Annotated in this window: 45 protein-coding genes and 1 pseudogene (2 of these 46 cut by a window edge); 22 read left to right on the forward strand and 24 right to left on the reverse strand. The window is 60.6% G+C overall.

Features of this window, described 5'->3' with window-relative positions:
* On the reverse strand, positions 1-1952 hold the 5' portion of the coding sequence (locus FGZ14_RS15310) for a pitrilysin family protein (RefSeq protein WP_139925085.1). Its footprint begins 1081 nt before the window's first position; 1952 of the gene's 3033 nt are visible here — the first part of the coding sequence; the start codon lies at positions 1950-1952; its stop codon lies off the left edge, out of view.
* 242 nt (positions 1953-2194) lie between these two features.
* On the opposite strand from FGZ14_RS15310, the gene FGZ14_RS15315 reads away from it, so the two are divergent.
* Positions 2195-2599, forward strand: coding sequence for a hypothetical protein (locus FGZ14_RS15315; protein ID WP_139925086.1), 405 nt, complete (start codon positions 2195-2197; stop codon positions 2597-2599).
* Between the two features lie 4 nt (positions 2600-2603).
* Here the strand turns inward: FGZ14_RS15315 and FGZ14_RS15320 are convergent, their stop codons facing one another.
* The 6 genes and pseudogenes from FGZ14_RS15320 to FGZ14_RS15345 form a co-directional block, all read right to left on the reverse strand.
* Positions 2604-3701, reverse strand: a complete 1098-nt coding sequence (locus FGZ14_RS15320) for a glycosyltransferase (RefSeq protein WP_139925087.1) — start codon at positions 3699-3701, stop codon at positions 2604-2606.
* Between the two features lie 269 nt (positions 3702-3970).
* Positions 3971-5584 (reverse strand): MFS transporter, encoded by a 1614-nt coding sequence (locus tag FGZ14_RS22090; protein WP_139925088.1) that lies wholly within the window; start codon positions 5582-5584, stop codon positions 3971-3973.
* 171 nt (positions 5585-5755) lie between these two features.
* Complete coding sequence (locus FGZ14_RS15330; RefSeq protein ID WP_139925089.1) at positions 5756-7603, reverse strand: alpha-amylase family glycosyl hydrolase; 1848 nt, start codon at positions 7601-7603, stop codon at positions 5756-5758.
* Positions 7604-7736: 133 nt separating this feature from the next.
* Entirely contained in the window at positions 7737-8444 is a 708-nt protein-coding gene (locus FGZ14_RS15335) for an SDR family oxidoreductase (RefSeq protein WP_139925090.1), read from the reverse strand.
* Between the two features lie 62 nt (positions 8445-8506).
* Positions 8507-8883 (reverse strand): annotated as a pseudogene (locus tag FGZ14_RS15340) (GxxExxY protein).
* 60 nt (positions 8884-8943) lie between these two features.
* Positions 8944-10848 (reverse strand): glycoside hydrolase family 13 protein, encoded by a 1905-nt coding sequence (locus tag FGZ14_RS15345; protein ID WP_139925091.1) that lies wholly within the window; start codon positions 10846-10848, stop codon positions 8944-8946.
* A 592-nt stretch (positions 10849-11440) separates the two neighbouring features.
* On the opposite strand from FGZ14_RS15345, the gene glgP reads away from it, so the two are divergent.
* Positions 11441-13093, forward strand: coding sequence for an alpha-glucan family phosphorylase (glgP, locus tag FGZ14_RS15350; protein ID WP_139925092.1), 1653 nt, complete (start codon positions 11441-11443; stop codon positions 13091-13093).
* Positions 13094-13421: 328 nt separating this feature from the next.
* Here glgP and FGZ14_RS15355 read toward each other — a convergent pair whose 3' ends face one another.
* Complete coding sequence (locus FGZ14_RS15355) at positions 13422-14009, reverse strand: arylesterase (RefSeq protein ID WP_139925093.1); 588 nt, start codon at positions 14007-14009, stop codon at positions 13422-13424.
* Positions 14010-14208: 199 nt separating this feature from the next.
* Between FGZ14_RS15355 and FGZ14_RS15360 the strand changes: the two genes are divergently transcribed.
* The 7 genes from FGZ14_RS15360 (at position 14209) to FGZ14_RS15390 (ending at position 19567) form a co-directional block, all read left to right on the forward strand.
* Complete coding sequence (locus FGZ14_RS15360) at positions 14209-15276, forward strand: hypothetical protein (protein ID WP_139925094.1); 1068 nt, start codon at positions 14209-14211, stop codon at positions 15274-15276.
* 44 nt (positions 15277-15320) lie between these two features.
* The gene (locus FGZ14_RS15365) at positions 15321-15977 is read left to right on the forward strand and encodes a phage tail protein (protein ID WP_257883245.1); all 657 of its coding nucleotides are present in this window, start codon (positions 15321-15323) and stop codon (positions 15975-15977) included.
* Positions 15978-15989: 12 nt separating this feature from the next.
* A complete protein-coding gene (locus tag FGZ14_RS15370; RefSeq protein WP_308217152.1) occupies positions 15990-16676 on the forward strand; it encodes a tail fiber protein in 687 nt (228 codons plus the stop codon).
* A gap of 2 nt (positions 16677-16678) precedes the next feature.
* Positions 16679-17350: a phage tail protein gene (locus FGZ14_RS15375; RefSeq protein ID WP_139925095.1), complete on the forward strand. Its 672-nt coding sequence runs from the start codon at positions 16679-16681 to the stop codon at positions 17348-17350.
* Positions 17351-17368: 18 nt separating this feature from the next.
* Positions 17369-18886 (forward strand): T9SS type A sorting domain-containing protein, encoded by a 1518-nt coding sequence (locus FGZ14_RS15380; RefSeq protein WP_139925096.1) that lies wholly within the window; start codon positions 17369-17371, stop codon positions 18884-18886.
* A gap of 114 nt (positions 18887-19000) precedes the next feature.
* Positions 19001-19312 carry a thioredoxin family protein gene (locus FGZ14_RS15385; RefSeq protein ID WP_139925097.1) on the forward strand — a complete coding sequence of 104 codons (312 nt, stop codon included), beginning with the start codon at positions 19001-19003 and terminating at the stop codon, positions 19310-19312.
* Between the two features lie 12 nt (positions 19313-19324).
* Complete coding sequence (locus FGZ14_RS15390) at positions 19325-19567, forward strand: hypothetical protein (protein ID WP_139925098.1); 243 nt, start codon at positions 19325-19327, stop codon at positions 19565-19567.
* 113 nt (positions 19568-19680) lie between these two features.
* Here FGZ14_RS15390 and FGZ14_RS15395 read toward each other — a convergent pair whose 3' ends face one another.
* A complete protein-coding gene (locus tag FGZ14_RS15395) occupies positions 19681-20364 on the reverse strand; it encodes a carotenoid biosynthesis protein (protein ID WP_139925099.1) in 684 nt (227 codons plus the stop codon).
* Positions 20365-20423: 59 nt separating this feature from the next.
* On the reverse strand, positions 20424-21917 hold the full coding sequence (gene crtD, locus FGZ14_RS15400; RefSeq protein WP_139925100.1) for a 1-hydroxycarotenoid 3,4-desaturase CrtD: 1494 nt from the start codon (positions 21915-21917) through the stop codon (positions 20424-20426).
* A 719-nt stretch (positions 21918-22636) separates the two neighbouring features.
* Between crtD and FGZ14_RS15405 the strand changes: the two genes are divergently transcribed.
* From FGZ14_RS15405 to FGZ14_RS15430, 6 genes are all read left to right on the forward strand, one after another.
* Positions 22637-24514, forward strand: coding sequence for a cellulase family glycosylhydrolase (locus FGZ14_RS15405; protein WP_139925101.1), 1878 nt, complete (start codon positions 22637-22639; stop codon positions 24512-24514).
* A 35-nt stretch (positions 24515-24549) separates the two neighbouring features.
* Positions 24550-26556: a 7TM diverse intracellular signaling domain-containing protein gene (locus tag FGZ14_RS15410; RefSeq protein WP_139925102.1), complete on the forward strand. Its 2007-nt coding sequence runs from the start codon at positions 24550-24552 to the stop codon at positions 26554-26556.
* A 777-nt stretch (positions 26557-27333) separates the two neighbouring features.
* Complete coding sequence (locus tag FGZ14_RS15415; RefSeq protein ID WP_139925103.1) at positions 27334-30498, forward strand: TonB-dependent receptor; 3165 nt, start codon at positions 27334-27336, stop codon at positions 30496-30498.
* A 24-nt stretch (positions 30499-30522) separates the two neighbouring features.
* Positions 30523-32016 carry a RagB/SusD family nutrient uptake outer membrane protein gene (locus FGZ14_RS15420; protein WP_139925104.1) on the forward strand — a complete coding sequence of 498 codons (1494 nt, stop codon included), beginning with the start codon at positions 30523-30525 and terminating at the stop codon, positions 32014-32016.
* 102 nt (positions 32017-32118) lie between these two features.
* Positions 32119-33381 (forward strand): PKD domain-containing protein, encoded by a 1263-nt coding sequence (locus FGZ14_RS15425; protein WP_219601028.1) that lies wholly within the window; start codon positions 32119-32121, stop codon positions 33379-33381.
* A gap of 234 nt (positions 33382-33615) precedes the next feature.
* Positions 33616-34500 (forward strand): family 16 glycosylhydrolase, encoded by an 885-nt coding sequence (locus FGZ14_RS15430; RefSeq protein WP_139925105.1) that lies wholly within the window; start codon positions 33616-33618, stop codon positions 34498-34500.
* Positions 34501-34856: 356 nt separating this feature from the next.
* On the opposite strand, the gene FGZ14_RS15435 is transcribed toward FGZ14_RS15430, so the two are convergent.
* The 3 genes from FGZ14_RS15435 to FGZ14_RS15445 form a co-directional block, all read right to left on the reverse strand.
* On the reverse strand, positions 34857-36047 hold the full coding sequence (locus FGZ14_RS15435) for a class I SAM-dependent rRNA methyltransferase (protein WP_139925106.1): 1191 nt from the start codon (positions 36045-36047) through the stop codon (positions 34857-34859).
* Between the two features lie 109 nt (positions 36048-36156).
* Positions 36157-36693, reverse strand: a complete 537-nt coding sequence (locus tag FGZ14_RS15440; protein WP_139925107.1) for a hypothetical protein — start codon at positions 36691-36693, stop codon at positions 36157-36159.
* Positions 36694-36739: 46 nt separating this feature from the next.
* The gene (locus FGZ14_RS15445; protein ID WP_180754372.1) at positions 36740-37246 is read right to left on the reverse strand and encodes a hypothetical protein; all 507 of its coding nucleotides are present in this window, start codon (positions 37244-37246) and stop codon (positions 36740-36742) included.
* A 208-nt stretch (positions 37247-37454) separates the two neighbouring features.
* Here FGZ14_RS15445 and FGZ14_RS15450 point away from each other — a divergent pair, with 208 nt between their 5' ends.
* Positions 37455-37898 carry a hypothetical protein gene (locus FGZ14_RS15450; RefSeq protein WP_139925108.1) on the forward strand — a complete coding sequence of 148 codons (444 nt, stop codon included), beginning with the start codon at positions 37455-37457 and terminating at the stop codon, positions 37896-37898.
* Between the two features lie 90 nt (positions 37899-37988).
* Here FGZ14_RS15450 and FGZ14_RS15455 read toward each other — a convergent pair whose 3' ends face one another.
* The 5 genes from FGZ14_RS15455 to FGZ14_RS15475 all read right to left on the reverse strand — a co-directional run bounded on the left by FGZ14_RS15455 (position 37989) and on the right by FGZ14_RS15475 (position 45827).
* A complete protein-coding gene (locus tag FGZ14_RS15455) occupies positions 37989-39683 on the reverse strand; it encodes a T9SS type A sorting domain-containing protein (RefSeq protein ID WP_139925109.1) in 1695 nt (564 codons plus the stop codon).
* 169 nt (positions 39684-39852) lie between these two features.
* Positions 39853-42825, reverse strand: coding sequence for a DEAD/DEAH box helicase (locus tag FGZ14_RS15460; RefSeq protein WP_139925110.1), 2973 nt, complete (start codon positions 42823-42825; stop codon positions 39853-39855).
* A gap of 323 nt (positions 42826-43148) precedes the next feature.
* On the reverse strand, positions 43149-44378 hold the full coding sequence (locus FGZ14_RS15465; protein ID WP_139925111.1) for an FtsX-like permease family protein: 1230 nt from the start codon (positions 44376-44378) through the stop codon (positions 43149-43151).
* A 96-nt stretch (positions 44379-44474) separates the two neighbouring features.
* A complete protein-coding gene (locus FGZ14_RS15470) occupies positions 44475-45284 on the reverse strand; it encodes a bifunctional 2-polyprenyl-6-hydroxyphenol methylase/3-demethylubiquinol 3-O-methyltransferase UbiG (protein ID WP_139925112.1) in 810 nt (269 codons plus the stop codon).
* Positions 45285-45380: 96 nt separating this feature from the next.
* Positions 45381-45827, reverse strand: coding sequence for a ribosome-binding factor A (locus tag FGZ14_RS15475; RefSeq protein WP_139925113.1), 447 nt, complete (start codon positions 45825-45827; stop codon positions 45381-45383).
* A 339-nt stretch (positions 45828-46166) separates the two neighbouring features.
* On the opposite strand from FGZ14_RS15475, the gene FGZ14_RS15480 reads away from it, so the two are divergent.
* Positions 46167-47597 carry a hypothetical protein gene (locus FGZ14_RS15480; RefSeq protein ID WP_139925114.1) on the forward strand — a complete coding sequence of 477 codons (1431 nt, stop codon included), beginning with the start codon at positions 46167-46169 and terminating at the stop codon, positions 47595-47597.
* Between the two features lie 115 nt (positions 47598-47712).
* On the opposite strand, the gene rpiB is transcribed toward FGZ14_RS15480, so the two are convergent.
* The 3 genes from rpiB to glyA all read right to left on the reverse strand — a co-directional run bounded on the left by rpiB (position 47713) and on the right by glyA (position 50638).
* Positions 47713-48141, reverse strand: a complete 429-nt coding sequence (rpiB, locus tag FGZ14_RS15485) for a ribose 5-phosphate isomerase B (RefSeq protein WP_139925115.1) — start codon at positions 48139-48141, stop codon at positions 47713-47715.
* A 188-nt stretch (positions 48142-48329) separates the two neighbouring features.
* On the reverse strand, positions 48330-49187 hold the full coding sequence (gene tatC / locus FGZ14_RS15490) for a twin-arginine translocase subunit TatC (RefSeq protein WP_308217153.1): 858 nt from the start codon (positions 49185-49187) through the stop codon (positions 48330-48332).
* 158 nt (positions 49188-49345) lie between these two features.
* Complete coding sequence (glyA, locus tag FGZ14_RS15495; protein ID WP_139925116.1) at positions 49346-50638, reverse strand: serine hydroxymethyltransferase; 1293 nt, start codon at positions 50636-50638, stop codon at positions 49346-49348.
* A gap of 482 nt (positions 50639-51120) precedes the next feature.
* Here glyA and FGZ14_RS15500 point away from each other — a divergent pair, with 482 nt between their 5' ends.
* From FGZ14_RS15500 to FGZ14_RS15515, 4 genes are all read left to right on the forward strand, one after another.
* Positions 51121-53346, forward strand: a complete 2226-nt coding sequence (locus FGZ14_RS15500) for a beta-1,3-glucanase family protein (RefSeq protein ID WP_139925117.1) — start codon at positions 51121-51123, stop codon at positions 53344-53346.
* Between the two features lie 291 nt (positions 53347-53637).
* Entirely contained in the window at positions 53638-53868 is a 231-nt protein-coding gene (locus FGZ14_RS15505; RefSeq protein ID WP_139925118.1) for a KGG domain-containing protein, read from the forward strand.
* A 273-nt stretch (positions 53869-54141) separates the two neighbouring features.
* On the forward strand, positions 54142-54657 hold the full coding sequence (locus FGZ14_RS15510) for a hypothetical protein (protein WP_139925119.1): 516 nt from the start codon (positions 54142-54144) through the stop codon (positions 54655-54657).
* Between the two features lie 113 nt (positions 54658-54770).
* Entirely contained in the window at positions 54771-55574 is an 804-nt protein-coding gene (locus tag FGZ14_RS15515; protein ID WP_139925120.1) for a tol-pal system YbgF family protein, read from the forward strand.
* Between the two features lie 133 nt (positions 55575-55707).
* Here the strand turns inward: FGZ14_RS15515 and FGZ14_RS15520 are convergent, their stop codons facing one another.
* From FGZ14_RS15520 to FGZ14_RS15530, 3 genes are all read right to left on the reverse strand, one after another.
* The gene (locus FGZ14_RS15520; protein ID WP_139925121.1) at positions 55708-56409 is read right to left on the reverse strand and encodes a metallophosphoesterase family protein; all 702 of its coding nucleotides are present in this window, start codon (positions 56407-56409) and stop codon (positions 55708-55710) included.
* A 91-nt stretch (positions 56410-56500) separates the two neighbouring features.
* Entirely contained in the window at positions 56501-56716 is a 216-nt protein-coding gene (locus tag FGZ14_RS15525; protein WP_139925122.1) for a hypothetical protein, read from the reverse strand.
* Positions 56717-56794: 78 nt separating this feature from the next.
* A complete protein-coding gene (locus FGZ14_RS15530; protein ID WP_139925123.1) occupies positions 56795-57295 on the reverse strand; it encodes a hypothetical protein in 501 nt (166 codons plus the stop codon).
* A gap of 370 nt (positions 57296-57665) precedes the next feature.
* On the opposite strand from FGZ14_RS15530, the gene FGZ14_RS15535 reads away from it, so the two are divergent.
* A protein-coding gene (locus tag FGZ14_RS15535) for a zinc-dependent alcohol dehydrogenase (RefSeq protein WP_139925124.1) crosses the window boundary here: on the forward strand, positions 57666-57671 show its 5' portion. It continues 1152 nt past the right edge of the window; the window shows 6 of its 1158 coding nt (coding positions 1-6); it begins with the start codon at positions 57666-57668; its stop codon lies off the right edge, out of view.

The following is a 57671-nucleotide window of genomic DNA, read 5'->3' on the forward strand; positions in this document are numbered from 1 at the left end:
TGCTTCTTGAGGCGGGCGAAGTCGGCCTCATCGAAGCGGGGGCGCAGCAGGCGCTCCTCCAGCAGCTTCATGGTAGCGGGCAGGTTCTTGGTCAGGCTCTGCACGTAGATGGTTGTGTTATCATCGCCGGCCGAAACCCGGATGGTGCTGCCCAGCTTGTCGAGCTCCGAGCTGAACTGCTCCCCGGTGTACTTCTGGGTGCCCTCGTTCAGCAGGCTGGCCGTGAGGGAGGCAATACCGGCCTTGCCGGGCATGGCCTGCTCCAGGCGGTGGCCGCCGCGGATGGTCAGCAGCATGGTCACCGTCGGGATTTCCGTGTTGCGCGAGCCCATCAGGCGCAGGCCATTATCCAGGGAAGCCTGCCACACCTGGGGCACCTGCACCACGGGGTTGGTGCCCGATTTGGGCTGCTGGCTCCGGTCGAAGCTGTCCTTGGCTTTCACGTAGGTCAGGCCGTCGTAGCCGTAGTTGGGAGCTTTGTAGCCCTCCTTCGATACGGTGTAGTTATCGGCCTTGGCGGGCTTCACGCTGCCGCTCTTGGGCACCACGCTCAGAATAACGGCGTGCTTGCCTTTGAGGTACTGGTTGTACACGCGGTTCACCTCGGCGGGCGTTACGGCGCGCAGGCGCTTGAGCTCCTCGGGCAGGCGGTTGGGGTTGCCGAAGAAGGTTTGGTTGGCGGCCAGCTGGCTAACCTTGCCGTTTACGCTGGCCAGGCTGTTTACCACCTGGGCTTCGGTGCTGGCCTTGAAGCGGGCCACCTGCTCGGGGGTAGCGCCGGTGCGCTCAAACTCCAGCAGGCTGCGGCGCAGCTGGGTTTCCAGGCTGTCGAGGCCTTTGCCAGGGAAGGGCAGGGCAATAAGGGCAAACTCGCCGGCCAGCTCCGAGGAGCTGTTGTACGACTGAGCCTGAGCGGCCTGCTGGGTTTTAATCAGGTTTTTGTAGAGCAGCGAGTTTTTGCCCTGCCCGATGATTTCGGCCAGCGCATCGAGGGCGTACTCATCGGGGTGGCCGTTGGGCACCGTCGGGAACACCATCTGCAGCATGGGCAGGCGCACATTGTCCTGGTAGCTCACGTAGCGGTCCTGGCTGAGCTGGGGAGCGGCCAGCTTCTGGGCGGCTACGGCCGGACCCTTGCTGATGGGGCCAAAGTACTTCTCGGCCAGGCGTACTACTTCCTGGGGCTTCACGTCGCCGCCCACGGTGAGGGTAGCGTTGTTGGGGCCGTACCAGCGCAGGAAGAAGTTCTTGAGGTCGTTTACGTCGGAGCGGTCCAGGTCTTCGAGGTAGCCGATGGTCAGCCAGCTATAGGGGTGGCCGTAGGGGTAAAGGGTGCGGGCCACGTTTTCCGAGGCCAGACCGTAGGGGCGGTTGTCGTAGTTCTGACCCCGCTCGTTTTTCACGGTGGAGCGCTGCACCTCAAACTTCTGCTGGGTTACGGCATCCAGCAGGAAGCCCATGCGGTCGGCCTCCAGCCACAGGGCCGTTTCCAGCTGGTTGCTGGGCACCGTCTCAAAGTAGTTGGTCCGGTCGCGGTTGGTGGTGCCGTTGAGGGTACCGCCGGCGGCCGTTACGGTCTTGAAGTGCTGCTCGTCGGCTACGTTATCGGAGCCCTGGAACATCATGTGCTCAAAGAAGTGGGCAAAGCCCGACTTGCCGATCTGCTCCCGGGCCGAGCCTACGTGGTAGGTTACGTCCACGTGCACCAGCGGATCAGAGTGGTCTTCGGTGATAATCAGGGTAAGGCCGTTGGGCAGCACGTACTTTTCGTACGGAATTACCAGCTCCGAGCCCTTGCGGGTTACTTTTTCTACCAGGCGGGCGCCGCCGGCGGTAGCAGTGGCCGCTTTGGTAACGGTAGCGGGCTTGGTAGCTGGTTTTTGCTGAGCCTGAGCGGGCTGGTATGCCAGCGAGGCTCCCAGGCCCAGCAGCAACAAGTGGTTGCGAGTCATTCGGAATAAACTAGAGTGAGTGGAATGCAGCGGGAAGTTACGCGCCGAAAGACAAATACAATGCTCGGCGGCTGCATCAACCTGCCCCGCCCCGGGGCCGTACTGTGCACACACTGGTTTACCGCGCTCCGGCCCGCTCACACGGGCTGCCGCCTGCGGCGAATATCACCGGAAATCAGCTGTTTTGTAAAATAAAAACACTACGGTGGAGCTTACCGGTTTGCTGCTACTCTATTCTAAGAATGTCTGCTTTTGACTCTGACTACCTGCGTATTTCCTACCGCCCCGATTTGCACGTGCTGTTCATGCGCTGGACGCGGCCGGCCACCTCGGCCGAGCACCGCGCCGGCTACCTGGCTGCCCTGCAGTTGGCCGAACAGCAGCAGGCCCGGCAGTGGCTGATAGATTTGCGCAGCCGCGGCCTGGCCGATGTAGCCGATCTGCACTGGATTCTGCAGGAGTTTGCCACCGCGTTTCAGCAGGCGCTGCCCGGCCCCGACCGGCGGCTGGCGTACTTTACTACCCCCTACTATGCCGAGGTACTGGAGCCGCGCCTGGCTGAGTTCAACAACAGCGGCAGTGGCCTGGCTATCCGGGTCTTTACCGAGGAAATGCCGGCCTACGCCTGGCTGCAAACCGGCCGGTAGTTTCCTACCCCTCGGCCCAGCGGTAACGCCGCTCCTTCCACTGAATGCCGGAGGGCCACCACGTATAAGCCAGCACCGCCAACGACATAAACAGCAGGTACACATCGTACACCAGCAGCACGGCCAGGTTTTCGCGGTGGCCGGCCTGGCGCAGGGTAATCAGCAGAAACAGCGTTTGGCAGGCTACTTTGGCTCCGTACAGCAGCCCAATGGTTTCGGGCGGCAGCAGACCGGGCCAGCCCAGAATGGTGTAGAAAATACTGTAGGAGCTGAACAGTAGGCTCAGCTGCCAGGGTAGCCGCACGGCACCTTTCATCCAGCGCTTACGCTGCTGCAGCAGGCACTGCACCGTAGGCTGGGCCACCGAAATACCCAGGGCGCTGGGTGTGATGATGTTGCGGTACCCCCAGCCCTGGGCCACTACCTTCTCAAACAGCTGCAGGTCCTCGGTAATGCTGAAGGCCAGCGCCTCGTAGCCCCCAATCGACTCGTAGGCCTTGCGGGTCACCAGCATGTTGTTGCCGACGGCCGTAATGGGCAGGCCCAGATCGGTCAGCATTCGGATCAGGCTGAGGCCAAACAGCCAGTCGAGGCCCTGGAGGCGGCCAAACAGGTTACCCTCGGCTGTGGTAATGCCCGTCACGATGCCTACCCCCTCGGGGGCAGCGGCCAGCATGGTCTGGACCCAATCGGGGTGGAGAGCCATGTCGGCGTCGGTGAACAGGAGGTACTCGGTGGTGGCGGCGCGGCAGAGGTGGGCCAGGGCGTTGCTCTTGCCCCGGGCCGTGCCCAGGCGCTGCCGGATGCTCAGGAGCCGGAACTGGGGCTTGTCCTGGATGAACTCCTCAACCAGCGCGGCCGTGTTGTCGGTGGAGGCATCGTCGCCGATGAGGATTTCCAGCTGCCCGGCAGGGTAGTTGAGCCTGGTCAGGGCCGTGAGGCAGCGGATGATAGTGGCTTCTTCGTTGCGCGCGGCAATCAGAATGCTCACGCGGGGCCGGATGTTAGTGGGCTGCAGGCGCCGCCGCGACACCACCAGCAACACGAGCACCACCAGAAAAATACCGAAGAACAGCCCGAAGAAAATCGTAGTAAACGCCATAGAAAGCAGCTAAGCCAACGCAGGCCACGGTGTTTAGGATAAGGGAAAGCAGGAGCGTGGCGCGACTAAGAAATACGAGGAAGCAGGGGGTTGCCGTTGCCGGTTAAATGCTGATTTTCCAGCCAACTAACTGCGTAGAAATACGGAGCCTGATTTCGGTGCTGCCCGTGCCAGGGGGCGGTGCGGCATAGCCGGTAGCTACCCCATAAAAACGTGAAAACCCCGGCTGCAAAGGGGGCCGGGGTTTTCGTACTCAAATGGGGGTAGGGTTATGCCCGCGGATTGGTGAGTACCGGGGTATCGTAGCCGGGGTTTTCCATGACAGCTGCAGCGTGGGTATCGTCGTCGTCGCGGACGCGCAGGGTGAGCAGGCCGGCCAGGACCATGCTGGCCCCGCCCAACACCAGCGTATTCAGGGTGTTGCCCTGGAACAAGTTCACCGTAAACCAGCCCAGAATGGTGGCCGCTACAATCTGCGGAATCACAATAAAGAAGTTGAACACGCCCATGTAGTAGCCCATGCGGTTAGCCGGCAAAGAGCCCGCCAGGATGGCGTACGGCATGGAGAGGATGCTGGCCCAGGCAATGCCCACCAGGCTCATCGACACGATGATGTAGTCGGGGTTGGTGATAAACTTCAAGGACACCAGACCCAGGCCGCCGAGCAGCAGGCAGAGCATGTGGGTGCGGCGGCGGCTGGTGCGGGCCGCAATCAGCGGAATGATAAAGGCGAAAACAGCCGCTACCCCGTTACGCACCGAAGAACACAGACTTAGCCAGTCGGCGCCGTCGTTGTACTGCTGCCGCACGCGCTTGGCCGTGGCTTTGTCCTGCTCCGTTAGCTGAGCTTTGTCCACGGCGTAGCTAGCCATATTCAGGCTAATCACTTTATCGGTTTTATCGGCTTGGAATTTATCGATTTCGGCTACGTCGCGCTTCAGTCCGTCCAGCTCCTTAGCATTGGCGTTAGCCGCCGGAGCGCCGGTTATCTGCGTCTTCAGTTTCTCATACAGCGGCGCGTCCACGCGCATGTTGTAGATGTTGCTGGTTACGGCGTTGGTGGCGTAAATCCACATCGAGAACAGCGCAAACCAAGTGAAGAACTGCACCACGGCCAGCTGACGCATGGCGGCCGGCATGTGGAAGATGCCGGCAAACGACTCGCGCAGGCCGTCCCACATACCTACCTTGGCGTTTTCGGCCCGGAACGCTTCCATGTCCTCAGGCGGCGTCTCGGTGCTGGTTACCACGGTGTAGATAACCGAGCTGAGAAAGGCTGCCGCCCCCACGTAGAAGGCCCATTTCACGGAGGGTGGAATCTCGCCGGCCGGGGCGGTATTGCTCATGCCCAGCCAGTTAGTAAATATCCAGGGCAGCAGGGCTGCTACCACCGAGCCTACCCCGATGAAAAAGCTCTGCATGGCAAAACCCGAAGTCCGTTGCTCCGAGGGCAGCTTGTCGCCCACGAAAGCGCGGAAGGGCTCCATGGAAATGTTTATGCTAGCATCCATAACCCAGAGCATACCGCCCGCCATCCATAAGGCCGAGGAGTTGGGCATCACCAGCAGGGCCAGCGAGGCCAGAATGGCTCCAATCAGGAAGAATGGCCGGCGCCGACCAAAGCGCGGGCTCCAGGTGCGGTCGGAGAGGTAGCCGATGATGGGCTGCACCAGCAGGCCAGTTACCGGGGCAGCAATCCACAGAATCGGAATGTCGTCCTTGTTGGCTCCCAGGGTTTCGAAGATGCGGCTGACGTTGGAGTTCTGCAGCTCGAAGCCAAATTGGATGCCCAGAAAGCCGAAGCTCATGTTCCAGATCTGCCAGAAGCTCAGGCGGGGTTTTTCGCGGGTGCTGGTGGGCGCAGCCGCTGCACTAATTGCCATGGGTTGGTGGGAAGTTAGGGGGTAGGAAGGTCGGGTGATGAGGTAAAAGGTGATGAAGTGAAGAGGTGATGGGGTGATGAGGTGAACTGTTTGTCATCCTGAGCCTAAGCGAAGGATGACAGTTACCTTATTCTCTCCTGTCACTTCTTACCTCATCTCCTCATCTCCTCCTCACTCTTTCGGCTTGATTTCGAAGATGTAGGCGCTTTGGGGAGCCAGCGTGAGGTTGAGGGTTTCTACGGCCGGGGCCTGGCTGAGCAGTTCGGTGTAGGTGTGGAACTGAGTGGGGTCCAAGCCCATCAGCTGCATCACTTCCTTCGGGATGCGGATGGTGGGGCGGTAGGTTTTATCGGGGCTGAAGTTGGCTACGATGAGCAGGCGCTGCTTGTCGGTGAAGCGCAGGTAGGTGTACAGCTGGCGCTGGTTGTACTGGCTGCCCAGGTTGTTGGCATCCTGTAGCTCATAGAAACGACCCCGGCGGATGGCCTCGTTCTGGCTGCTGAGGTTGAGTAGCCGGGAGTAAAATGCTTGCAACTGCTTCTGCTCCTCGCTGAGCTTGCCACCGTCGAACTTACCCCCATTCATCCACTTCTGGTGCTCCGGCACGCCCCAGTAATCGAAGATGGTCGTGCGGCCGTCCTCACCCGAGAAGCCCTCGGAGCCGTGGGCCGGCTCGCCTACGTCCTGCCCGAAGTACAACATTACGGGGCCGGTACCGAGGGTGGCAGAAACCGTCATGGCCGGAATGGCGGCGCGGGGGTTGCCGGCAAAGTCTTTGGAGGTAATGCGCTGCTCGTCATGGTTTTCCAGGAAGCGCAGCATGTGGCCCGAGAAGCCGCGGCTTTCCTCACTCCACACCTTGGTAATATCCTCGGTGGTACCCTCCCCGCGCATCAGGCGGCGCAGCCCGTCGTAGAGGCCTACCTTGTCGTAGAGGTAGTCGAAGTGGCCCTGCTCGATGTACATCTTGTAGGTTTTGGCGTCGTAGGCTTCGCCGATGAAGATGAGGTCGGGCTTTACCTTCTTGAGCTCCGGAATCACCCAGGCCCAGAACTCCACGGGCACCATTTCGGCCATGTCGCAGCGGAAGCCGTCCACGTCCTTCTTGGTCCAAAACACCAGAATGTCGCGCATTTTCAGCCAGGTATCCGGAATGGGCTCGAAGTGCTTGGCGCGCCCACTCTGGTAATCGACGCCGTAGTTGAGCTTGATGGTTTCAAACCAGTCGTCCACCTTGGGCGCTTCCGAAAACACGTCGTTGCCGGTGGCCTTGGCGGGCACTTCCTGAAACTTCTTGTCCTCGCGCGGGCCGGTTAGCGGCCCCAGCGGGTTGTAGCCCGCCGGCACCACAAACGACTTGCCGGGCAGGTAGTAGAAGTTGTTGTTGGGCGCGAAGGCCTTGGTTTTGTTGTCCTTCTCGCCCAGGTCCACTACCCCCGCCGGCCGCGCATCCGACTTGTAGGTGCGGGCTACGTGGTTGGGAATGAAGTCGATGATGACTTTGAGGTTGTTGTCGTGGGTGCGCTTTACCAGAGCCTCAAACTCCTGCATGCGGCTCTTCACGTTCACGGCCAGGTCGGGGTCCACGTCGTAGTAGTCCTTTACGGCGTAGGGCGAGCCAGCGCGGCCTTTTACTACATCGGCATCATCGAGGGCAATGCCGTGCTTGGTGTAGTCCGTCATGGTGGCGTGCTCCAGCACGCCGGTGTACCATACGTGCGAGGCCCCCATGCGGCGGATGGCCTGCAGGGCGGTGTTGCTGATGTCGTTGAACTTGCCTACCCCATTCTCCTGGAGCGTACCGTAGGGCTTGTTCAGGGCCGTTTTGTTACCGAATAGGCGGGTCATCATCTGGTAGATCACCAGCTTATGGTCCTGGGGCTGCTCGTCGGTGGTGTTGGGGTCCGAGGAAAAAGCGGTTTCGGCCACGGGCACGGAAGGTTGCGAAGTCAGAAGAGAAGAGGAAAACGAAGCCAGCCCCAGAGAGAGGGCCGCTGCGGGAAGTAGCAGGTACTTCATAGGTGTCAGTGGTCAGTTGCCGGTTATGAGTTGCCAGAGCCAGCCAGCCGGAATCGGTGAAAAATAAACAAAGCGTACTCGCCTACCCCCTCCAACCCGGCAAACCAACAATGCATAACGGGCAATGGAGCCCTTACCACTCCTGGGTAAGCGGGTGCAGCATCAGCTCATCTACTACCACGTGGGCGGGGGCTTCCAGCACGTAGCGCACGGCCTGGGCCACGTCGGAGGGTTTGAGGTGGGTTTTCTCGGCCTCCGTGCCACCCGGCTTCGATTCGTTGAAGTAGGTATCCACCATGCCGGGGTAAATGGTGCTGACTTTCACGCCGTAGGGCCGCACTTCCTTGCGCAGGGAGCCCAGCAGGGCATCCTGGGCGTACTTGCTGGCTCCGTACACGGTGCCGTGCTCAAAAGTGCGCTTGCTCACGTCGGAGGCAATGCCCACAATGTGGCCGTGGCCCTGGGCCTTCAGGTGGGGTACCATGGCCTTGCACAGCAGGAAGGTGCCCTTCACATTCACGTCGAAAATCCGGTCCCACTCGGCGGCCTCAAAGTTTTCGAGCAGGTTGAAGGAGCCTACCCCCGCATTGCACACCAGAATGTCGAGGCGGCCAAAGCGGCTGAGCGTTTCGGCCACGATGAACTCCGCGTCGGCTTCATCGGCTACGTCGGCGGGAATGGCGAGGCCCTGGGTTTTCAGGGTGAGCTCCTCTAGTTCTTCGGCGGTGCGGGCTACGGCTACCACTTTGGCGCCCTGCATAGCCAGTAATAAGGCAATGGCTTTCCCGATGCCGCGGCTGGCACCGGTTACAATGGCTACTTTATCGGTTAGGTCGGTCATGGTCGTTCTATCGGGTTTAGCCCGCAGAGGGCGCTGAGTTTTTCGCAGAAGGCGCAGTGTTCTTATAGCCCGTTCACTTTCCTGAAAATTCCGGACTTGATAGCAGGAACGTTGAAGTTAATCAATAAGCCAAGTTTGTGGCCTGAGAGTTTTAGGTAGGTAATGAGCTGCATATGATGTACTTCAAGCAAAACTTCTACGGATTTTAGCTCTACTACTACCTTGTTTTCCACCAACAGATCCATACGGAAGCCGTTTTCCAGTCGCAACCCATCGTACACAACCGGCAGGGCAACCTGAGATTTAACTTCCAGGCCACTCTTGCGCAGCTCGTGGCACATAGCGTCTCATACACCGATTCCAGCAGCCCCGGCCCCAATGCCGTGTGAATTGTAAACGCCGCCTTCCGAATCAAAAAGGAAATATCGTTCTCCTGCATTCTGCGTCCTCTGCGAAAAACTCAGCGCCCTCTGCGGGCTAAAACCGATAGAACGAAACCCTACTTTTTCAGCTCCACCACCCAGGCCGTACGCCCCGGAATCTTGAAGGATTTCAAATCCGATAGCGCGGCACCCGTGGTAACCTCGGTGCCGGAGCTAAACCCGGTAAACCGCTCCGCAAACCGGGCACCATCCACGGTCTTCTCTTCCTTGTTGCCGTTGAGCATCACCATCACCGTGCCTGCATCTGAGTACCGGAAGTAGGTGTACACTCCGTCCTGCGGAATGAACTGCATGAGCTTGCCAGTAGCCAGCACCGGGTTAGCCTTGCGGTACAGGGCCAGCTTGCTGAGGTAGTTGAACGCCTCGCCGGCCTGACCCGTACGGCCGGCCGCCGTGAAGTAGTTCTGCTTATCACCGGCAAAGCCGCCGGGGAAATCCTCGCGCACCTTACCGTCGGGGTTCGATAAGTTCTTCATCAATACCTCGGTGCCGTAGTAAAGCTGCGGAATGCCGCGCGAGGTGAGCAGCCAGGTAACGCCCAGCTTGTACTTGCCGAAGTCCTCCCCTATCACGGAGTAGAAGCGGCTCATGTCGTGGTTGTCGAGGAAGGTGACGTTGCGGGAAGCATCCTCGTACATCCAGTCGCCCTGCAGGGCTTCGTAGAGGCGGTTCATGTTGGGCTGGTCGCCGCGCAGGGCATCATGAAGGGCGCCCTGCGACTGGAAGTCGAACACCGATTCCAGGTTGGACTTAAACCCATCGACGGGCTGGAAGATGTTGCGGGCAAAGAAAGCCTGCTGAGCCGTGCTACCCACCCAAGCCTCGCCAAACAGAAACAGCCGCGGAAACTCTTCCTGCATGGCCTGGCCCCACTGCATCAGAAACTTGGGGTCGGAGTAAGGGTAGGTATCAATGCGGTAGGCATCGAGGCCGGTGTACTCAACCCACCACAGGAAGTTCTGAATCAGGTAGTTGGCTACCAGCGGGTTGCTCTGGTTCACGTCGGGCATGGTGGTGTCAAACCAGCCTTTGTTGTACAGCTTGCGGTCCAGCTCCGAGCCGTAGGGGTCGTTGAGGGCCGAGGAGTTGTAGTTGCTGCGCGTGAACTGCGGCCACTGGTTAAACCAGTCCTTGGCCGGCTGATCCAGGAACAGATAATTTTTGCTGCCCATGTGGTTGAGCACCACGTCGTGCACCACTTTCAGGCCGTTTTTATGCGCCTTTTCTACAAACTGCCGATATTCCTCTAGGGTGCCGTAGCGGCGGTCGGTGTTGTAGTAATCGGTGAGGGCGTAGCCGTGGTAGCTGGCCTTGGGCATGTCGTTTTCCGTGACGGGCGTCATCCACAGGGCTGTGGCTCCCAGGCTCTTGAAGTAGTCGAAGTGGTTTTCGATGCCCTTCAGGTCGCCGCCGTGGCGGGAGTACATCGAGTCGCGGGCCACCTGGGGGGCGCGCATGCCTTTGATATAGTCGTTTTTCGGGTCGCCGTTCGAGAAGCGGTCCGGCATCAGGAAGTAAATGAAATCCTGCTGGGTCAGGCCCTGCACCTTCTGCTGGTCGCCGGGGGTAGTGCGCTGGCGCAGCTCGTAGCTGTAGGTCGTTTTCTTGTCGCCCTTAAACTCCAGCTGCAGCTTGCCCGGCTTGGCTGTGGGTCTGATGGTGAGGTTGAGCAGCAGGTAGTTGGGGCTTTCCAGCTTCTGCACCCCGTCCAGGGTCACGCCCTCATAGGCCCGCAGGGTTGCGGTGCTGTTGGCAATGCCCGGGCCGTGCACCAGCAGCTGCAGCTTGGGGTTCTTCATGCCCACCCACCAGAAAGTAGGGTCGATGCGCTGAATACCGGCGGGCTTGGCGGCCGGAGCCGGGGTAGCAGCGGTAACAGCAGAAGCAGAAACGGCAGCGGCGGGCGAGGCGGTAGCTAACACGGCACCGGCCAACAGAGGCAGAAAACGGGCAGAAATCATACGCGAGTGGGATGAGAAAACAGAAGTGGCAAGGTACGCACCCCCACGCCTGAAACGCTACTGTTGAATGCGGCCTCAATGATGATGTATTGACCGATTTATAATTCGGTATTGACAGATTTACTTATCCGCCTGGTTTCAGCAGGCTAATAAGGTTGCAGTAACTACATTCCGGACGCTCCGCCTAAGCCTGGCCGCCAGGCGGGCCTCTCTTCTGGAAGCAAAGCAGGGAATGCCGGAAAAAACCTATTTGCCGGCGGCCCCGGCCCGCTCTGCCGCCGTCTGGCTGCCGCCCGCTTCTTACTAGTGGGCTCTGAGGTAGTTAGCTGCCCAGTCGCTTATTACGCTGAGTTAACCATTGGTTAAAGCCGCGCTAGCAATGGTAGCACTAGTCGGGCCGAGGTTCAGGCTTCGGTGAAGCGTATGATGATGCTGATTTGTCTTTTGCTGGTGTCAGGTTTGCATTTTAGGCTCCTGGCAGCCAGCGGCCTGGTAGAGTCTGCACTTTTCCGCTTTTTTTGAGTCTGAATTCGTAGGTGAATTCAATTAGCGAGCATACCGTCCGCACATTCATTTTGTCCTACCCCCTCTTATGGCTTTTGACCTTCAGATGTACACGCCCGCTCCGGAATTCAGCACCCCGGCGGCTTATTTTTCCATGGAATTTGCGCTCGACCAAGCGCTGAAAACATACTCCGGCGGCCTGGGCTTCCTAGCTGGCTCGCACATGCGCTCAGTTTATGAGCTGAAGCAGAACTTGGTGGGTATCAGTATTCTGTGGTCGTTTGGCTATTATGACCAGGGCCGCAACGAAGACCAGAGCATGCGCGCCGACTTCCGCCTGAAGCACTACAGCTTCCTGCAAGACACGGGCCTGGTGTTCCCCATCGAAATTCACAACGCCCAGGTGCTGGTGAAGGCCCTGTACCTGGCTCCCGACACGTTCGGGACGGCCCCCATGTTTTTCCTGACCACCGACATTCCGGAAAACGACTACCTCTCGCGCACCATCTCTCATCACCTGTATGATGCTGATACGGCGGCCCGCGTGGCCCAGAGCATTCTGCTAGGGGTAGGCGGCGGCAAGCTGCTGGATGTATTGGGCCGCCAGACCGACATCTACCACCTCAACGAAGGCCACGGCCTACCCCTGGCGTTCTACCTCTACGACAAGCACGGCCGCAACCTGGAGGAGGTAAAGAAGCGCCTAGTGTTCACGACCCATACGCCTGAGCTGGCCGGCAACGAAGAGCACCCCGTAAAGCTGCTGCACAAGATGTCGTTCTTCGGTAATGTGCCGCTGGAAGAGGTGCACCGCTTAGGCCTAGTGGAAAACGAGAGCCTGAACTACACACTCACGGCCCTGCGTTTTTCGCGCATCAGCAACGGCGTGTCCAAGGTGCACGGCGAGGTAGCCAACGACATGTGGGGGCACTACGCCGGCATCAGCCCCATTATTGCCATTACCAACTCCCAGAACGGCACCTACTGGCGCGACAAGCAACTGCATGCCGCCCTGGAAGCCGGCGACGACAAGGCCCTGAAGGCCCGGAAGCGGGAGCTGAAAAAGCAGCTCTTCGACATCGTGGCCGACCAGACCGGTACCCTCCTCGACCCCGAGGTCCTGACCGTGGTGTGGGCCCGCCGCTTTGCCGGCTACAAGCGCGCCGACCTGATTCTGCGCCACTTCGAGCGGTTCCTGGAAATCGTAAATAACTCGGAGCGCCCCGTGCAGGTGATTTGGGCGGGTAAGCCCTACCCCAAGGATTTCGGTGCTATTGGGCTGTTCAACAGCATCATCGAGAAAACCAAAAATCTGAAAAATTGCGCCGTACTAACGGGCTACGAGTTGGCGTTGTCGGCGGCCCTGAAGAAAGGCTCCGACATTTGGCTGAACACCCCGCGCTACCCCCGCGAGGCGTCCGGAACCTCGGGCATGACGGCCGCCATGAACGCCTCGGCCTCCCTGAGCATTGCCGATGGCTGGATTCCGGAGTTTGTGCGCCACGGCGAAAACGGCTTCATCATCGGGCACACCGACATTACCAAGCCCGACGAAGAAAAGGACGACATCGAGGCCACGAACGTGCTGGATGTGCTCGAAAACGAAATTGTTCCGCTCTATTACGGCCAGCCTGAGAAGTTCCTGGAGCTGGTAAAAACCGGCATGCGCGAAGTGGAGCCCGAGTTCGAGTCGCACCGCATGGCCACCGAGTACTACGAGCGGATGTACAAGGTGAAATAGGGTGATGAGGTGATGAGGTAAATGGTGACAGGTGAACGGTGTCATGGCGAGGCGGAGCCGACGCCATCCTTCCTGACTGAAGCCCCTACCCCCTGAAACGTGACAAATCCTTCTCGTGTGGTGCGGGAAGGGTTTGTTGTGTTTCAGGGGGTAGGGAATTTTAAGTCACCGTCCAGAGACGAAGAGGGTTTGTCACGTTTCAGGGGGTAGGGCGCTGGTCAGGACGAATGGCGTCGGCTCCGCCTCGCCATGACACGTCTCACCTGTCACCTGCCACTTGTCACCTCATCACCTCATCACTTCCTCACCTCATCACCTCATCACCTCATCACTTCAACACCCCCTGCAGCACCGCCCATACGTTGCTGGCCAGAATCTTCTGGCCCTCGGCGTTGGGGTGCACACCGTCGGGTAGGTTGAGGTGGCGCTGGCCGATGACACCCTGAAGCAGGAAAGGCACGAAGGCTACCTCGTTTTTTTCGGCGAGCTGGCGGAACAACGCCTTGAACTCCTGGGCATAGTGGCCCATGCGGCCCCCGCCCAGGGTGGCCAGGGGCCCCAGATCAAAAGGGAACTCCAGGCCCACCAGCACCACGCGCGCCTCGGGGTGGGCGCGGCGGACCTCGTCCAGAATAAACTGCAGGTTCTGGGTGGTTTCGCGGACCGGAATGCCACGCAGACCATCGTTAGCGCCTAGCTCCAGTACAAACACATCAATCTGCTCAAAACGGCCCAGCACCGAGCTGATGCGCTGACGACCCCCGGCCGTGGTTTCGCCGCTAACACCGTAGTTGTACGCTTTGTAAGGCAGAGCCAGGGCGTCGATTTTTTCTTGAATACGGGCCGGAAACGACTCGCTGGCGCGTAGCTGGTAGCCGGCCGTAAGCGAGTCGCCGAAGAACACTATAGACTGCATAGAGGGGCAGGAAGTAAGAAGGAAGTAGGTAGCTAACGAAGTTATCAGGGCTTGGTTTCTGGACAGAGAATGAGGTAGATAATAGTATAGTAATTCTATAATATATAATTTTTTGTTGCCGCCTTACTCCTTACCTTTGATAGAGCTGCGGTAGGCAGACTTGCTCCGTTACCCTTCTTTTCCACACCTATTTTCTTGCATGAAAACACCGCTACGCTATGCTTTGCTGGCTGGGCTCATTACTATGGCCGGCACCGTCCGGGCCCAAACCGGCAGCGTAGGAATCGGCGTTGCCGTTCCCAATGCCTCCGCTGCGCTCGACATCAGCAGCACCAGCAAAGGCCTGCTACCCCCGCGCCTGACGCTGGCCCAGCGCGACGCCATTGTAACCCCCGCCGAGGGCCTGATTGTGTATCAGACCGACAACACACCTGGCATTTACCAGCGTACGGCCACCAGCTGGGTGCGCATGGTGGCCGATAACCTCGGCGACCATACGGCCACCCAAAACCTGAACCTGAACGGCAAGCTTCTCACCGGCTCAGCCTCCGCTACCTCCGGGCTGGGCGTAGATGCCTCCGGCAACGTGAATGTGGCTACCGCCGCCCGCACAGGCACGCATTCCAGCGCCCGGCCCCTGTACGTAACCGGGCCACTTACCACAACCAGCGGCGCCGAGTTCCGGACTTCGGATGCTTCGCTGGGGGTAGGCATTGGGTCTAACTCGGTGTACGCGGCCGGCTCCGGTGCCAACCAGGATCTGATTTTGCAGCCCAAGGGCACAGGAGCCGTGAGTGTGGGCAGCGCCCCCACGGCCACTTCGGCCTTGCTGGAAATAAACAGCACCAGCAAAGGCCTGCTGCCGCCGCGCATGAGCCAGGACCAGCGCAACAGCATCAGCAGCCCGGCCGTGGGTCTGCTCATTATCCAGACGGACAATACGCCGGGCCTGTACCAATACACCACCTCGGGCTGGGCTACGGTAGGCGCCGGCAACTACACCGCCGAAAGCAACTCTGTGGCGGCGGCTCCTACCACTGCCGTAACCGTGAACCCGGGGGTAACCAACATCGTGTACACCAATAATAACAGCGCCACCATTGGTGCCGTAACGCTGGGGACGGGCACGGAGGGCCAGCGCCTGGTTATCGTCAACAGCGACAATGAGTACCTGCCAATAACCTCGGGCAGCGGCACGGGCAATATTCTGCCGAAGTATGCGGCCCGCTACATCTATACCAACGGGGCCTGGCGCCGCGAGTCGTAAGCGGCTGTTTCCTTCGTTGTTCTCCTTCGGGTTCCGCTAGTTTTATGGCTGACTTCACTTCTTCCGCGTCCGGCCAGGCCGGTACGCGCCGCTCGCTTTTTCAACGCTTTCAAAGCTGGCTGCGGCCCGCTACCTCAAACCCACCCCAGGCGCTGGTGTCCATGCGCACCAGCGCTAGTGCGCCCTACATAGGCGAAATAGCCATTTTCGCTGGCAATTTCGCTCCGGCTGGTTGGGAGTTTTGTGATGGCCGGCAGATGCCCATCTCTGAAAATGAGTCCTTATATCAGCTGATTGGTACTACCTACGGCGGCGACGGGCAGAAAACCTTCTGCTTACCCAACCTGCAGGGGCGGGTACCGCTACATCAGGGCCTAGGTCCGGGCCTGAGTACAGGCTACACGATGGGAGAAATGGTGGGAGTAGAAACCGTGACGCTCACGACCCTGCAGATTCCAGTGCATAGCCATACGCCGGGGGCCAGCACGGCTCCCGGCACCACGGCCTCGCCGGTGGGCGCCGTGCCTGCCAACAGCGGTACGGGCTCGGCTCAGTACACGCAGGCCACCACCAACCTGGTCGTGCAACCCACCCAGACCCTGGGGGTAGTGGGTGGCAGCCAGCCCCACGAGAATATGCAGCCTTACCTGGCCGTCAACTACATCATTTCGCTGTACGGGGTTTTTCCTTCCCAGACCTAAGCCTTCCACACCATGTCTGTATTACCTACTATACCAGCCGGCGGCTCTTCCCGGCGGAGCTGGCTTAAAAAGCTGGGCGGGGTGCTGGGCGGCAGCTTGCTGCTAGGCAAAAGCCAGGCGGCGGCCGGCGCCCAGCGTGTCGCTTCCGTTCAGGGCACCGAGCCCTTTCTGTCGGAGATTATGCTGGTTTCCTTCAACTTCGCCCCTAAAGGCTGGGCCCTGTGCCATGGTCAGCTGCTACCCATTAACCAAAATCAGGCCCTGTTTGCCCTGTTGGGTACTACCTACGGCGGGAACGGACAAACCAACTTTGCCCTTCCCGACCTGCGGGGTCGGGTTATTGTCAGCGCTGGAGAAGGTCTGACGCTGGGTCAGAGAGGCGGCGAGCAGGCGCATACGCTCCTGGCCACGGAGATTCCGGCCCACATACACGCCATGAAAGCCAGCCCCGCCACCGGCACTACGCCGCTTTCGGGTGCCTCGGGCCCCACTGTACATCATTACTTGGCCGATAACGGCGGTGGGGCTCCCCAGTTTGGCTACGATGTTAACACGGCGCTGGCCAGCTCCTCGGTGGCAACTCCTCCCGTCAACGTTTCGAGTATGGCAGGGGGTAGCCAGGCGCATACCAACATGCAGCCCAGCATATGCCTCAACTACATCATCAGCCTTCAGGGCATTTTCCCCAGTCCTAACTAGTCATGCCATCCTCACCTACGCCTTATTCTACCACCCAGCCTACCCGCCGGAGCTGGCTTAAGCGCCTGTCCGGAGTAGTGGCCGGCAGCTTCCTGGCTGGGCCCCTGCAGGCGCTGCTGGGTAAGGCCACGCCGGCGGCGGCCGGCACGCTCTCCGGGGGCAGTGGAGTGTTTTTGGGGGAGATAATTGCGGTGCCCTTCAACTTCGTACCCGTCGGCTATGCCCGCTGCGACGGCCAGCTGCTGCCGCTTTCGCAGAATACGGCCTTGTTTGCCTTGCTGGGCACAACCTATGGCGGCAATGGCAAAACCAACTTTGCGCTGCCTGACCTGAACGGGCGGGTTGCCGTTGGGGCCGGCCAGGGGGCTGGCCTCAGCAACTACGACCTGGGTCATATGGGTGGCGAGAGCGCCGTGGCCCTGCAAGTCCAGGAAGTGCCGGCGCACACGCATACCCTGGCCCTAACCTACAGCACGGAGCTGGGCACCACGGGCTCCCCCGAAAACGCCTACCTGGCCAGCAACGGCTCCGGCGAGCCCCAGTACAACGCCTCCGGCACAGGCTTCACGGCCAACGGAGCGGTTGGGGCCGCCGCCGGGCACAACAATATGCAGCCCTACCTTACCCTTCATTACCTGATTGCCATGCAGGGAATTTTTCCACCGCGCCAGTAGCAGCTTCCGGCTTTTTCTATGAAACACTTTCTACCCATTGGAGGGCTTTTACTACTGTTTGCCTTACCTGGTGCCAGCCAGGGCCTGACTAACCAGGGCGCCGTTATTGCCATTCAGGCTGGGGCGCAGGTGGCAGTAGTCGGCGACGTAAGCATCAGTGGCAGTGGCACCATCAACAACGCGGGCACGCTAAGCCTAACCGGTAACTGGGAAAACAATGCCGCCAGGCCGGCGCTTTCCGCCGCTACTGGTACGGTACAGCTTGTGGGCACGGCGGACCAGCAGATAGGAGGCAGTAGCCCTACCCTGTTTCACGACCTGAACGTGAGCGGCGCAGCCGGTCCGGTAAAGCTAACCTCCGATATGTCGGTGGGTAGCAGCGGGGGCGTGCTTACCCTCGGCGCCACGCAGTTGCAGCTGAACTCGCGCACGCTCACGCTCGATAACGGCGCCGCATCGGCCCTGAGCCGCACAACTGGCGCCTTGGTGGCTGAAACCAACGGCACCACTGGCTACGGCCGGCTGGTTTGGGTTATCGGCTCGAATACCGGCACGTACTACGCGCCCATGAGCAGCGGCACCACGAGCCTGCCGATGAGTGCAACCATTACGGCCGCCGGTAGCGGCAGTGGCAGCCTCACATTCACTACCTATCCCGCGGCCGGCAATCTGCCCCTGCCAATGGGGGTTACTTCGCTGCAGGGCAATGCCGCCTACGCCCTCGACCGGTACTGGATAGTGCAGCCCGCCAACTACACCGTGGCCCCCACCGCCACCCTCACCTTCGGGTACCAGGAGGCGGAGTGGAGTGCGCTGCCCAACACTATTATGGAAAGCCGCCTGCGCCTGCAGCGCTGGAGCGGTGCAGGCTGGGAGGGCTCCCAGGGGAGCGTAAATACCCTGGATAATACCCTGACCACGGAAGCGCGAAACACCTACGGAATCTTCGCGGCGGCCGATATTATCCGCCCCTTGCCGGTGCAGCTTAACCTGTTTGCCGCCGTGGCCCAGGGCCGCAATGCCGTGCTTACCTGGGCCACGGCCCAGGAACTGAACAACAAAGGATTTGAGGTAGAAGTAAGCACCGATGGCCGCAGCTTTCAGCGCGTAGGCTTTGTGGCGGGCCACGGTACCACGGCCACCGCCCAGCAGTACCGCTACACCGATGCAGGAGCTGCTGCCCGTGGCCACCAGCAGTATTACCGCCTGCGCCAGCTTGACCTCGATGGCACGGCCAGCTATTCGCCCGTGAAGCCCGTTGTTTTTGATGCCGCGCCGGCTGTTGCTACCCTCTCGGCCCACCCAAACCCCGCGCACGACGCCTACACTATCGTCCTGACGGCTGCTCATGCCCAGACCGCACAACTGGCTATATATGATGCAGTTGGCCGGCAGGTAGGTCAGCTTTTCGTGCCACTGCAGGTAGGAGAAAACCGCCTGCCCGCCGCCTTCACGGCTACCCAGCCCACGGGGGTATATATGCTGGCTGCTACGGTAGATGGGCAGGTGCTCCGGACCCGGTTGGTACGCGAATAGCCCCGGTAAGAGCAAAGAGTAAACTTTTTTGTCGTTTTCGGGCTTTACCTTTGTCGGCAGATAAGAATAATTCTTATCTGCCGATTGCGTTTTATCAACCAACTTCAACAGATAATGCCCGTAACGAAAGCCACCGACGCTGATTTCCAACAACTACTGCAGGACAACGAGAAAGTAGTAGTGAAATACTACGCCGACTGGTGCGGTAACTGCCGCCTGTTTTCGCCCAAGTTCAAGCGCCTCGCTGAGGCCCACGAGGGCATTGCCTTTCTGGATGTAAACGCCGAGACCAGCCCCGAAGCCCGCAAGCTGGCCAGCGTAACCAACCTGCCCTTCTTTGCCGTGTTCCGCAATGGCGAGCTGGTAGAAACCGTGGCCGCCAGCAAGGAAGAGGCCGTGGCCAGCCTGATTTCCCGCCTCAACTAAGTCGCTCCGCCCATGAAAATGCCCGTTATCAAGCGCCTGGTGGAAACCCAGACGCTGGAAAGCCTGGTAGCTGCCGAAGAGGCCCTGCTGGAAGAGCAGACGCCGGCTTTCGAGGTGGAAGGTGAGGATGAGGGCGAGCAGCTAACCCATGTGTTTGCCGCCATTTTCATCCTCAACCACATGAAAGACCACGGCTCCGATTTCAAGACGGCTCTGCGCGAATACACCGCCAAGGTGCGCGTGTCCATCAGCTAAAGTCTCCGGCTGGCCCGGCCCCGGCGGGGCCTCCCAGAGTAGAAACAGCAAGCCCCTACCTTCCGCCGGAAGGTAGGGGCTTGTCGCGTAGCAGAGGGTAGGCGGGCAGGTGCTTAGAGCATCATCCCGAGGCCGAAAAAGAACAGCAGCTGCAGCAGGTACACGAATGGTACCAGGGGGTTACGCTTGATAAACTCTACCCGATTGAAGTACACCTGTAAGATCAGGCTGACCAGAAACCAGCCCTTGAAGTTAAGCAGTGGAATGACATCATACTGCCAGCTCCAGAAGTCGTAGCGCACGGCCACCGGCTCCAGGCACACATCCAGGCCCACGAGCAGCCCGGCTCCCACCACGGCCCGCAGAAAGCCGGGCAGGGGCAGGTAGCGCGCCAGGATGCCGGCCGAGTAGCTAAGCATAAGCCAGTTGACGCCAATCATGAGGGGCGTGTCCAGCCACTTGGTACCCAGGGCCCCACCGTAAGTATAGCGCCCGAACAGCAGGCCCGTGCGCACGCCCACCACCTCCACGAAAAAGCCCACCATCATGGTTACAATGCAGAAGCTCCAGAAAGCCGGGGTGCGGCGGGGCTGAAAAGCCAGCAGCAATACCAGGGTCAGGAGCAGATTCAGGGGTACGAACTGCAGGTAGAAGCTGGGGTCGTCGGAAAAGCCCAGGCCCAGAAAGCCGGTTACGTGAAACAGCAGCAACACGCCCTGGGCCCAGCGCAAACGGCGCCGGTACGCCTCGGTGCTGACAAGGGGAGCCGTAGGAAGTTGTTGCGTGGTATCGGTCATAAGCAGAGGGGTAGGCCGCGGGCCGGTCGGGGACAAAAAAGGGCGCCGACCAGGGGCAGCTAGTTATCAATCAGGTCGGAAACAATACGGGCCGAAAGCAGGCACAGCGGAATACCGCCGCCCGGATGCACCGAGCCGCCGCAAAAGTACAGGCCTTCCAGCTTCCGGGAGAAGTTGGGGTGGCGCAGGAAAGCGGCCAGCGTGTTGTTGCTGGAGCTGCCATATAAGGCCCCCCCGAACGAGGACGTACGCGCCTCAATGCCAGGCGGGTCCCAGACGTGCTCGGCCCGGATGAGGGGCGCTACCTCGGTGCCCAGGGCCTGGCTCACGCGCCGCAGCACGGCCTGCCGGGTGCGCTCCACCAGGGCGGGCCAGTCCTGGCCCTGGTCGTGGGGTACGTTCACCATCACAAACCAGTTTTCGTGGCCGGGGGGCGCGTCGGTGGGCGTGTGGCCCGAGGTGATGTTGACGTACACCGTGGGGTCGTCGGCAATAGTCTGCTCCCGGAAAATGGCGTCGAACTCGCGCCTGTAATCCTTAGAAAAGAAGATGTTGTGCACGCCCAGCTCGGGAAAGCGCCGCCCGATGCCCCAGTAAAAAATAAGCGCCGAAGACGAGCGGGGCTGCTGAAGGGTGCGCTCCGGGGCGGGCTGCCCGGGTAGCAGGCGGCGGTAGGTGGGCACCACATCCATGTTGCTTACTACCTGGCTGAAATCGTACACTTCCCGGGGCGTCCGCAGGCCGGTTACCCGCCCGTCGGCCGTCAGGATTTCCAGTACCGGCTCCTGGTAGCGAAACGTTACGCCCAGCTCCTCGGCCAGCCGCACCAGGCTTTGCGCTATGGCATAGATGCCGCCCTCGGGGTAGTATGCGCCCAGCCCATGCTCCAGGTGCGGAATCAGGGAGAGGGTGGCAGGGGCCTGGTAGGGGTCGGAGCCGTTGTAGGTGGCAAACCGGTCGAAGAGCTGCACTAGGCGCGCATCCCCGAACGCGGTGGCGTGGCGCTGGTGCATGGTGCTGGTGAGGCCTAGCTGAGGCAGGGCTGCCAGGGCCTTCAGCACGTCGGGGCTGAGGTAGGTACCGGCCTTGTGCAAGGATTTTTGCAGGAAAGTAGCGGCCGTACCCTCGTAGGCGCGGCGGCTGCTGTTTAAAAACCGCAGCACCTCCCGGGCCGGTACGCCCAGCTTTTCTTCTATCTCCTGGGCAAACCGGGGTTCATCGGCCCAGGCCGTCAGGCGGGTGCCGTCGGCAAAGAAATACTGAGTAATCGGGTCGAGGCGCTGGTAGCGGAAGTAGTCCTGGGGGCGGCGGCCGGCCAGCGCGAACAGCTCATCTACCAGGTGAGGCAGAGTAAACAGCGAGGGGCCACCATCGAAGCGGTAGCCGCCAGGCAGCTCCAGCTGGTGCATCTTGCCCCCAAACGACTCCTGCGCCTCAAATACCGTTACGCGGTGCCCGCGTACGGCCAGGCGCACGGCAGTAGCAATGCCCCCAATGCCGGCCCCAATAACGGCTACGGGTTGGGCAGGAGCAACAAGGTGGGAAGGCGGCACAGCTAGGAAAGCGGAAAGAAAGCGCCGAAGCGCGAAAAACAATGAAAACAGACCTTGTGTAGAAAGGCGCGCCCGCCCGAGCCGGCCCGCGTTTCTACACAAGGTACAGCACGGAAATGTTTATCGGGCCCCAAACTGCTAACAACCCGGCTACCTCCAGGAATATTTCCCGGACTAGCCGGTTTTTTGGTTGTTGCCTAACCGAAGCTACCCTGCCGGGGCTTACCGCCGCAAACCCCAAGCGTGGTTTTTTACGTGTGCGGTAGGTGTATAGCAAGGCGTGTGTACTAGCGTAAAAACAGATTTTATAGGCTGAAAACGCATTTTTTACACTTGTTTTTATCCGCCGCCGGCTGATATATTTGATGACAGCCCCGCCGGAAAACGCCTCCCGGGCTCCGGAGCCTTGGCGCCTTTGCCCCACGCAACCGAGCCCCTACCCCCCGAAAGGCAGCCAACCCACCGAGGCCCAGAGCCCCACCGGCCCGCCTACCCCCCGCGCGGCTGCCAAAAGCGGATGGCGCGCATAAAACCCGGAGTTGCCGCGGCGCCTCTCCCCATGACCCGGAAACCAGCCCCTACTGGTACAGCTCCGGTTGGCCTTGGGTTCCCCGCGAGGGGTAGCATCCAGATAAAAAAGAGTGAGAAAATCGGAAAAGGGGCGGGGTATCTCCGCCCTGTTTTTCTCATTCCACCACCTCTCTTTAACCTTTCCGCACATGAGTTGCCAACTTACGCGGCTACGCTGGAGCCCAGCAGCGGCCCGGCGCGGCCTGGGGCTGCTATTGATGGCTTGCCTGAGCGCCGGTCCCCATCTGGGCTTCGGGCAGGAGCTTACCGCACTTCGGGCATCGGGGCCCAGAATAGTGAACACCCAGGGACAGGAAGTGGTGCTGCGGGGCTACAATGTGGGCGGGTGGCTGCTGCAGGAAAGCTACATTCTGCAAACCGATACGCTGAACAGCCAGTGGCGCATCTGGCAGGGGCTGCTGCGCACCATGCCTGAGGCTCAGGTAGAAGAGTTCTACCGCCAGTATCGTCAGAACTTTATCACTAAAGCAGATATTGATTTTCTGGGTCAACAGGGGTTCAATGCCGTGCGCCTGCCTTTCCATTACGACCTGTTTCTGACCCCGGAGCAGCGCCGCGCCCGTACTGCCGTCATCCGCGACCCGCACAACGACCAGAAGCTGGCGGCCTACGTGGAGCAGCTTAGCGGCTGGTACGACCAGGGCCGCCTGTTCGCGGATACGAAAAACCTGGAGGGGTTCCGGCTGATTGACCAGGTAGTAAAGTGGTGCGCTGCCAACCGCATGTACGTTATTCTGGACCTGCACGCGGCTCCCGGCGGCCAGGGCACCGACCGCAACATCAACGACAACTTCCGGCCCCTAGACCTGTGGAAGCGCCGCGACGCGAAAGGCCGCCTGATTTACCAGGACCTGACGGTGCGCCTCTGGGAAAAGCTGGCCGCCCGCTACCGGCAGGAGCCCCGCATTGCCATGTACGACCTGATCAATGAGCCGCATAACCTCAACGCGTCCAATGGTTTGTCGGCCGATAACCAGGAGCTAGCCGCCCTGTACGCCCGCCTGATTACGGCCGTGCGCGCCCAGCGCGACGAGCACCTGCTGCTGCTGGAAGGCAACGGCTACGGCAACGAGTACACCAACCTCACCCCCGATAAGCTGGCTACCCCCGACAAGCGCAACCTGGTGTACAACGCCCACCGCTACTGGTGCCCCAACACGCCAGAAGCCGCCGACCCCAACCCCAATCAAATCAATCTGTTGCATAACCTGGCGGCTTTCCGGGAGCGGTGGCAGGTGCCGGTGTGGGTAGGCGAAACCGGCGAAAACTCCAATGAGTGGTTTGCCGCCGCCGTGCAGGGTCTCAATAGCCTGGGCATCGGCTGGGGCCACTGGAACCTGAAGCGCGTTGATTCAGGGGCGGGCCTGTTGCGCGTCAGGCCCTACGGCAACCTTCTCACGCCCGAGGGGCGGGCCAACCTGCTGCGCAACGTGCAGTTTGCCAACTGCCAGATAAACACCGATGTACTGGCGGCTCTTACTCAACCGGCCGGGGCCCGGACGCCGTTTGCTTCCCTCTCCATTCCCGGCACCATTCCGGCCACCGACTACGACCTGGGCCGCGACGGCGTAGCCTACCACGACGAGTTTTCGGCCCGCACCGATTTTCGGGACCTGACTCCGCCCAACCAGGGCGGCGCCTACCGCAACGATGGGGTAGATATTACGGCCTGCCCGGAAGCTCCGAACGGGTTTGCCGTCAGTAAGTTGGCAACCGGCGAGTGGCTTGCCTACACCGTAACCGTTGCCAAGCCAGGTGCTTATAGGGCCGAGGTGCGGCTGCAGCCCGGGACGGCGCAGGGCCGCCTGGCCCTGCGCCTGGGCGACCTGGACGTGGGTACGGCCACCGTAGCGCCCGGGCAGGACTGGGTGACGGTGGCCCTGACTACCCCCACCCTGCCCGCCGGGCAGCATACCCTGCGCGTGCTGGTGGAGCAGCCCCTTGGGCAGCTGGGCTGGCTACGCTTTGCGCCGGCCCCGAATGGCGGTGGCGCGGGCGGCCAGTAGGCAAACCCGCCCGCGTTTTGTACCTTAAGCGCACCATGAAGCTCGTGAATTCCCACCTCCCACCGCGTCGGGCTATCTGGTTTTCTTTCCTGACGCTGAGCACCCCCCTGCTCCTGTGCCTCCTGTTTGTTGGCTCCCTGGCCCAGGCACGCCCCGCCGATACCCTGCGGGTGCATGCCGGCCTAGAGGAGCTATTCGTTGATCCTGGCCAGTACAGTGTGCTGGAAGACCCCTCCGGCCACTTAACTCTGGCCCAAGTGCAGGAGCCGGCGTGGGCCGCCAGGTTCCGGCCCGGCAGCACCCTGCCCACCACCATGGACCACCCGGGCTCGGCCTACTGGCTGCGCCTGGTGGTGCAGGCACAGGGCAGCCTGAGCCAGCACTGGTACCTGGAAATGTTTGACTCCCACCTGAATAGCGTGGAGTTTTACCCGGTTGATGGCTCCGCTCCTACCTTCACGGGGTCCGATTTGCCCCTGGCTACCCGGAAGTTTCCCTACAAGAACTTCCTGTTCCGCCTTCCCCTACCCCCCAACCAGGCCCAAACCTACTACCTGCGCCTGACCTCCAACTCCAAAACCACCTTCCTCAGCCGCCTGCGCACCGAGCAAACCCTGGCCGTGCACTTCCAGACGGAGTACGGGCTGCTGGGTGGCTTCTATGGAGTGCTCCTGATTATGGTGGTGTACAACCTGTGCCTCTACCTGTTCATCGGGGAGCAAACCTACCTGCGCTACGTGCTGTACGTGCTCAGCTGCAGCCTGGTATTTATGTCGGAAGATGGGCTGGGGTTTCAGTATCTGTGGCCGGGACACCCGGTGCTGAACCAGATAATTACGGCTGGTTCGCCTATTCTGCTGCTGCTCACCTTCAGCTACTACGCCCGGCAGTTTCTGGATACCGCCCAGCGCTTGCCTTCCTACGACCCCTGGATCAGGGCGGTGGTGCTGCTAAGCGTGGCCGGGCTGCTGATTGATGCCGTTTGGCTGAGCTCGGGCTGGGGCTTCTGGTTTTACCTGCTGCCCTACTGCATGATTTATTACGCGGCCTACCGGGTGTGGCAGCGGGGGCAGCGCACGGCCCGCTTCTTTCTGCTGGCCCACGTGATGGTAGCCATCAGCGTGGTATTCATGATTTTACGCAAGCTGGGCATTAACACTTTCACCAACACGGCCACAGTGTACAGCATGAACGCGGCTTTCGTGGTGGAAGTGGTGGTGCTGTCTTATGCGCTGGGCGAGAAAATCAAGGGGATTAAGGATGCTACCATCCGGGCCCAGGGCAAGCTGGTAAAGCAGCTGCGCAAGAAGCACCAGGTGCAGGAGCAGTTAGTAGAGCAGCTGCAGCGCAACCAGGAGCTGAAAGACCAGCTGAACTCTGAGCTGGAGGGCTTAGTGGCCCAGCGCACCGATGAGCTGCGCCTGCAAAGCGACACCATTGCGGCCCAAAACCGGGAGCTGCTGCAAGCCAACGGGTTGCTGGCCCTGCAGTCGGCGGCCATTGAAAAGCTGAACGCCGAGCTGCAGCGCGACCTGCAGGAGGTAAAAACGGCCCGGGTTCTGTCGAAGGAAGTAAACTTCGGCGAGTTCAGCCAGATCTATCCCGACAAGGACGCCTGTTTGGTGTATCTGGCCAACCTGAAGTGGTCTGAGGGCTACCAGTGCCGCAAATGCGGGCACGAGAAGTACTGCGACGGCCGGGAGCCTCATTCGCGCCGGTGCACCAAGTGTCGGTACGTGGAGTCGGCCACGGCCTACACCTTGCTCCAGAAGTGTAAGTTCCCGATTATTAAGGCCTTCTATGCGGTATTTTTGATTTATACGCACAAAGGCAACTACTCTTCCCAGGAGCTTTCCCGCGTGCTTGATCTGCGTCAGGGCACCTGCTGGAGCTTCAGTCAGAAGGTGCTGGAAGCCATGCGCCGCCGCCGCCGGGCTCCCGACTTCGATGAAAACGAAGGCTGGACCCACATCCTGCTGGATGCCTCCGGCCTGGAGCCCGAGGAAGCAGGCGCCGCCGAGGAAGCTACCGTCAGAGCGTAAGCTCCCTGGCTGGCCCCACAGACACAAGGCCCCCGGGTACCCACGGGTATCCGGGGGCCTTGTGGTATTTACCGGGGGTAGGCCTCGGGCGGAAGCGGCGGCTTGGCCGGCTCAGTGGCGGGCCAGCGGGCAAAGCCGTGGGAGCCAGCCAGGCTAAAATGAGCGGCGGTATAATCTGGCACCTCTCCTATATAGAACTGGAATTTTGGATGTGAATCTGTGGGTTCGTAAGTCAACACTTACCTGCCCCGATTATGAAAAAAAGTTGATCAGAGTGGGTATTTTTTTGATTGTTTTTTACGTGTTGACCCTCGCTCCTCAAAACGTTGACAGCGGCCATAGAAAGGCCTAAAGTGCTTTCCGTGGCGTGTGCAGTAAGTGTATAATATAATTGTGTGCTAAGCTCAAAAATGCCCCGCACGGCGTTTTAAGGCGTTTTTTGTGTTGCTTTTCCAAAACACGGACGGATATATTTGGGCATCGCTGCATGCTGCTCCTTGCCTTCTCCACTGTTTGCGTCCCCTGGGTAATGAAGCGCCGCCAGTTACCGGCTTCCAACCTGACCGGTTTTGTGCCTGCTTCAGCCCCACGGCGGGGTACTGGTTTTCTTCTTCCGCCGAGGCTGTGTTTCGCCTGCCTGCGTTGCCTTCCAGAGTTTCAGAGTAGGCCCCAGGAGCTTGTATTCGCTTATGCTTTTCAGATAGTCGGGCCTTCCCAGGGCCCGGTAGTAAGCCCAACCGCTTACTGGTCCATACTTCCCTCAATTCCCACAGATCAATGAACCAACACCTCTACACTCAGGCGCTGCTGCGCCGGGCTTTGTGGTTGGCGGCTTGCGGCCTGCCTGCCCTTCCTTCCCTGGCAGCAGCCCCCTCCACGGCGGCCGGACTTCCCGGTCCAGCCGCTACCCCCCGCCTGCTCGCCGATGTGCCAGTGTCGGGCCGCGTTACCCAGAGCAACGGTGAGCCGCTGCCGGGGGTAACCATTATTGTGAAAGGAACCACCCTGGGCACCACCACCGACGCCGACGGCCGCTTCTCTCTGAACGCGCCCGAAAACTCGACCCTGGTGGTAAGCTACGTGGGCTTTACCCGCCGCGAAGTGCCCATTACGGGAGCTTCATCTTCCCTGAGCATTACGCTGGCCGAAGACACCCGTGCCCTCAGTGAGGTAGTGGTAGTGGGCTACGGTACCCAGGAGCGGGGTAGCGTAACGGGCGCCGTTTCGTCGGTATCGGCGCGGGAAATTGCCACCCAGCCCGTGGCCGATGCTACCCAGGCCCTGCAAGGCCGGGCAGCGGGCGTTACGGTTACCTCAAACGGTGGAGCCCCTGGCGGAGCCGCTGGTACCTCCATCCGCATCCGGGGTCTTACGTCGGCGGGCAACAACAACCCTCTGTTCGTAGTGGACGGGTTCCCGCTGCCCGATGGCAACGAAAACCAGCTAAACGCCATCAACCCCAACGACATTGAAACCATTGACATCCTGAAGGATGCCTCGGCCACGGCTATCTACGGGGTACGGGCTGCCAACGGGGTAGTGATTATCACCACCAAGCGGGGCAAAACCGGTACCTCCACCATTAACCTGGATGCCTACCGCGGGGTGCAGCAGGTGTGGCGCAAGCTGGACCTGCTCAACGCCGAGGAGTACGCCGTTATCAACAACGAAGGCCGCCTGGCGGGCGGTGCCCCCATTGTGGTGGACCGCCTGCGCAACCCGCAAGGGCTGGGCGAGGGCACTGACTGGCAAGACGAGGTGTTCCGCCGGGCTGCCATCCAGAACTACTCGCTTTCGGCTACGGGCGGCAGCGAAAAGGCTCGCTACGCTGTGTCGGCCAGCTACTTCCAGCAGGATGGTACCATTGTAGGCTCAGACTTTGAGCGCTTTACGCTGCGGGCTAACGGCGACGTGCAGGTAAACAAGATTCTAAAGCTGGGCAATAACATTTCGCTGACCCACCTCAGCGACCGGCAAATTACCTCCAACAGCGGGGAGTATGGCACCGTGCAGCAAACGCTGCGCATTCCGGCCATTATTCCGGTGTACCGGCCCGATGGCTACTACTACGAGCCCCGCGGCGCCCAGGACAACTTCATTGAGGAAAACCCGCTGGCTTCGGCTACCATCACCAACCAGCGCTTCTACCGCAACCGCGCCCTGACTACCTTCTTTGCCGAGCTGGAGCCGGTACGGGGCCTGCGCTTCCGCACCAACGTAGGCGCCGACTTCGTGTTCGACAACTTCAATGCCTTCCGGCCCGGGGTGCCCGAGCTGCAGGCCGACGGCCAGACCTACACCAGCCGCTACACCCAGGCTACGGCCGGGGCTACGGCTACGGCCTCCTACGCCCCCAGCTACCTGATTGAGAACACGGCTACCTTCGACCGCCTCATTGCTGATAAGCACCAGGTAACCGTGCTGGTGGGCCAGTCGGCGCAGCAGTTCAACTACAGCAACGTGGAGGCCTACCGCACCGGCTACCTACGCAACGACTTGCAGGTAATCAACTCGGGCCCCATTAACACCCAGATCGGCAACGCGGGTACCATCAACCGGCCCTCGCGTTTGCTCAGCTACTTCGGCCGCGTTAACTACGAGTTTGCCGGCAAGTACCTGTTCCAGGCCATTGCGCGCTACGACGGCTCGGGCAGCTTCCCGCCCGGCGACAAGTTTGGCTTCTTCCCCGGCGTTTCGGCGGGCTGGCGCATCTCGGAGGAGGATTTCCTGAAGGGCAACCGCGTGATCAGCAACCTGAAGCTGCGCGTGGGCTACGGCAAGGTGGGTAACCCCAACAACGCCGGCCGCTTCGCCTACCTCTACGCCATCAACTCGGGCATCCGCTACCCCTTCGGGCCTAACGGCGGCACTCTGCAGACGGGTGCGGCGCCTACCCGCCAGGCCAACCCCGACCTGCGCTGGGAAACCAACAACCAGACCAACGTTGGTATTGACCTGGGCTTCCTGGACAACCGGTTTGAGGCTACCATTGACCTCTACAACCGTAGCTCGCCCAACCTGATTGCGCCCGTGCCGGTTTCCCTGGTGTCGGGTACCTACGAAACGGTAAACCGCAACGCGGCTTCGGCCTACAACCGGGGTATCGACTTTTCCTTCACCTCGCACAACGTGCGGGGCACGGGCCGCGGCCTGAACTGGACCACGACCCTGAACTTGTCGGCCTATAAGTCGGAGCTGGAGTCACTGGGGGTAGGGCAGCCCTACAACGGCCTGAGCGCCCTGAGCGGTGTAATTGTGCGTTACGATGAGGGCCAGGCCTTTGGCTCGTTCTACGGGTTTGTGGCCGACGGCCTGTTCCAGACCCCCGAGGACGTGCAGAACCACGCCACCCAGCAAAGCGGCACCGCCCCCGGCGACATTCGCTTCAAGGACCTGAACAACGATGGCGTGATTAACGCCGAGGACCGGACCTTCATTGGCAACCCCAACCCCGACTTTACCTACGGCCTGAACAACACAGTAACCTGGGGCGGCTTCGATCTGAACATCTTCCTGCAGGGCTCCCAGGGCAACGACATCTACAACCAGAACCGCTACATTCTGGAAAGCCCCCTCTACGGCACCAGCAGCGGCAGCACCCGCGTACTGGGCCGCTGGACGGGCCCCGGCACCAGCAACGACGTGCCCCGGGCCTTCGCCGGCGACAATGCCGACCCCAACCAGAACCTGCGGGTTTCCACGTATTTTGTGGAGGATGGCTCCTACATGCGCATCAAAACCCTCACGCTGGGCTACTCCCTGCCCCAGAGCATTATGGAGCGCATTGCCGCCAAGCAGGTGCGCGTGTACGCCAGTGCCCAGAACCTGCTGACCCTGACCAAGTACTCCGGCTATGACCCCGAGGTAGGCTCCCGTGGCATTGACCTGGGCGTGTACCCGCAGCCCCGGGTGTTCTTGCTCGGCCTCAACATTGGTTTCTAATTCCCACCCCTAACATTTCAGCGCATGCTACCCCTACATAAGTACAGAACCACCTACGGCGCCTGGCTCCTGACGCTGGGCCTGCTCAGCGGGTGCGGCGAGAAGTTTCTGGAAGAAACTCCCACCGACCAGGTAACCGACGCCAACTTCTACCGCACTACCACCGACGCCATTCAGGCCACCAACGCCGTGTATGGTGAGTTGATTACGGCTGGCCAGTACAACGCCGCCCTCTGGGGCCTGGGTGACATTGCCTCCGATATTTCTACTACCGGCGGCGGTGGCGGCGGCGACGGTATCGAGTACCAGCAGCTCGACTTCTTCAACATCCCGAGCACCAACCTGGTGACTAACCGCCTGTGGGGCAGCTGCTACGTGGGCATCGGGCGGGCCAACATCGTGCTGCAGAAAGTGCCGGGCATGAGCATTGATCCGGCCATTCAGAAGCGCAGCATCGGGGAGGCGCAGTTCCTGCGCGCCAAGTACTACTTTGACCTGGTGCGGGCCTACGGTGACGTGCCCCTGCTCACGACGCCTCCCGCTACCCTGGCCGATGTGAACGTACCCCGGACCCCGGTCGCGCAGGTGTACGCTCAGATTGAGAAAGACCTGACGGATGCCATTGGCAACCTGCCGGGCTCTTACAGCGGCGAAGACCTGGGCCGAGCCACCAAGTGGGCCGCCACCGGCCTGCTGGCCAAGGTGTACCTCACGGAAGGCAAGTTGCCCGAGGCCGCCACGCGAGCCCGCGAGGTAATTAGCGGCAGCGGTAAAACCCTGTGGGACAACTACGCCGATAACTTTAAGGTAGCCAACGAGAACGGCAAGGAGTCGTTGTTTGAGGCCCAGTTCCTCTCGGGCCGCAACACCTGGGACCAGAATGGCCCCGGCTTCAGCGGCAACGAGTTCTTCGGCCCCCGCGGCCAGGGCGTAGTGCCCCAGGGCGGCTACGGCTTCAATATTCCCGAGGCCGATTTTGTGGCTGGCTACGAAGCCGGCGACCTGCGCCGTGATGCCACCATCTGGATGCCCGGCGATGTGTACCCCGATGGCCGCAAGCAGCCGGACCGCCTGCCCGGCTCCCCGAACGGCTATGGCTGCAAGAAGTGGTTTGTGGGCAAAGTCAACACCAACATCTGGGACTCGGAGCTGAACATTCCGGTGATGCGCCTGGCCGAGGTGTACCTGATTCTGGCCGAAGCTGTGGGCACTACCTCTGAAGGCTACGAGGCCATCAACAAAGTGCGCCGCCGTGCCTTCGGTCTGCCCATCAACGCTACCAGCGCCAAAGACCTCTCCGGCCTGGGCGCCGACGCCTTCAAGCAGGCCGTGTGGCGGGAGCGGAAGTACGAGTTGGCCTTTGAAATGGACCGGTGGTTTGACATGAAGCGTACCGGGGAGCTGCTCACCTCGCCCCAGCTGCGGGCCAAGGGCATCAAGCCCTTCAACGTAGTGCTGCCCATTCCGCAGTCGGAGCTGGATGTAAACACCGGCCTGCGTCAAAACCCTGGTTACTAACCCGTAGCGGCGGCTGCCTAGCGCAGGGCTACCCTTCAGGCCACGGGCCGGGGTAGCCCTGCCCGGCCCGGCCGCCTCCACCCTATTCCCCCGCCAATTCCCATGCATACTATGTTTACGCGCCTGGCCGTCCTTGGCCTGTTGGCTGCCCCGCTCCTCCTGGCTTCCTGCGACAAGGACGCCAAAGACTACGAGCTGGAGGGCGCCGTGCCCACCTCCTCTTTTTCCTACCAGGTAAGCACCACCGAGTACCCCGCTACCGTAACGTTTACCAGCACCGGACAGGACGGGTTCCTCTACCAGTGGAACTTCGGCGACAACTCCCGCGGCTCGGGCAACAGCGTCACGCACACGTACACCCGCCCCGGCACCTACCAGGTAGAGCTGATTACGGCTGGCCGTGGCGGTACGGGCATTTCGGCCAAGCAGGCGGTGGTTATTCCCGATGTCTGCACTAATGCGGCCTTCAGCAAGCTGGTAGACTGCGCCGGCAGCGGCACCCGGGTGTGGTCCTTCTCCACCGAGCCCGGCGCCATCGTGCGGGAGTCGGCTACCGGCACCCAGCTTTCCAGCTCCACTACCCTGAACAACTGCCAGCTCGACGACCAGTTCTCGTTCAGCAATAGCTACACGGTGAACTACGAAAGTGCCGGCCAGACCTACACGGGTACTACCTGCGGCGCTTCCCTGAACCGCGGCGGTAGCTTCGTGTACCGGCCCACCAGCAACGGCCTGGGTCAGATTGTTCTGAAGGGGAAAGGCGGCTTTATTGGCCTGCCTGACTCGGTAGCCAACAAAACCTACGACATTCTGGAGGCATCTGACACCAAGCTGCGCCTGCGCGGGACCAACCCCGATGGCACGCGCACCGTCGTGACCCTGATGCCCTTCGATGCCACGGCCCCCATCAAGCGCCTGCTCACGGGTGGTACCTCCAAAACCTGGATGATTGACAACAAGGCCGATGCCCCGATTACGGTAGGCACCGAAGCCAACCCCCTGGAGTACTTTGCCGGCGTAAAGGCCGGGGAGCTGCCCGCCTGCCAGTCTGACGATGAGTACACCTTCTCGATGAGCAACGTCTTCACCTACGATGCCAAAGGCGAGACCTTCTCGGCGGCGGCCGGCTACACCTGCAAGGCCCCGGAGTCGGGCACCTCGCCCATGGTGTTCGGCCCCTCGGCCGGCGCCGGGCTGGCGCAGTTCACCCTGTCGCGGGCTGGCTCCTTCATTGCCGCCACCGATGCCTCGCCCACTGAGCGCGTGTACCGGATTATGGAAATCGACGACAAACACATGGTACTCCGGGCCGGCAGCGGCCAGAACGGCGGTACGGTGTTCACCATCAAAATGGTACCAAAGTAGCCGCTACCGGCGGGCTACCCCGTTCAGTAAGCTTAACTCAGGGCCGGCCCGGTTGCCGGTCCTGAGTTATGGTTTGCCGCCCGCAGAGCACTCTGGCCAGGCGGGCACCCTTACATACCGGTGGCTACGCGGCGGGCCTGCTCCGGCAGCGCCCCGCTCGCGAACCGGGCCGGTCCTTTAGATGTCTGTTAGCTATAACAGCTCATCTTTCCTCATAGTAAGTACTTGTAGTTCATGAAAAATCAATTTTTACCCGGGCAACGGCGTCAGTGGTTTGGGGCGGGCCTTTTGCTTACCCTGAGTTTACTTTCCTGCACCGAAACCAAAACCAAGAACGTACCGGCTCCCACGCCGCCTACCCCCACTACCCCGGTCGTAAACGAAGAAGCCCGCGAATACGCCCAGTACACGGAGCTGGTCTGGAAGGACGAGTTTGACGGGGGCACCATTGACCAGACCAAATGGACCCACGAGCTGGGCGCCAGCGGCTGGGGCAACAACGAGCTGCAGAACTACACTAACTCCACCGACAACTCCTACCTGCGCAACGGCATGCTGGTCATTCAGGCCCAGAAGCAGACCACGGGTAGCAACGCCTACACCTCGGCCCGCCTGATTACCAAGGGCAAGCAGAGCTTCCAGTACGGCCGCATTGATGTGCGCGCCAAAATTCCCAAGGGCAAAGGCGTGTGGCCGGCCATCTGGATGCTGGGTGCCGACATCGACCAGAACAACTGGCCCAAGTGCGGCGAAATTGACATTATGGAGCTGCGGGGCAGCCGCCCCACAGAGTTGCTCTCCACCATGCACTACGCCAACAGCATGGGCGTGCACGAGTACAAAGGCACTACCCAGAACCTGAGCGAAGACCTCTCGGCCGACTTCCACACCTACAGCGTGGTGCGCAGTAAAAACCTGACGCGCTTCTACCTCGATGGCAGCGCTACACCCTACTACACCTACTCCGCCACCGACGCCAGCCCTTTCCCGTTCAATAACCCCTTCTTCGTGATTCTGAACGTGGCCGTGGGCGGCAACTTTGATGGCAACCCCGACGGTAGCACCACCTTTCCCCAGCAGATGCAGGTGGATTACGTGCGCTACTACCAGTACAAATAAGCACCAGGCACAAGCCAGTACAGCAGCCCGCCATTGGGGGTGGGAAACGAACCAGCAGCGGCTGCAGTTTCCGGGAGATGTTCCCGGCTGGCACGGGCGGGGGCGATGCGCAGTTGTGGTTTTCTGTGCGCCGCCACCCCCGAAAAACCGGAAGGTACCCGCTGTACTTTCCGCTGCATACCTCCGTCGGTTTTCGTTGGCCGCAGGGGGCTTCCGGGGCCGGTCCGCCATGTTAGGGGTGCGGGCCGGCCTTCGGTTTTCTGTATAAGGCCCACGCAAAAGCCCGAGGCTCTGGCCGGAACACGTTCCGGCCAGAGCCTCGGGCTTTTGCGTGCCAGCAGGGGTAGGCAGCCAGGCTACTCTACGGCCAGCACCAAGCCTTTCAGGTACTCCCCTTCGGGGTGGAATAGGCTCACGGGGTGGTCGGCGGGCTGGGTGAGGCGGTGCAGGATGCGGGCCGGCCGGCCGGCCTCAATGGCGGCGGCGAGTACGGCCCCTTCGAAGAGCTCCATGCTTACTACCTGGGAGCAGCTGAAGGTGAACAGCAGCCCGCCGGGGGCAATCTGCCGGATGCCGGCTGCATTCAGGCGCTTGTAGCCCATCAGGGCGTTGTGGCGGGCCGAGAGGTGCTTGGCGAAGGCCGGCGGGTCCAGCACAATCAGGTCGTACTGGTTGTGGCGGTCTTTCAGGAAAGTAAATACATCCTGGGCGTACGCCTTGTGGCGGTCCGTCAGGCCAGTCAGCTCGGCGTTGCGGTTGGTCAGCTCAATGGCTTTCTTGCTTGAATCGACGGAGTGCACCAGCTCGGCACCGGCCATGAGGGCGTAGGAGCTGAAGCCGCCGGTGTAGCAGAAGGTGTTGAGCACGCGGCGGCCGGGGGCGTAGCGGGCCAGCAGGCTGCGGTTGTCGCGCTGATCGATGAAGAAGCCGGTTTTCTGGCCTGTCTCCCAATCTACGGCGAAAGGGTGGCCGTTTTCCTGCACAATGTGCTCGGCGCCGGTGCTTTCGCCCAGCAGGTAGCCGTTGCGGGCATCCGGGGCGGCCTTGGCGGGCACCGTTTCGGAGCTCTTGTCATAGATGGCACGCAGGCCGGGAATCACTGTCTGCAGGGCCTGCGCAATCAGGGGGCGGGCCTTGTACATGCCGGCGCTGTGCGCCTGCACTACGGCCACATCCCCGTACACATCAATAATAAGGCCCGGCAGCCCGTCGCCCTCGGCGTGGGCCAGGCGGTACACGTTGGTGTTGCCCTGGCCCGTCAGGCCCAGGCCCTGCCGAAGCTGGTAGGCATTACGGATTTTCTCTTCCCAGAAAGCCGCGTCAGGCAGTTGGGCATCGGGCCCGAAAGCCAGCATGCGCACGGCAATAGAGCCCGGGGCGTAATGGCCTACCCCCAGCAGCTCGCCGCTGGCGGCGTGTACTGCCACTACTTCGCCCTCTACCACTTCGCCCTGCATGCGGCCAATGGCGCCCGAAAACACCCAGGGGTGCAGGCGGCGGAGTGACTGGTCTTTACCAGGCTTGAGCGTGACGGTAGCAGGGTTCATAAGCAGCAGATTCAGGAAATGGACAACAAAGGTAGCCTAACTGCCGGGGATACCCCGCACCCCAGCCCACTCGGCTGGCCCGAATTCCTGCTTACTACCCCCGCCGGCCTCAGGCAAACGGGTCGAGGTAGGCAACGAGAACAGCCAAGGCCGCCAGTCCGCCCAAAATAGCCCACACCGGTCCGCCCCAGATCAGCAGACCCAGCAGCGCGACGGGCAGCACCACCAGCCCCAGTACGCCCAGTACCGTAGTACCCAGTCCTACCTCCGTCTGGTGCCTGGGGCCCGCTACGCGCAGGATGGCCTGCGCCGCGGGGCGGGAGTGTGTCAGCCGTACAGGTGCCTTCTCAACCCGGGCAGCCACCCGCGCCAGCAGCCGCTCCGCTTGCCGCCACTGACGGAGCTTTGGGCCGGTGGTCCGCGAGTGGGGCCGCGCCGCTGCTTTCAGGGCAGAATGCGGCACCGCCAGTGGCCCGGAGGAAACGGCGGTATCGGGGGAGCTGGCCTCTGCCACCGGGCTGCTACCGGGTCGGAAGCGGTAGGCCGTTTGGCTGCTGCGGCAGCCGGCAGCCAGCACCAGCAGGAGGCAGGCGGCAACTAACGCGGAAAGAGAGGGTAGGCGGCCGGAAAGTAAGACTGCAGGCATGGGCAAGGGCTACGAGGAACGGCAAGATACACGGCTTGCCAGGACTCTATACGGCAGGAGGCGCCCCGGCGCTGCCCGCAACGGGTTGGCTCGTTCCGGCCGGCTGACCGGGTGCGCCAAACCAGCGGCGGTAAATAGGGCGGCGCCAGGCAAACTGCGCCCACATGACGGGGTAAAGCAGCGCATCCAGGGCGCGCAGGCCGCTGCGATACTCCAGGTCTTCTACAATGTACGTGCCCCCGCCGGGCGCGGGCTGCAGCAGGTGGCGGTGGCGCCAGAACCGGAGTGGCGGTGGCAGGCGGCGGCCTTCATCCACAAAGTAGTGCGTGCCGTCGGGCAGGGTGCCGTGGTCGGTAATGAGGGAGGTCCAGGGGTAGCGCAGAGGGCCGGCGCCCAGCTCAATGTGTACCTCGTCGCCGCGGTAGCACCCATCAAAGCGCAGCAGCCGGAAGGGCGGGAAAGGTGGGGCCAGGGCCAGAAACAGCTCGCGCGTGAAGCCGGCCCACACCTGCCCGGGGCCAGCCGCTACATGAGTACGAAGGTAGAGGTGCATGCAGGCACTACCCGGGCCGCCGGGCTTTTGTTCAGAAGCCTACCCGAAAGCAGCCGCCAAGCCCACCCGGGCGGCCGTGCCCGGAGTGGGAGCTTGGGCGTAAGATGCTCATCTAATACTGTGAATAACAAATATTTAATTATATTAATGTAAGGTCTGCTTCTGGTCGAAGCATCGGCTCGGCCTTTACCGCTACCTGCCCTACCCCATGAAAAACCCCGCGCTAACTGTTGCCCTCGGATGCCTGGCGGTAGGGGCCGCCTTCCTTACCCTGCCACCTCGCAGGCGAGGGGATGCTGATCGGAACAAAGGCCCGAAAAAGCCCTTCGACCCCAAAGCCGGCAACCCCATACCAGAAGCGCAGGCTGCCGAGCACGCCAAAAAGTACAAGAAGAAGTACAAGGATAACACCAGCTCGAACTACTGCGCCGAGGAACCTATCCGCAAGCTTCTCGACCAGCCCGACTGTGTGGGCATCCGGATGTACCGCGCTCTGAACCCCGATGATGATCGGCACAGCATCATACTGGTAGGGGTAAATGAGCAGGGCTACGACCTGCTTCCCGGCAAACAGCAGGCAGTGGCCTACCTGTTAATTGAGAGCTACGAGAAATGCCCCTCGAACTGCGACGGAAACACGCTCACCAAGTAAGCAAGCGCTACAGGGCTGCTCTATTAACGCAACTACCCCGCAGTAGCCAAGCCACTGCGGGGTAGGGTGAGGGGTAGTAAACCCGGGTGGCTACTCCACTACCAGGCGCTGGGCAGCTTCCCCGATCCGGACTACGTACAGCCCGGCCGTCAGGCCGTTCAGGTTCAGGCTGGTCCGGGTTGCCTGGGCCGGCAGCACTTGCCGCCGCACTTCGCGCCCCAGACCATCAAGAAGTACCACGAGTAGGGCCCTGGCTTCCGGCTTTACCCAGGTAAGCTCTACCTGGCCGCGGGCCGGGTTGGGCACCACGCCCAGCGTCGCCGACAGACGGGCCGCCGTGGTTTTGGTTGTCAGGCCCATGAGCTTGGCAATGAAGGCCGAGCCTGAGCTGTTCATGCTGATTGTGCCGAAGGTGGCCGGCGAGCTGCTGAGGTTGCCGCCCACGGCCGCGTTGCCGCTGGCATCCAGGGCCAGGGCGTTGGTATAGTCGTCGCCGATGCCGCCGGCGCGCAGGGCCAGGTTCCAGACGCCGGCGCTGCTCAGGCGGGCCACCAGTATGTCGGAGGTAGCACCCGTCGGGTCGGCGTTGGTCAGGGGGATGTTGCCGAAAGTAGAGGTAAGCCCCTGAAACAAGCCGCCCACGCTCACGCTGCCGTTGCCATCCACGGCCATGGTGTTGGCGTAGTCGTTGCTGGCACCACCCGCCCGGGCAGCCAGGGTCCAGGCGTTGGCGCTACTCAGGCGGGCCACAAAAATATCCGAGGTGTTGCCGCTGGCATCGGCGTTGGTGAGGGCCGTAGTGCCAAAGCTGACCGTAGGGCTGGCAAAGTTACCAGCTACATAAGCGTTGCCGCTGGCGTCAATGCCTACCCCGCGGCCGTAGTCGTTGCCGGGGCCGCCGGCCTGCAGGGCCTGGGTCCAGGTGCCGGCGCTGCTCAGGCGGGCCACGTACACGTCGCTGCTGTACTGACCGGGGTTGGCATTGTTGAGCACAATGGTACCGAAGGTGACTGTGGCGCGGGCGAAGTGGCCGGCAATGGTTACGTTGCCGCTGCCATCCAGGGCCAGAGCCTGCACGAAATCGTCGCCGGAGCCGCCACCCCGCACCACCTGGCTCCAGGTACCATCGGTGGCCAGGCGGGCCACAAACACGTCGTTGCTACGGTCGGTGTTGCCGTTGGTGAGGGTAGTGCCCCCGAAAGCTGCCGTGTTACTGGAGAAGTTACCGGCCACTACCACCGTGCCGTCGCTGCCCAGGGCTAAGCCCATGGCGCCATCATTGTCAGAGCCGCCCATGCGCACGGCCTGGGTCCAGGTGCCGGCGCTGCTCAGGCGGGCTACAAAGGCATCAGAGGTATTACCGGTATTGTCGGCGTTGGTAAGGGTAGTGCCCCCAAAGGCCGCCGTGGCCCCCCGGAATGAGCCGGCCGCAACAATATTGCCGGCCGCATCTACCCCTATGCCCAGTGCCACATCATCGGCGGGGCCCCCGGCCCGGGCAGCCTGCAGCCACGCTCCGGTAGGGCTGAGCCGCCCAACGAACACATCCTCGCCACCGGCGCTGGTGAGGGTAGTGCTGCCAAAGGTAGTAGTACCTGAAAAGCGGCCCGCTACCACCGTGTTACCGGCCGCATCTACCGCCGCCGCGTGTATCACCGAGGAGCCCGTGCTACCTGCCGCGTGGGCCGAAGCCCATTGCCAGGTTTGGGCGTGTAAGCTGGCCGGTAGGGCAAGACCCAGTGTTAAAATGCCGGCACGTAGCCAGGGAGTAGTCTTTGTCATCATAGCTGCATTAAAGAATGGATTTCACGAGTACGAGTTCAAGATTCATAATAGCTAATTTTTTATAAATAAAGTTATAAAAATCATAAATTTATACGCCGACTTAAACTGAAAAAGCTGCTGAACCATAGGCATCAGCAGCTTTTTCAGGCTTGTCTATCCGGCATGTTCCCTACCCCAGCAACTCCTCAATATCCTCCTTAGTCAGGCTCTTGATGATGGCCTCGTCGGTGGTAATCAAGTCCGTAACCAGCTGAATTTTCTTGTTCTGCAGGGCCAGGATTTTCTCCTCTACCGTGTTCTGGGTGATGAACTTGTAGGTGAATACCGTGCGCTGCTGCCCGATGCGGTGGGCGCGGTCCACGGCCTGGGCCTCCACGGCGGGGTTCCACCAGGGGTCCAGAATGAACACGTAGTCGGCGGCCGTGAGGTTGAGGCCTACCCCTCCGGCTTTCAGCGAGATGAGAAACACGCGCAGGTCTTCCGTTTCCTGGAAGCGGGCTACCTCCTTGTGTCGGTCGCGGGTGTTGCCGTCGAGGTAGGCGTAGGCAATCTGGCGCTCATCCAGGGAAGCCCGCACAATGTCGAGGTGCTTCACAAACTGACTGAACACCAGTACCTTGTGGCCTTCGGATACCACGCTTTTAATCATGCGCACCACTTCCCGAAGCTTGCCCGACTCGTGGGCGTACTCCTCATCGGCCATGCGGGGGTGGTTGGCAATCTGGCGGAGCTTGGTCAGGCCCTGCAGCAGCATAAACTGGGTGCTGGCCGTGCCGTGCTCCTCTATGCTCTGCAGAATCTTGTTGCGGTAAAAGCTCTTGGTTTCCTCGTAGCACTGCTGCTGCTCCTCCGTCATGGGGCAGTAGCTCAGGTTCTCAATCTTCTCGGGCAGCTCACGGGCCACCTGGGCCTTGTGGCGGCGCAGAATAAAGGGCTTGATGAGCGTGTGCAGGCGGCGGGTTTTGGCTTCGTCCTTGCCCTTCTCAATGGGCTTCAGAAACTCCTTTCGGAAGAAGGCCTGGGTGCCCAGCAAGCCGGGGTTAATGAACGACATCTGCGACCATAAATCCATGGTGCTGTTCTCCACCGGCGTGCCCGTTAGGATCAGGCGGTGGCGGGAGTGCAGGCCGCGCACGGCCTGGGAGGTAGTAGAGCCCGGGTTCTTGATGGCCTGCGACTCGTCCAGAATCACGTAGTCGAACTTGTACGTCCGGAGCAGGTCGGCGTCGAGGCGCACGATGCCGTAGGAGGTCAGCACCACGTCGTAGTCGGCAAACTGCTCTACGTTTTTGTCGCGGTAAGTGCCGGTATAGATGAGCAGGCGCAGGGTAGGCGTAAACTTGAAGGCCTCCGTCATCCAGTTGTACACCAGCGAGGTAGGCATTACCAGCAGCGAAGCGGCTCCCTTCGCGGCCCCGCTTTCCTTGCGTTGCAGCAACATGGCCAGGGTCTGCACGGTCTTGCCCAGACCCATATCGTCGGCCAGGCAGCCCCCGAACTGGTAGTCCTGCACGAAGTGAAGCCAGTTGTAGCCAGCTTTCTGGTAGGGGCGTAGCTCACCGCGGAACGAGGGGGGTAGGGGGCGGTCCTCCACGGCCTCAAACTCGCGCAGCTTCTCCAGCTTCCGGCTCATGACCACGGTAGCCAGGTTGCCATTCTGCAGGTCCGACACCAGGGCCAGGTGGTGCTTGCGCAGCGTGAGGGCCTGGTTGTGCTCCTCCGAGAAGGCAAACAGCTCCAGGTACTGCGTAAACCACTCCTCCGGAATAATGGCAATCTGGCCGTTGGGCAGCCGGAACTCGTGGCGCTTGTTCAGGATGTAGGGCCGCAGCTTGATGAAGGGCACCTCAAACTCCCCGAAGCGAACGGTGCCGTGCACATCAAACCAGTCGTTAGTTTCCGTGATGCCCACCTGTACCGTCACGGACCCGATAAAGTAATCTTTGCCGGAGGTGGGGCCCTGCTGCACCGTAAAGCCCATACGGGCCAGCTCATCGGCGTGGTGATGGAGCCAGCGGAAGGCAGTGGCTTTTTCCAGCACGGCGCGGCCCCCCTGTACCTCCAGGGCCCGGTCGCGCAGCTCACTAATGATTTCCTGCTCCCGGTCGAGGTTGCGGATCAGGCGGTGGAAGATGTAGTTGTCTTCCTTCTTTTCCAGCTTCACGCACACCCGTTTGTTGTGGGCCGTGTGTACGGTATGGTCGCCGTAGCGGAAGCTCAGGTCGAAATGAATGTGCTCCGATACTGTCGCCTCGGCCGTAGCGGTAAGGTGGGCAGCGGCCGGGCTACCCCGGCGGGCAGGCACCACAGCGCGGGCCGGGGCGGCTACCACTGTAGCGCCCGGCGCGTCGGAGAAGGTCAGCTGGGGCCGGGCCACGTAGCGCTCCGAGCGGATGTCGAAGCCGCGGGCATGCACATCAAACGACTCGACCAAGGGCGCTACGAAGCGCTGGAAGTAGCTGTCCTCTACCTGCCGCGGAATAACAATGAATTTCTTGTTCAGGAAGGGCTTCAGCTTCTTGCCGTCCACGTCGTTATGGAAGTTGTGGAGCGTGTCGCCCAGCAGCAGCCAGGCCGGCTGCTCGCACACAATCACGGCGTTCTTGTACTGAAACTCCAGCTTCTGACCCTGGTACTGAATGGTGGGGAAGTAGTGGGTGCTGTCTTCGTTGCGGCGGAAGTGAAACAACACCGAGGCCCGCTCCGGAGCTACCCCAATCTCGCGCCAGGTAGGCTCCCCATCCTTGCCCATGATAAACACCTGCTTGCCCTGCAGGCGCTCCAGAATCTGACCCATGCGGTCCTGCACGTAGGTGCAAATAGCTTCCTGCAGGCCTTTGTCGCCCTTCTCAGGGTCGTAAATCTTCAGAAAGAAATCGGCCGGCGTGGTCTTCTTCGACCAGAACTCTTTGATAACCGCGTCCTGCTGAATCTGGTCGGTGAGGGCAATCAGCTCAAAATCGGTTTCATCCAGGCCATCGGCAAACTCCGGGGCGTTTTTGGCCGATACCGTCTGGTGCTGAAGGGTAAGCTGCCCCCGCTGGTTTCGCTGCACCACATACGATTCAAACAAGTATCCCAGGTACTCGTGCTCGAGCAATGAATATACTATTTGAAAGGGCTGTGAAGTGGAAACCTTCATAGTCGACGACAATAATGCAGCGTTGAAAGTAGTAACAAATGCTAAATACTTATTTTTTTACCAAAAAGTAAAATTAAATCCAAAAATAGTCATATTATAAAGATGAACATGTCAGAAAAGGCTGCCCAAACAGGCTTTACGGTCTACGAAGGTAATAGTCTGTACTTACCAGAATTATACTTTATGAGCTAAGCACAAAGAAGTCCGGCCGCACTACTGGGTAGAACGGCCGGATCAAACAAAATAAGCAGGGTGTAATAATCTGAACTCGTGCTGGTTACGATTTTTCCAGGATTGGGAAGCAGCTATAGGCCACTTAAGCGCTACAGGTTCTCGCGCAAGTCCAGGCTGGCGGCGTTCAGGGCCGGGCGGATGGAAACCGCAATGGTGATGAAGATGATAGCTACCCCCGTCAGGGCAATGTCCGAGAACTGCATTTTGACGGGATAGGAATCGACGACACTGGTAGCCATACCCATGCCCACCAAGTGGAACGTCTGCTGGGCCCAGCAGATGCCTACCCCCAGCACCAGCCCGGTAAAGGCCCCCACTTGGGCCACAATGGCACCTTCCAGCAGAAAAATGTTGCGGATAGTACGCGAGCTGGCCCCCATGGCCATCAGCACGGCAATGTCCTTGTGCTTGTCAATGACCAGCATAGACAAGGAGAAGAAGATGTTGATGCTGGCAATCAGCAGGATAAAGGCAAAGGTGATAAACACAAACATCTTCTCCACCTTAATGGCTTTCAGCAGGCTCAGGTGCTGCTCATCGGAGTCCAGCACTTTGAAGCTGGCGCCCAGCCGCTGCTTCAGGGCCTCCTTTACCTGCCCAATCTCCTGGTCCTGCTGCACCTTGACCTCCAGGGCCGTGCGGCGGTTTTCGTAGTGCAGCAGGGTGCGGGCAAACTCCAGGGGCACGAAGATGTAGCTGTCGTCCACGTGCTGCTCAATCAGGAAAACGCCGCCGGCCAGAATATTCTGCTCGTTGAAAGCCGTCTCGGGGTTCATTGAGAGCGTTTTGCGGCCCGTGTTGCGCGGATAAAGCAGGCGCATCGGCGAGAAGCGGTTGTCGAGGGCAATGCTGAGCTCGTGCTGCACGCCGGCCCCGAGCAGGGCGTAGTCCATTCCGTCGCGGTGAAGCTGGGAGCTGCCTTCCACCAGGGCCGAGTCGATGTTGCTTTGGCGGTAGTAGTTGTCGGATACGCCCTTCATCTTCACTACCATCTGCCGGTCGCGGTACTGGAGCAGGGCATTGTCCTCGATGACCTCCGTTACCAGGGCCACGCCGGGCAAGCCCTTGATCTGCTTGATGAAGGCCGGGCTCACCTCAAACGACTTGCCCTGGACGGCCGTAATCATCAGATCAGGGTCCGACTTACCGTAGAGGCTGCGCGCTACCTCTTCCAGCCCGTTGAACACGGACAGCACAATAATCAGCGCCATCGTGCCTATCGCCACGCCTACCATGGAGATATTGGAGATGATGCTGATGATGTTGCGCTTCTTCTTCGAGAGAAAATAACGCCGGGCAATGAGCAGGGATACGTTCACGTGCGGGGCGCGGAGGGGCGAAACGGGTGGAAAAGCGGAGGTATGAGGCAGCAATACGGTTCAGGAGCCAAGATACGCCGCCAACGGAAAAAAGGTCTATTTCCAGGCTTTCACAATCAGGCCGGTACCGGAATCGTGCTTGGTATTGGCGTCGAACCAGTTCAGAATAAGGCAGAACGGGAACGTTACCAAGTAGTAGAAGGGTAACAGTAGAAAGAACAGCTTGGATTTGCCCAGCATCAGAATGGGGTACTTCATGCTCAAGCGCCAGGACACCTGGCCTGGCTCGCCGTAGCTGTAGCGGGCCTCAATGCGCTCAAAGCCGGCCGTGCGCAGCTTCTGCTGAATCTCGTGGATGTTGTAGCCGTCGCGGACGTGCTCCTCAATAAAGGAAGTTTCGCCATCGGCGTGCACATCGGAGCCGCCCTGGTCGGAGGGGGTAGAGATAAGCAGCATGCCGCCGTCCTTGAGGGAGGCGTGGATGTTGCGGAACACCTCCACGTCTTCCAGAATGTGCTCCATCACATCCACCGACAAGGCCAGATCAAAGGAGTTGGGCTGCTGGTAAAGCACCAGATCCTGCACGGCAAACTGAGCGTTGGTACGCCCAATCTGGCGGAAGAACTGATTGGAGTCGGCTACCTGTTCATCCTTGACATCTACGGCCAGAATCTGCCACTTGCGGCTCAGTCCGCTCATCCAGTAGGTGTACTGCCCGTAGCCCGAGCCGGCGTCGAGGATGTTCAGCGCCTCGCTGGTGCGGCCTTTGGCCCACTGGCGCAGCTCGCGGTGAACGTGCCAGGTGCGCAGCAGCAGCAAATCGAGCAGGTGGTAGAAGAGGCGGCGCAGCAAGGGCGTGCGGTTGAACACTTCGCCGAGCGACTTCTTAATCGGATCGTAGTACAAGGGGTGAGATAGTGAAATGGTGAAATGGTGAGCTGGATGTTCTGATGGCGTAGTAGTCAGCAGGATAACTCACTATTTCACCATCTCACCACCTCATTACTCGTCTTCGTCGGCGAAGAGTTTGGGGCGTTTGGGCGCGGTGCCTTCGGCATCAGAGCCGGCCTCGGGCTCCGCTGAGGGGGCTGGCGGAATGTGCAGGTCGCCGAAGACTTTATCCATGTGAGCGGCGTAGGCGGCCGAGTCATCGAGGAAGAAAACCAGGTCGGGCACGATGCGCAGCTGCTGGCGCACGCGCTTGGCCAGGGCCTGCCGGATGGCCTTGAGGTTGTCCTGCACCAGGGCCAGCTGCTGCTCACCGGCGGTGTTGCTCTGGGCCATCAGCAGGCTCAGATACACGCGGGCCACGCCCAGGTCGGGCGATACGCGCACCAAGCTGATACCGGGCGGCAGGCTCGGAAACAGGTGGGGCAGGTCGCGCTGGAATACGGCGGCCAACTCCTGCTGGAGCAGGCTGGCTACTTTTTGCTGTCGTTTGCTTTCCATAAGAATCCGCAAAGATACCGGTTGAAGAGGATTAAGTAAGTAGGTAATTGGGGGTGAGGGAAGAAGAGTTCGAGAATACCCCTTGGCTGGTAGCCCGCCGCTAACGTTGGGCCCCGCGGGTGGGGTAGCAGGCCAAACGGGCCGGAATAAGCCGGGAGCAAAAGCGGGTAGGCCGCCCCGGGCGGGACAGGGTGAGCGGCACCCAGCCGGCGGCCGCTGGCTTTGGGGCGTCAGGGGCCCCAGCCGTCTGATCACGGGCGCCTTCGCAAAGGGGCCTAGATGCTGTACTTTTACAACTGCCTGACGCCGGTTGTCGGCTGTTTCTCACTTGCTACTTCCTTGCTGCAATTTTTCAAAAGCTCCCTGCCCACCCGCCTGTTTGCGCTGCTGCTGTTGCTGCTGGCCCTGCGGCTGCCGCTGCTGTGGCTAGGCATTGCCCTCACGCCGGTAGAGTTGCGGGCCCTGCTGGTGGGGGAGCGGCTCCACGAAGGCGCCCTGCTCTACCGCGACCTGTACGACAGCACCGCGCCCTTGTCGGCGGCTTTATTTGGGGCCCTCGATGTGGCCGCCAGCCGACCGATCTGGCTCTACCGCATTCTGGCGCTGGTGCTGCTGGCGTTTCAGGCCCTGCGCTTCAACTTCGTGCTCAACCGGGCCGATGTGCACCCCGAGCGAGGCTACGTGGGGGCGCTTACGTTCCTGCTCATCGGTAGCCTCACCACCGACCTGGATACACTCTCGCCCCTGCTGCTGGGGCACACCTTCCTGATTGCGGCCCTCAGTGCCCTACTGCCTACCTCCCGGGAGGGCTACGATAACCGCCGCCTATTCCGGGCCGGATTTCTGATAGGGGTAGGGGCCCTGTGCTATCTGCCGCTGGCTTTGTTTCTGCTGGTAGGGCTGTTTGCCGTGATTGTATTTGCGGCCAACTCCTTTCGCAGCTTTCTGCTACTGGTGTGCGGGTTTCTGTTTCCATATTCGGTGGTTATTACCTTCTTTCTCTATACGGAGTCGTTGCCTGGTTTTGCCCAGTTTCACCTGACGCCTACCCTGCAGGGCATTGTGAACGAAACCGACGGCCTGCCGCTGTGGGTGCTGCTACGGCTGCTGATTCTGCCGGGGGTACTGCTGCTGCTGGGCGTCGGGCGCAGCTTTACTACCTCCCTGGGACTGGTGTTTCAGGTGAAATTCCAGCAGCTGATGCTGGTGTGGGTGCTGGTGGCGGTAGGCATTGCGGCCGTAGGTCGGGGCATGGCCACCGGTACACTGGTACTGCTGCTACCCCCGCTCACGTATTTCAGTTTGTTTCTGTGGCAGAAAGCCCAGCGGGCCTGGGTACCCGAGGTGCTGCTGCTGCTGGTTATAGGGGCCGTAGTGGCGGTGCGCTACCGGGCCGTCCTGCACCTGGAGCAGGTACTCCAGATTCCGGCCGAGCATCATTACGCCGTGCAGCCCAACCCACGCTATGCCTTCCTGCAGGGGCAGCGTTTGCTGGTGCTGGGCCCCGATCAGCGCCCCTACCTGCACAATCGTCTGGCAACTCCCTACCTCGACTGGCGCCTAGCCGGAACCGATTTCGGCCACCTGCGGGAGTACAACGCCGTGTTCCGGCTGGCCCAGAATTTCCGCGAGTCGCCGCCCCAATACCTCATCGACCAGGCCCGCCTGCTACCCGAGCTGCAATACAAAGTACCCGGCATCTTCGGCCGCTACCAACCCACCAATACGCCCGGCGTGTACAGGCTGAAAGGTAATGAGGTGATGGAGTGAAAAGGTAAAAGATGAACTGGCGGCAGACGCGGCGGCAAAGCCGCCGCGTCTGCCGCCAGTTCGCATGCATGGTGGGGGTAGGGGCTGCGGCTTACGTTCGTGCCGGCCGAACCGACTACAGCTTGATTTTATCGACGCGGGTTTGGTGGCGGCCGCCTTCGAAAGCCGTATTGAGGAATTGGCTGGTGATGGCGCGGGCGGATTCCTCATCCACGAAGCGGGCCGGAATGCACAGCACGTTGGCATTGTTGTGCTGCCGGATCAGGGTGGCTACCTCCGGCTCCCAGGCCAGCCCGGCCCGGATGCCCTGGTGCTTGTTGGCCGTAATGCACACCCCATTGGCCGAGCCGCAGAGCAGAATGCCCCGCTCAAACTCGCCCCGCTCTACGGCTGAGGCCAGCGGGTGCACGTAGTCGGGGTAATCGACGGAAGCCGCGGAGGAGGTGCCGAAGTCCTGGACCTCGTAGCCATTGTCGCGCAGCCACTGCAGCAGCATTTGCTTCCGCTCAAAGCCCGCGTGGTCGGAGCCGATGGCAAGTTTCATAGGATCAAGGGTAATGGAGGTGGGTAGTTGAATGAGGGATTAAGGATGTAACTAGTAGGTAGTTGAATGAAGGATAGGTGGGTATAGATGATGGATAATGGGGCGGTACGCCTTGCAGCTTTCCCTCATGTTACCTTATTCATTTCCCATTTCTCCTTTATTCTCAACTACCCACATCCAAATTCTCTCTACGCTACGCCCTGGTTTTCGGCGAGGCGGGCATTGAGGTTGGCCGTGCGGGTGCGGCTGACCACGCGGGCAATATTGATGCTGAGCTCATAGAGCAGCATGATGGGTACCGTCACGATCAGCTGGGCCGAAATATCCGGGGGGGTGATGATGGCGGCTACAATCAGAATGACCACAATGGCGTGCTTGCGGTACACGCGCATGATTTCGGGCGTAATCAGGCCGGCTTTAGCCAGGAAGAACACAATCATGGGCAGCTCAAACACGAAGGCGCACGAGAGCGTCATCGTGGTAAGGGTGCTGATGTAGCTCTGCATGTCAATCTGGTTTTCGATGGTGGGGTCCACCACGTAGCCGGCCAGAAAGTTGATGCTCATGGGGGCGGCAATGTAGTAGCCGAACAGCAGGCCGGCCACAAACAGCACCGAAACGAAAAACACGGCCCCGCGGGAGTTCTGCCGCTCGTGCGGGTACAGGCCCGGCTTGATAAAGCGCCACAGCTCCCAGAACAGGTAAGGAAAACCCAGCACCAGGCCCACGATAAAGGCTGAGCTCAGGTGCATGGAGAGCTGCCCGCTCATCTCGCGGTTCTGAATCACAAACCCGATTTTATCAACGCACAGGCTTTCGGCATGCAGCAGGGCCCCGGCCCGGCACAGCATCCGGTAGGTCCAGAAATCGGGGCGGGAGGGACCCAGAATCAGGTCGTGAAACAGAAAGTCTTTGGCAAAGAAGGCCCCCAGGGCAAACACTACCACCGCAATGGCCGCCCGGATGATGTGCCAGCGCAGGGCCTCCAGGTGGTCGATAAAAGACATTTCCTGCTGGTCGCCCAGCGCAGGTTGTTGTGAATCCACTGAGTGAAATGGTGAAATAGTGAAGTGGCGAAAAGGTGAGTAAACCAACCGGCCTGCAACAAGCGGCAAGAAACAAACGAAAAAATAGGGGAAGAAGATGGGTTCGGCTTGCGGAAATCAAACCGAACCCACCAACTCACTATTTCACCAGTTCACCGTTAAGCGAAGAGCGGGTACTGCTGCATCCACTCATTGATTTCGCCGCGCACCCGGGCAATGCGGGCATCATCGGCGTTGTGGGTCAGTACCTCGTCAATAAAGTCCACGATGCGGGCCATGTCGGTTTCCTTCAGGCCGCGCGTGGTAACAGCGGCCGAGCCGATGCGCATGCCGCTGGTGATGAAAGGCGACTTGTCATCGAAGGGCACCATGTTCTTGTTGATGGTGATATCGGCCTTGATGAGGGTGTTTTCGGCCAGCTTGCCGGTGAGACCCTTGCTGCGCAGGTCAATCAGCATCAAGTGGTTATCGGTGCCGCCGGAAATAATCTGGTAGCCGCGCTCCACAAAGCCATTGGCCAGCGCCTGGGCGTTCCGGATAACCTGGTGGGTGTAGTCAGTGTAGGCGTCGCTGAGAGCCTCGCCGAAAGCCACGGCCTTGGCCCCGATAACGTGCTCCAGGGGGCCACCCTGGGTGCCGGGGAACACGGCGCTGTCGAGCAGACTGCTCATCAGCCGGATTTCGCCCTTCGGGGTTTTCAGGCCGAAGGGGTTTTCGAAATCTTTACCCAGCATGATCAGGCCGCCACGGGGGCCGCGCAGGGTTTTGTGGGTAGTGGTGGTTACAATGTGGCAGTGCTGGAAGGGGTTATTCAGCAGGCCCTTGGCAATAAGGCCGGAAGGGTGCGAAATATCAGCCAGCAACAGGGCCCCTACCTCGTCGGCAGCTTCGCGCAGGGCCTGGTAATTCCAGTCGCGGGAGTAGGCCGAGGCTCCGCAGATGATGAGCTTAGGCTGCTCGCGGCGGGCGGTTTCCTTTACTTTCTCCCAGTCGATGAGGCCAGTTTCCTGCTCTACACCGTAAAATGAAGGCTTGTAGAGCTTGCCTGAGAAGTTTACCGGCGAGCCGTGGGTCAGGTGGCCGCCGTGGCTCAGGTCGAAACCCAGAATTTTGTCGCCGGGGTTGAGCACGGCCAGCATGACGGCCGCGTTGGCCTGGGCGCCAGAGTGCGGCTGCACGTTCACCCACTCTACCCCGAACAGCGCTTTGGCGCGGTCGATGGCCAACTGCTCAATCTGGTCCACGATTTCGCAGCCACCGTAGTAGCGCTTGCCGGGCAGGCCCTCGGCGTACTTATTGGTGAGGATGGAGCCCTGGGCCCGCATCACCTGCTCCGAAACGTAGTTCTCGGAGGCAATGAGTTCAATACCGTGGGTTTGCCGCTCTTGCTCTTTCTGAATCAGATCGAAGATGGCCGTGTCTTGGGCGAGGGTGGTGGCTTGCGTTTCCATATCGTCAAAGGTAAGGGTAAAAGGGAATGAGGTAATCAGGGGTTGAGGTGAGGAAGTGAATGGTGACCGGATAAGAAGAAAAGACCCTAGCCGACTTACAAAATTTGGGGGTGCGGTGGTGTAATAGCTGGTTGGCAGCGTGTGCTTTAAGCGGGGGCGCCTACCCCCTGAATCGGCGTTAACCCTCCGGGGCCTTTGGCGGGGGTGTGCAGTAGCAGAAAAGGCCCGTGCGCAGCAGGTGTTTGGTAGGGGGATAGGGCCGAAAATTCCAGCTTTTTCTACCGGGTAAAAGTCACTTACATTGGCTATGTCCTATGGTTGCCGGCCTGTTCCGGCAGCCCCACTCTTCCTGCTGGGCCGCCTTGCTGGCTGGTCTGTTCCGCCGCTCCTCTTCTGCTCTTACACACCGACTTCGCACCTACCCCCGCCGGGGAAGCTGAAGCGGTGCGCCCTGTCCAATTCCCACCACAACCATTTCATCTATGAAAAAGCTTACGCTGTTTTCACTGTTTACTCTGCTGCTAAGTGTGCTGCTACCCCTTTCGGGGTGGGCCCAGGGTAGCATCCCGTTCACCATTGCCAACAACTCGCCCTACCCCGATTCAGACCTGTATGTGGCTATTGTAGGTAAGGATGAGGCCGGTAACCACCTCTGGATCAACGCCGCCAATAGCCAGGTGCTGCCCATGTCCTCGGCGTACAATACCGTAACGGGGCCCACGTACAATGGCAATACCGGGCCGGGCCAAAACTCGAAGTACGCGGCCTGCTTCACGCGCCTGAGCAACATCCCAAACAAGACGTTTACCCTGCCCTACATTGCGGGCTGCCGGGTGTTCATTGCCCAGGGCCAGCAGCTGTACCTGTACTTTTTCGGGGCATCCGGGGCACCCTCGGGCTACGCCGCCCCGGACTTTCAGAACCCCAACGACCCGAACAAGGGCATCCGCTACGAGTTCATTGAGTTGACCAACAACCAGTACGGCTTCTTTGGCAACCATACCCGCGTCGATTCCTACCACTACCCCATGGGCTTGGAGCTGTGGGGCAACGGCTACTACAAGCGCGCCGGCGAGCTGAAAAGCCACGCCGATATTCTGGCCGCCTACCAGAGCTTTGCGCCTACGGCCTTCCAGAGTCTGCTGAACACCTCGGCTGGCACCATCACCTGCCCCGGTAAGTCGCCGGCTTTCCAAGCGGGCGGGGCCCAGGCCAACTACTTCGGCTCCTACATTGATGCCATTTGGAGCAAGTACGTGAACGAAGACCTGATTTTCAATGCTGGCGACGCTGGCGTATTCAAGGGCCGTATCACCAATGGGCAGTTGAAGGTAGTGGGTCAGTCGGGCGGTTTCGTGGGCCGCACGGGCATCATCTCGCGCAAGCCTACCACCCAGGAAGTGCTGGAAGGCAAGGGCGTGCTGGATCAGCGCGTGGTTGACGGTGACCTAGACCTGGTGATACAGTCGCAGCTGTGCGCGGCCATCAACCGGCACGTAGTAAACACCACTACCCCCAACCCCGGCCAGCAGAACTGGTACAACGCCAGCCAGTACTACCTCACGGCTCCGGCCAACTACTACGCCCGCTTCTGGCACCAGGGCGGCATCAGCGTAGATAACCTGAACTACGGCTTTGCCTATGATGATGTAAATGACCAGTCCTCGTCACTGCACACGCCCCAACCCACCAAAGTGGTGGCCACCTTCGGGGGCTTTGCCGGCCTGAGCACCACCCCGCCCCCCGCTACCGGCGTGGCTACCTTCTATAAAGACTGCAACTACACCGGCACGGCTGTGAACCTGCCCGCCGGCGACTACACCCTGGCCGCCCTGCAAGCCCGGGGTATTCTGAACGACGACGTTTCCTCGCTGAAGGTGAACAGCGGCTACGAGGTAGTGCTCTACGAAAACGACAACTACAGTGGGGCTTCGCTCACGGTGGGCAGCGCCGGCAACGGGTGCCTGGTCAACAACCCTCTTGGTACCGGCAACTGGAACGACAAAACGACCTCCCTGCGGGTGCGCACGGCTACTACCTCCACGCCGGCGTTCAGCCTGACCCTGCAGGCCGAAGCTGCCAACGTAAACAACGGCATGACAGTGGAAACCTGCTCGGAAGGCGGCCAGAACATGGGCTTCGTGGATGCCGGCGACTACCTGGTATGGAACGGCATCAACTTCCCCACCTCGGGCACTTACACCATTGAGTACCGGGTAGCCAGCGGGGCCAGCGGCGGCACTATTTCCTCAGACCTGAACGCCGGCGCTATTCAGCTGGGCAACAGCACCATTCCGGGTACCGGCAGCTGGCAAACCTGGACCACCGTTTCCCGGACCGTGACCATCAACGCGGGCACTTACAACTTCGGCATCTATGCCCAGACGGGCGGCTGGAACATCAACTGGGTGCGCATCAGCAAGTCTTCGGCGGCGGCGCGCACGGCCCTGGCTACCACCGCGCCCGAGGCGGCTACCCTGGGTACCCAGCTCTACCCTAACCCCGTGGTGGACCGCCTGCAGCTGAGTGGCGGAGAAGTAAACCTGGCGGGCAGCCGCTACCGGGTACTGGACCTACACGGCCGCACCGTAGTCACCGGCCCCTTTGATCGGGGTACCGCAGAGGTAAGCACCCTGCCGGCCGGCATGTACCTGCTGCAGGTAACCACCCAAAATCAACAAACCATTACCCACCGCTTCACGAAGTAAACGCGTTGCTGACTGGCACATACAAAGCAGGCTGCCCCACCGGGCAGCCTGCTTTGTATGTGCGCAACGGCAGTTTAGCTTTTCGCGGACATGAGGCAAGGTAAGTCGGGAGGAGCTTCGGGCTCATCCGTAGATAACGCATAGTGTCGAGATTGATACGGAGTGGCGCTAGGTAAAACCCCTTATTTGCTCGTTGAAAATGCGTATTTACAGGATGAAGCTACATCGATAGCATAGCAGTAGCGTAAAGGGAGCAAAACTGCCTTCTACTTCACTTTTTCCTTTTCTGTCATGGCTACTACCCGCTCAACGAAATCGTCTGAAACACCTGCCACCAAGCGTCCCCGGGGCTTTGCGGCCATGGACCCCGCTACCCAGCGCCGCATTGCCAGCGAAGGCGGAAAAGCATCGCATGAAAGCGGCCGCGGCCACCGCTTTACTTCCGAAGAAGCCCGGGCAGCCGGCCGCAAAGGCGGCCAGGCCAGCCGGAGCCGCAACGGACAGGCCGGAGCTGCCAGCTAGCCAGTACTCACCGGTTTCGTTCTCCCCAGCAGAACTCTCTCAGACCCTGGGAGAGTTCTGTTGCGTTTCGGGCCTACCGGAGGGGTAGGGCACCGGATGGATGCGGACCGGTAGCGCATTGGTAAGCTGGTCAGTGAGTTGCACGCACAAGCAGGGGTAGGCACGTCGTAGCGCGGAGCTTTCGATGAGAAGTAGTGGGGCAAAAAGTGGGCGGCCGGCGCGTTTTTGCCGTATGGGTTGCACCATGTGGCTACTTCCTCGTTACTTGCTGCTATGAACTCCCCCCAACAGCTCGCCGAAGTCCTGACCAGTCTGCGCATCGGCAATCAGTCGTACCTGATTGCTTTCTATGAACAGAACCGCGACCTGTTTGCCCGCTGGGCCCGGCGGCAGCATCAGCTGGAGCCCGCGGCGGCCCACGCCTTGCTGCGCACGGTACTTGTTGATTTCTACGACCAGGTAGCCGACGGCCGCCTGACCAAGCTGCCGCCCGATGTGCGCGCTTACGTGTACGGCCTGGCCGATGAGCAGCTGCGCGCGGCTTCTACCACCGAAATCCTGCCCAAGGATGAGGCCGGCCGGCGCCAGCAGCTGCTACGGCTGTTCCGGCAGCTTGGCCTTGACTGCCAGAAGATTCTGATGTACTTCTACTTCCGGGGCTACAACTTCGAGAAGGTGGCCGGTAAAATGGGCTTTGCCAACGCCAACGTGGCCCGCCTGCAGAAGGCTACCTGCCTGCGCAAGCTCTATGAGCTGCGCATGCGTATGGGGGCCGGCAGCGCAGCCTGACGCATAACCGGCTGCCCGCTTCTGCGTAGCTTAGCCTCCCAATTGTCTTTACTTTTCTTCTGCCTGCGCGCCGCTGGTTTTTCAGGCGCGTTTTTCCCTGGTTACTTTCTGCCATGACGCCGCCCGCCTTCGACCTGCGCCCTTACCTGGAAGAGCTGGAACGCTTCGCCGATGGCCAGATGACCAGAGCCGAGCAGGCCGACTTTGAAACTCGTCTGGAGCAGGACGCCGGGCTCTACCAAGCTTATCAGGCTTACGAGCAGCTCACGGCCGATCTGCGCTGGGTAGCTGGCCACGAAACCCTGCACCAGCGCCTGCTGGCCCTCGACCGCCGCCTCGACCAGCGGCAGGAGGCGCTTACCCGTATTCGGCGACGCCAGCGTAAAACCCAGAAACAGTGGGGGGTAGTAGCCGCCGTAGTGGCGGGGGCACTGCTGGCTTTGTGGCTGATGGTGCGCCCCAATACCCCTACCCCTGAGGCTGCCTGGGCCCGCTACTACGTGCCCGATGCCGGCCTGCCCGATGATGCCGTGAATGAGAGCCGGCGGCCGTTGCTGGCCGAGGCCATGCGCCAGTTCCGCGACGAGCACTATGCTAAGGCCCTGCAGAATCTGCGCCGGGTGCCCACCAGCAGCCTAGGCCAAGATACTTTGCTGTACTACAGCGGAATTATGTTGCTCAGCCAGGAAGAACCAGAGCAAATCAGGGCTTCGCAGCCGTTTCTGCGGCGCGTGGCCATGCAGTCGGCCTCGCCGTTGGCCGGAAGGGCGCGCTACCACCTCGGTATGGCCTACTGGCGCAATCAGCAGATTACGGCCGCCCGCAACACGCTACGCTCTGTCGCCAACGACGCCCGCAACCCCTATCAGGACGCCGCCCGCCAACTCCTGCGCTCCAACGCCCTGCCTCAAGAGTAGTAGTGAGTTGTGAGTTGCCGGCTACGAGTTGTCGGTTGTGAGTTGTTACTGGTAAGTCATCCCGCTGGCGCTATTTCTAGCAATCGGCAGCTCATCCTTATCAACTGACAATCGGCAACTCACAACTGGCAACTCAATATCTCATCCCAATGGGGTAGTCGGGCTCGATGTTAGGCTGCAGGTACAGCTTGTTGGCATCGAGGTCCAAAGCGGCCAGATGGTGCAGCTCCGGGTTGTGGCGGTACACGCAGCCGGTATCCAGCCCGATGGAGCCTTTCTGAGCTTTCACCTGGGCCTCAACCTCTGAGGTGGGGGTAGGCACATGACCGTGCACCACGCGCCGGCCTCCCGTGCGCGAAGCGTCGAATACAAACTCTTTGATATTGAGCATGGTATGCCACTGCTGGCGCATTTCGGCGGGCGGCTGCCGGAAATCGTAGCCAGCATGTACCAGCATAAAGCCCGGAATATCAAACTGATAGGGCAAGTCGTTGATCCAACGCAGGTAGCGCTCCGGAATGTCCTCGGGTCGTTCTACCCCGAAGCTATCCAGCGTAAGCCTGTAGTCGTCCACGGAGCCCCAGGTAAGGGTTATTTCGCCCTGGGCGGCGCGCAGCAGGTCATGGTCGTGGTTGCCGCGCAGGCACACTATCTGGTAGCCGCGCTGATGCAGCTGCATGAGGTAGTCCAACACGCCCCGGCTGTCGGGACCTTTGTTTACGTAGTCGCCCAGTACATATAGCTCATCCTGGGGCTTGAGCTTGATCTTTTCCTCCAGTAAGTGCCTGAGGGAAAGCAGGCAACCGTGAATATCGGTGGTAGCGTAGCGGGCCATGAGCGGCGGAAATCAGGGTGAAAGCAAACAGGTGGGCAAAGAAAAAGCACCTGCCCGAGGCAGGTGCTTTCCCTGGCGGGCATGGCCCGGCTTATGCGTACGGCGGCTTGCCGATGTCCTGCTTTTCAAGGTTGCGGTTAGGATGGCGCTGGGGCGCGTCCTGCGCCTCTTGCTCCAAGCGGTCTTCCGTCTGGTCATCCCGGTCGTTTACCGGCAGGTCGCCGCTGCCTTTGGGCAGCTCCGATTGGGTAGGGCTGCCGTGGTTTTCCTTGGACTGCTGGTTGGTATTATTGCTTTTGTAGGGCATGGCGTTCAGGAATCAAGCTTGTTTTCAGATAGATAGGGTGGTCAGGGCGAAAACCGGGCGGGGCCCGGGCCTACACGGCTACTGCACAATGGCCGAGTCGGAGGCGTTGGGGTCGGTGAGGTCGGCGTTGGTGCCCTGGCGGGCCAGCTCCTCATTATTGGGCTGAACTTGCTCCATCTGGCCCATGCCCACGCGGGAGTTAGGGTTGCGCATCTCGTCGCGGCCGGGGCGGTCATCGTCGGCGTCCAGCTCATCTACGGGGCGGCGGGGCTGCAAATCCGGGTCCCGCTCATCGGGCATATCCTGGTTCGGGAGGTCCTGGCGGCCTTCCTCGTTGCTGCGCAGGTTATCGGCCGGGCGGCCTACTTTATCGGCTTCCTCGTTTACGGAAAGCGAAGTAAGTCCGGTTTCACTGTCGGTGCCGTAGCCTTCCTTGCCGTCGCGGTTGCCAAAGCCGCCGCGGGCTGATTCATTTTTGGGTGGATCAGCACCCGGAATAATGTGTCCGGCGGCTAGTTCCTGGTCGGTGGTATCGTCGTTGATAACGCGGATGGGGCGGTTGTTGGGGTCAATGGCCATGGGAAAGAGGGGTAGCGGTTTGGGAGAGTGTACAAGCCGTTGTACTGTGGTTTACGGATTTGGGTTTAGCAGATCTAGTGGAAGCCAAAAGCATATTCACACCGGCTTCTGGTGCCCCACTAACTGCCCCGAAAAAGTACGTCCGGCCGGTAGCAACTCATGGTGCTACGTATTTGTGCGGAGTTTTTGGCGGGTAAATACGGGTTTCAGCCTGATCGGCCGGGTGCTCGCAACCCTGACTATAAGACAGACAGTATAACAGGGGCCGCTACCCCGGTTGCTTGCCTAAGGCTCTGAGCCCGTTAGCAGGAGCAACGCGGGGCAGGGGCCGTAACCGTCCCACCACCCTGAACCTTAACGCAGGATTCTTATGCTA

Origin of the sequence: Hymenobacter sp. DG01 (assembly GCF_006352025.1) — a bacterium.
Lineage (GTDB): Bacteria > Bacteroidota > Bacteroidia > Cytophagales > Hymenobacteraceae > Hymenobacter.

Bases quoted from the DNA above. Each gene is read 5' to 3' on its own strand.
- FGZ14_RS15315 (WP_139925086.1), top strand. From the start codon at position 2,195: ATGTCTGCTTTTGACTCTGACTACCTGCGTATTTCCTACCGCCCCGAT.
- FGZ14_RS15320 (WP_139925087.1), bottom strand. From the start codon at position 3,701: ATGGCGTTTACTACGATTTTCTTCGGGCTGTTCTTCGGTATTTTTCTG.
- FGZ14_RS22090 (WP_139925088.1), bottom strand. From the start codon at position 5,584: ATGGCAATTAGTGCAGCGGCTGCGCCCACCAGCACCCGCGAAAAACCC.
- FGZ14_RS15330 (WP_139925089.1), bottom strand. From the start codon at position 7,603: ATGAAGTACCTGCTACTTCCCGCAGCGGCCCTCTCTCTGGGGCTGGCT.
- FGZ14_RS15335 (WP_139925090.1), bottom strand. From the start codon at position 8,444: ATGACCGACCTAACCGATAAAGTAGCCATTGTAACCGGTGCCAGCCGC.
- FGZ14_RS15345 (WP_139925091.1), bottom strand. From the start codon at position 10,848: ATGATTTCTGCCCGTTTTCTGCCTCTGTTGGCCGGTGCCGTGTTAGCT.
- glgP (WP_139925092.1), top strand. From the start codon at position 11,441: ATGGCTTTTGACCTTCAGATGTACACGCCCGCTCCGGAATTCAGCACC.
- FGZ14_RS15355 (WP_139925093.1), bottom strand. From the start codon at position 14,009: ATGCAGTCTATAGTGTTCTTCGGCGACTCGCTTACGGCCGGCTACCAG.
- FGZ14_RS15360 (WP_139925094.1), top strand. From the start codon at position 14,209: ATGAAAACACCGCTACGCTATGCTTTGCTGGCTGGGCTCATTACTATG.
- FGZ14_RS15365 (WP_257883245.1), top strand. From the start codon at position 15,321: ATGGCTGACTTCACTTCTTCCGCGTCCGGCCAGGCCGGTACGCGCCGC.
- FGZ14_RS15370 (WP_308217152.1), top strand. From the start codon at position 15,990: ATGTCTGTATTACCTACTATACCAGCCGGCGGCTCTTCCCGGCGGAGC.
- FGZ14_RS15375 (WP_139925095.1), top strand. From the start codon at position 16,679: ATGCCATCCTCACCTACGCCTTATTCTACCACCCAGCCTACCCGCCGG.
- FGZ14_RS15380 (WP_139925096.1), top strand. From the start codon at position 17,369: ATGAAACACTTTCTACCCATTGGAGGGCTTTTACTACTGTTTGCCTTA.
- FGZ14_RS15385 (WP_139925097.1), top strand. From the start codon at position 19,001: ATGCCCGTAACGAAAGCCACCGACGCTGATTTCCAACAACTACTGCAG.
- FGZ14_RS15390 (WP_139925098.1), top strand. From the start codon at position 19,325: ATGAAAATGCCCGTTATCAAGCGCCTGGTGGAAACCCAGACGCTGGAA.
- FGZ14_RS15395 (WP_139925099.1), bottom strand. From the start codon at position 20,364: ATGACCGATACCACGCAACAACTTCCTACGGCTCCCCTTGTCAGCACC.
- FGZ14_RS15405 (WP_139925101.1), top strand. From the start codon at position 22,637: ATGAGTTGCCAACTTACGCGGCTACGCTGGAGCCCAGCAGCGGCCCGG.
- FGZ14_RS15410 (WP_139925102.1), top strand. From the start codon at position 24,550: ATGAAGCTCGTGAATTCCCACCTCCCACCGCGTCGGGCTATCTGGTTT.
- FGZ14_RS15415 (WP_139925103.1), top strand. From the start codon at position 27,334: ATGAACCAACACCTCTACACTCAGGCGCTGCTGCGCCGGGCTTTGTGG.
- FGZ14_RS15420 (WP_139925104.1), top strand. From the start codon at position 30,523: ATGCTACCCCTACATAAGTACAGAACCACCTACGGCGCCTGGCTCCTG.
- FGZ14_RS15425 (WP_219601028.1), top strand. From the start codon at position 32,119: ATGCATACTATGTTTACGCGCCTGGCCGTCCTTGGCCTGTTGGCTGCC.
- FGZ14_RS15430 (WP_139925105.1), top strand. From the start codon at position 33,616: ATGAAAAATCAATTTTTACCCGGGCAACGGCGTCAGTGGTTTGGGGCG.
- FGZ14_RS15435 (WP_139925106.1), bottom strand. From the start codon at position 36,047: ATGAACCCTGCTACCGTCACGCTCAAGCCTGGTAAAGACCAGTCACTC.
- FGZ14_RS15440 (WP_139925107.1), bottom strand. From the start codon at position 36,693: ATGCCTGCAGTCTTACTTTCCGGCCGCCTACCCTCTCTTTCCGCGTTA.
- FGZ14_RS15445 (WP_180754372.1), bottom strand. From the start codon at position 37,246: ATGCACCTCTACCTTCGTACTCATGTAGCGGCTGGCCCCGGGCAGGTG.
- FGZ14_RS15450 (WP_139925108.1), top strand. From the start codon at position 37,455: ATGAAAAACCCCGCGCTAACTGTTGCCCTCGGATGCCTGGCGGTAGGG.
- FGZ14_RS15455 (WP_139925109.1), bottom strand. From the start codon at position 39,683: ATGATGACAAAGACTACTCCCTGGCTACGTGCCGGCATTTTAACACTG.
- FGZ14_RS15460 (WP_139925110.1), bottom strand. From the start codon at position 42,825: ATGAAGGTTTCCACTTCACAGCCCTTTCAAATAGTATATTCATTGCTC.
- FGZ14_RS15475 (WP_139925113.1), bottom strand. From the start codon at position 45,827: ATGGAAAGCAAACGACAGCAAAAAGTAGCCAGCCTGCTCCAGCAGGAG.
- rpiB (WP_139925115.1), bottom strand. From the start codon at position 48,141: ATGAAACTTGCCATCGGCTCCGACCACGCGGGCTTTGAGCGGAAGCAA.
- glyA (WP_139925116.1), bottom strand. From the start codon at position 50,638: ATGGAAACGCAAGCCACCACCCTCGCCCAAGACACGGCCATCTTCGAT.
- FGZ14_RS15500 (WP_139925117.1), top strand. From the start codon at position 51,121: ATGAAAAAGCTTACGCTGTTTTCACTGTTTACTCTGCTGCTAAGTGTG.
- FGZ14_RS15505 (WP_139925118.1), top strand. From the start codon at position 53,638: ATGGCTACTACCCGCTCAACGAAATCGTCTGAAACACCTGCCACCAAG.
- FGZ14_RS15510 (WP_139925119.1), top strand. From the start codon at position 54,142: ATGAACTCCCCCCAACAGCTCGCCGAAGTCCTGACCAGTCTGCGCATC.
- FGZ14_RS15515 (WP_139925120.1), top strand. From the start codon at position 54,771: ATGACGCCGCCCGCCTTCGACCTGCGCCCTTACCTGGAAGAGCTGGAA.
- FGZ14_RS15520 (WP_139925121.1), bottom strand. From the start codon at position 56,409: ATGGCCCGCTACGCTACCACCGATATTCACGGTTGCCTGCTTTCCCTC.
- FGZ14_RS15525 (WP_139925122.1), bottom strand. From the start codon at position 56,716: ATGCCCTACAAAAGCAATAATACCAACCAGCAGTCCAAGGAAAACCAC.
- FGZ14_RS15530 (WP_139925123.1), bottom strand. From the start codon at position 57,295: ATGGCCATTGACCCCAACAACCGCCCCATCCGCGTTATCAACGACGAT.